General features: G+C 63.3%; 49 protein-coding genes and 1 pseudogene (1 of these 50 only partly in view). 27 read left to right on the top strand and 23 right to left on the bottom strand.

What is annotated here, in order from left to right; translation table 11 throughout:
- Positions 1-108 precede the first annotated feature (108 nt).
- Positions 109-534 carry a homoprotocatechuate degradation operon regulator HpaR gene (gene hpaR / locus NTD88_RS05225; protein WP_175651754.1) on the bottom strand — a complete coding sequence of 142 codons (426 nt, stop codon included), beginning with the start codon at positions 532-534 and terminating at the stop codon, positions 109-111.
- A gap of 212 nt (positions 535-746) precedes the next feature.
- Between hpaR and NTD88_RS05230 the strand changes: the two genes are divergently transcribed.
- On the top strand, positions 747-1,112 hold the full coding sequence (locus tag NTD88_RS05230) for a cupin domain-containing protein (RefSeq protein WP_095159801.1): 366 nt from the start codon (positions 747-749) through the stop codon (positions 1,110-1,112).
- A gap of 79 nt (positions 1,113-1,191) precedes the next feature.
- Here the strand turns inward: NTD88_RS05230 and NTD88_RS05235 are convergent, their stop codons facing one another.
- From NTD88_RS05235 to NTD88_RS05255, 5 genes are all read right to left on the bottom strand, one after another.
- On the bottom strand, positions 1,192-1,770 hold the full coding sequence (locus tag NTD88_RS05235) for a TetR/AcrR family transcriptional regulator (protein ID WP_095159802.1): 579 nt from the start codon (positions 1,768-1,770) through the stop codon (positions 1,192-1,194).
- A 183-nt stretch (positions 1,771-1,953) separates the two neighbouring features.
- Positions 1,954-2,907: a transcriptional regulator FeaR gene (feaR, locus tag NTD88_RS05240; RefSeq protein WP_262153945.1), complete on the bottom strand. Its 954-nt coding sequence runs from the start codon at positions 2,905-2,907 to the stop codon at positions 1,954-1,956.
- 116 nt (positions 2,908-3,023) lie between these two features.
- Complete coding sequence (locus NTD88_RS05245; RefSeq protein ID WP_262153944.1) at positions 3,024-3,611, bottom strand: DUF3156 family protein; 588 nt, start codon at positions 3,609-3,611, stop codon at positions 3,024-3,026.
- Complete coding sequence (locus NTD88_RS05250; protein ID WP_095159805.1) at positions 3,571-5,073, bottom strand: APC family permease; 1,503 nt, start codon at positions 5,071-5,073, stop codon at positions 3,571-3,573. The genes NTD88_RS05245 and NTD88_RS05250 overlap by 41 nt, the downstream gene beginning before the upstream one ends.
- 145 nt (positions 5,074-5,218) lie before the next feature.
- Positions 5,219-5,716, bottom strand: coding sequence for a PaaI family thioesterase (locus NTD88_RS05255; RefSeq protein ID WP_095159806.1), 498 nt, complete (start codon positions 5,714-5,716; stop codon positions 5,219-5,221).
- A 181-nt stretch (positions 5,717-5,897) separates the two neighbouring features.
- On the opposite strand from NTD88_RS05255, the gene NTD88_RS05260 reads away from it, so the two are divergent.
- The gene (locus tag NTD88_RS05260; protein ID WP_262153943.1) at positions 5,898-6,308 is read left to right on the top strand and encodes a hypothetical protein; all 411 of its coding nucleotides are present in this window, start codon (positions 5,898-5,900) and stop codon (positions 6,306-6,308) included.
- Between the two features lie 165 nt (positions 6,309-6,473).
- Positions 6,474-7,118, top strand: a complete 645-nt coding sequence (locus NTD88_RS05265) for a TIGR04211 family SH3 domain-containing protein (protein ID WP_410017253.1) — start codon at positions 6,474-6,476, stop codon at positions 7,116-7,118.
- Here the strand turns inward: NTD88_RS05265 and NTD88_RS05270 are convergent.
- Positions 7,115-8,056 (bottom strand): LysR family transcriptional regulator, encoded by a 942-nt coding sequence (locus tag NTD88_RS05270; RefSeq protein ID WP_095159809.1) that lies wholly within the window; start codon positions 8,054-8,056, stop codon positions 7,115-7,117. The genes NTD88_RS05265 and NTD88_RS05270 overlap by 4 nt on opposite strands.
- 85 nt (positions 8,057-8,141) lie before the next feature.
- Here NTD88_RS05270 and NTD88_RS05275 point away from each other — a divergent pair, with 85 nt between their 5' ends.
- The 10 genes from NTD88_RS05275 to fusA all read left to right on the top strand — a co-directional run bounded on the left by NTD88_RS05275 (position 8,142) and on the right by fusA (position 22,471).
- Positions 8,142-9,194, top strand: a complete 1,053-nt coding sequence (locus tag NTD88_RS05275; RefSeq protein WP_262153941.1) for a Gfo/Idh/MocA family protein — start codon at positions 8,142-8,144, stop codon at positions 9,192-9,194.
- A gap of 79 nt (positions 9,195-9,273) precedes the next feature.
- Positions 9,274-10,644, top strand: coding sequence for an MFS transporter (locus NTD88_RS05280; RefSeq protein WP_095159811.1), 1,371 nt, complete (start codon positions 9,274-9,276; stop codon positions 10,642-10,644).
- A gap of 15 nt (positions 10,645-10,659) precedes the next feature.
- Positions 10,660-11,106 (top strand): type II 3-dehydroquinate dehydratase, encoded by a 447-nt coding sequence (gene aroQ / locus NTD88_RS05285; protein WP_262153940.1) that lies wholly within the window; start codon positions 10,660-10,662, stop codon positions 11,104-11,106.
- Complete coding sequence (locus NTD88_RS05290) at positions 11,103-12,269, top strand: Gfo/Idh/MocA family protein (protein ID WP_262153939.1); 1,167 nt, start codon at positions 11,103-11,105, stop codon at positions 12,267-12,269. The genes aroQ and NTD88_RS05290 overlap by 4 nt, the downstream gene beginning before the upstream one ends.
- A 261-nt stretch (positions 12,270-12,530) precedes the next feature.
- Positions 12,531-14,648: a type VI secretion system Vgr family protein gene (locus tag NTD88_RS05295; RefSeq protein ID WP_262191712.1), complete on the top strand. Its 2,118-nt coding sequence runs from the start codon at positions 12,531-12,533 to the stop codon at positions 14,646-14,648.
- Positions 14,648-15,520, top strand: coding sequence for a DUF4123 domain-containing protein (locus NTD88_RS05300; RefSeq protein ID WP_262154212.1), 873 nt, complete (start codon positions 14,648-14,650; stop codon positions 15,518-15,520). Before NTD88_RS05295 ends, NTD88_RS05300 begins: the two co-directional genes overlap by 1 nt.
- A gap of 12 nt (positions 15,521-15,532) precedes the next feature.
- Complete coding sequence (locus NTD88_RS05305; protein WP_262154211.1) at positions 15,533-18,109, top strand: T6SS effector BTH_I2691 family protein; 2,577 nt, start codon at positions 15,533-15,535, stop codon at positions 18,107-18,109.
- Positions 18,109-19,125 (top strand): DUF6708 domain-containing protein, encoded by a 1,017-nt coding sequence (locus NTD88_RS05310; protein WP_095159817.1) that lies wholly within the window; start codon positions 18,109-18,111, stop codon positions 19,123-19,125. The genes NTD88_RS05305 and NTD88_RS05310 overlap by 1 nt, the downstream gene beginning before the upstream one ends.
- A gap of 158 nt (positions 19,126-19,283) precedes the next feature.
- Entirely contained in the window at positions 19,284-20,246 is a 963-nt protein-coding gene (locus tag NTD88_RS05315) for a DUF6708 domain-containing protein (RefSeq protein WP_262154210.1), read from the top strand.
- Between the two features lie 119 nt (positions 20,247-20,365).
- Positions 20,366-22,471, top strand: a complete 2,106-nt coding sequence (gene fusA, locus NTD88_RS05320) for an elongation factor G (RefSeq protein WP_262154209.1) — start codon at positions 20,366-20,368, stop codon at positions 22,469-22,471.
- Between the two features lie 75 nt (positions 22,472-22,546).
- On the opposite strand, the gene NTD88_RS05325 is transcribed toward fusA, so the two are convergent.
- On the bottom strand, positions 22,547-24,010 hold the full coding sequence (locus NTD88_RS05325) for a SulP family inorganic anion transporter (RefSeq protein WP_262154208.1): 1,464 nt from the start codon (positions 24,008-24,010) through the stop codon (positions 22,547-22,549).
- Positions 24,011-24,184: 174 nt separating this feature from the next.
- Between NTD88_RS05325 and NTD88_RS05330 the strand changes: the two are divergent.
- The 6 genes and pseudogenes from NTD88_RS05330 to NTD88_RS05355 all read left to right on the top strand — a co-directional run bounded on the left by NTD88_RS05330 (position 24,185) and on the right by NTD88_RS05355 (position 33,711).
- A pseudogene (locus NTD88_RS05330) lies at positions 24,185-25,462 on the top strand (bifunctional O-acetylhomoserine aminocarboxypropyltransferase/cysteine synthase).
- 242 nt (positions 25,463-25,704) lie between these two features.
- On the top strand, positions 25,705-27,474 hold the full coding sequence (locus NTD88_RS05335) for a flavin monoamine oxidase family protein (RefSeq protein WP_143502169.1): 1,770 nt from the start codon (positions 25,705-25,707) through the stop codon (positions 27,472-27,474).
- Positions 27,471-29,180, top strand: a complete 1,710-nt coding sequence (locus tag NTD88_RS05340; RefSeq protein WP_262154207.1) for an alpha-keto acid decarboxylase family protein — start codon at positions 27,471-27,473, stop codon at positions 29,178-29,180. Before NTD88_RS05335 ends, NTD88_RS05340 begins: the two co-directional genes overlap by 4 nt.
- Positions 29,181-29,192: 12 nt before the next feature.
- The gene (locus tag NTD88_RS05345; RefSeq protein WP_262154206.1) at positions 29,193-31,202 is read left to right on the top strand and encodes a hypothetical protein; all 2,010 of its coding nucleotides are present in this window, start codon (positions 29,193-29,195) and stop codon (positions 31,200-31,202) included.
- A 142-nt stretch (positions 31,203-31,344) separates the two neighbouring features.
- Positions 31,345-33,291 (top strand): DNA topoisomerase III, encoded by a 1,947-nt coding sequence (locus NTD88_RS05350; protein WP_262127742.1) that lies wholly within the window; start codon positions 31,345-31,347, stop codon positions 33,289-33,291.
- Between the two features lie 30 nt (positions 33,292-33,321).
- Positions 33,322-33,711, top strand: coding sequence for a VOC family protein (locus NTD88_RS05355; protein WP_262154205.1), 390 nt, complete (start codon positions 33,322-33,324; stop codon positions 33,709-33,711).
- A 116-nt stretch (positions 33,712-33,827) separates the two neighbouring features.
- Here NTD88_RS05355 and NTD88_RS05360 read toward each other — a convergent pair whose 3' ends face one another.
- From NTD88_RS05360 to NTD88_RS05370, 3 genes are all read right to left on the bottom strand, one after another.
- The gene (locus NTD88_RS05360; RefSeq protein ID WP_262154204.1) at positions 33,828-35,921 is read right to left on the bottom strand and encodes a TonB-dependent siderophore receptor; all 2,094 of its coding nucleotides are present in this window, start codon (positions 35,919-35,921) and stop codon (positions 33,828-33,830) included.
- A 138-nt stretch (positions 35,922-36,059) separates the two neighbouring features.
- On the bottom strand, positions 36,060-37,004 hold the full coding sequence (locus NTD88_RS05365; RefSeq protein ID WP_262127739.1) for a p-hydroxyphenylacetate 3-hydroxylase reductase component: 945 nt from the start codon (positions 37,002-37,004) through the stop codon (positions 36,060-36,062).
- A gap of 68 nt (positions 37,005-37,072) precedes the next feature.
- Complete coding sequence (locus NTD88_RS05370; protein ID WP_262154203.1) at positions 37,073-38,242, bottom strand: p-hydroxyphenylacetate 3-hydroxylase oxygenase component; 1,170 nt, start codon at positions 38,240-38,242, stop codon at positions 37,073-37,075.
- Between the two features lie 270 nt (positions 38,243-38,512).
- On the opposite strand from NTD88_RS05370, the gene NTD88_RS05375 reads away from it, so the two are divergent.
- Together NTD88_RS05375 and NTD88_RS05380 are read left to right on the top strand one after the other, a co-directional pair.
- A complete protein-coding gene (locus NTD88_RS05375) occupies positions 38,513-39,997 on the top strand; it encodes an aldehyde dehydrogenase family protein (RefSeq protein WP_110972977.1) in 1,485 nt (494 codons plus the stop codon).
- 51 nt (positions 39,998-40,048) lie between these two features.
- Positions 40,049-40,912 carry a LysR family transcriptional regulator gene (locus NTD88_RS05380; protein ID WP_262154202.1) on the top strand — a complete coding sequence of 288 codons (864 nt, stop codon included), beginning with the start codon at positions 40,049-40,051 and terminating at the stop codon, positions 40,910-40,912.
- A 1-nt stretch (position 40,913) separates the two neighbouring features.
- On the opposite strand, the gene NTD88_RS05385 is transcribed toward NTD88_RS05380, so the two are convergent.
- The 5 genes from NTD88_RS05385 to NTD88_RS05405 form a co-directional block, all read right to left on the bottom strand.
- The gene (locus NTD88_RS05385) at positions 40,914-42,062 is read right to left on the bottom strand and encodes an HPP family protein (protein ID WP_262127736.1); all 1,149 of its coding nucleotides are present in this window, start codon (positions 42,060-42,062) and stop codon (positions 40,914-40,916) included.
- Between the two features lie 207 nt (positions 42,063-42,269).
- Positions 42,270-42,998 carry an anti-sigma factor domain-containing protein gene (locus NTD88_RS05390; RefSeq protein WP_262154201.1) on the bottom strand — a complete coding sequence of 243 codons (729 nt, stop codon included), beginning with the start codon at positions 42,996-42,998 and terminating at the stop codon, positions 42,270-42,272.
- Complete coding sequence (locus tag NTD88_RS05395; RefSeq protein WP_095159831.1) at positions 42,995-43,528, bottom strand: sigma-70 family RNA polymerase sigma factor; 534 nt, start codon at positions 43,526-43,528, stop codon at positions 42,995-42,997. The genes NTD88_RS05390 and NTD88_RS05395 overlap by 4 nt, the downstream gene beginning before the upstream one ends.
- Positions 43,529-43,594: 66 nt before the next feature.
- Positions 43,595-44,134: a DUF3455 domain-containing protein gene (locus NTD88_RS05400; RefSeq protein WP_262154200.1), complete on the bottom strand. Its 540-nt coding sequence runs from the start codon at positions 44,132-44,134 to the stop codon at positions 43,595-43,597.
- Between the two features lie 145 nt (positions 44,135-44,279).
- Positions 44,280-44,567 (bottom strand): hypothetical protein, encoded by a 288-nt coding sequence (locus NTD88_RS05405; protein ID WP_095159833.1) that lies wholly within the window; start codon positions 44,565-44,567, stop codon positions 44,280-44,282.
- Between the two features lie 177 nt (positions 44,568-44,744).
- Between NTD88_RS05405 and NTD88_RS05410 the strand changes: the two genes are divergently transcribed.
- Positions 44,745-45,185, top strand: a complete 441-nt coding sequence (locus NTD88_RS05410) for a hypothetical protein (RefSeq protein ID WP_095159834.1) — start codon at positions 44,745-44,747, stop codon at positions 45,183-45,185.
- 60 nt (positions 45,186-45,245) lie between these two features.
- On the opposite strand, the gene ppnN is transcribed toward NTD88_RS05410, so the two are convergent.
- The gene (gene ppnN / locus NTD88_RS05415) at positions 45,246-46,619 is read right to left on the bottom strand and encodes a nucleotide 5'-monophosphate nucleosidase PpnN (RefSeq protein ID WP_095159848.1); all 1,374 of its coding nucleotides are present in this window, start codon (positions 46,617-46,619) and stop codon (positions 45,246-45,248) included.
- Between the two features lie 173 nt (positions 46,620-46,792).
- Positions 46,793-48,001, bottom strand: coding sequence for a Bcr/CflA family multidrug efflux MFS transporter (locus tag NTD88_RS05420; protein ID WP_262127732.1), 1,209 nt, complete (start codon positions 47,999-48,001; stop codon positions 46,793-46,795).
- A 186-nt stretch (positions 48,002-48,187) separates the two neighbouring features.
- Between NTD88_RS05420 and NTD88_RS05425 the strand changes: the two genes are divergently transcribed.
- The 3 genes from NTD88_RS05425 to NTD88_RS05435 all read left to right on the top strand — a co-directional run bounded on the left by NTD88_RS05425 (position 48,188) and on the right by NTD88_RS05435 (position 51,378).
- Entirely contained in the window at positions 48,188-49,444 is a 1,257-nt protein-coding gene (locus NTD88_RS05425) for an OprD family porin (RefSeq protein WP_262154199.1), read from the top strand.
- Positions 49,445-49,536: 92 nt separating this feature from the next.
- Positions 49,537-50,739: an MFS transporter gene (locus NTD88_RS05430; RefSeq protein ID WP_095159836.1), complete on the top strand. Its 1,203-nt coding sequence runs from the start codon at positions 49,537-49,539 to the stop codon at positions 50,737-50,739.
- Positions 50,740-50,829: 90 nt separating this feature from the next.
- The gene (locus NTD88_RS05435) at positions 50,830-51,378 is read left to right on the top strand and encodes a cupin domain-containing protein (RefSeq protein WP_095159837.1); all 549 of its coding nucleotides are present in this window, start codon (positions 50,830-50,832) and stop codon (positions 51,376-51,378) included.
- A gap of 46 nt (positions 51,379-51,424) precedes the next feature.
- On the opposite strand, the gene NTD88_RS05440 is transcribed toward NTD88_RS05435, so the two are convergent.
- Complete coding sequence (locus tag NTD88_RS05440; protein WP_262154198.1) at positions 51,425-52,915, bottom strand: anion permease; 1,491 nt, start codon at positions 52,913-52,915, stop codon at positions 51,425-51,427.
- Between the two features lie 463 nt (positions 52,916-53,378).
- Between NTD88_RS05440 and NTD88_RS05445 the strand changes: the two genes are divergently transcribed.
- Together NTD88_RS05445 and NTD88_RS05450 are read left to right on the top strand one after the other, a co-directional pair.
- On the top strand, positions 53,379-53,711 hold the full coding sequence (locus NTD88_RS05445) for a hypothetical protein (RefSeq protein ID WP_095159839.1): 333 nt from the start codon (positions 53,379-53,381) through the stop codon (positions 53,709-53,711).
- 111 nt (positions 53,712-53,822) lie between these two features.
- A complete protein-coding gene (locus NTD88_RS05450; RefSeq protein ID WP_262154197.1) occupies positions 53,823-54,242 on the top strand; it encodes a group II truncated hemoglobin in 420 nt (139 codons plus the stop codon).
- Between the two features lie 778 nt (positions 54,243-55,020).
- Here NTD88_RS05450 and NTD88_RS05455 read toward each other — a convergent pair.
- The 4 genes from NTD88_RS05455 to NTD88_RS05470 form a co-directional block, all read right to left on the bottom strand.
- A complete protein-coding gene (locus tag NTD88_RS05455) occupies positions 55,021-55,323 on the bottom strand; it encodes a hypothetical protein (protein WP_262154196.1) in 303 nt (100 codons plus the stop codon).
- Between the two features lie 204 nt (positions 55,324-55,527).
- Positions 55,528-55,719 (bottom strand): hypothetical protein, encoded by a 192-nt coding sequence (locus NTD88_RS05460; protein WP_095159842.1) that lies wholly within the window; start codon positions 55,717-55,719, stop codon positions 55,528-55,530.
- A gap of 171 nt (positions 55,720-55,890) precedes the next feature.
- Positions 55,891-56,775, bottom strand: a complete 885-nt coding sequence (locus NTD88_RS05465) for an EamA family transporter (RefSeq protein ID WP_262154195.1) — start codon at positions 56,773-56,775, stop codon at positions 55,891-55,893.
- Between the two features lie 146 nt (positions 56,776-56,921).
- Positions 56,922-57,075: the final stretch of an ATP-dependent Clp protease proteolytic subunit gene (locus tag NTD88_RS05470; RefSeq protein ID WP_095159844.1), read on the bottom strand. 398 nt of this gene lie beyond the right edge of the window; only the last 154 of its 552 coding nucleotides appear in the window; its start codon lies off the right edge, out of view; it ends in the stop codon at positions 56,922-56,924.

The raw sequence follows: 57,075 nt of genomic DNA on the forward strand, positions 1-57,075 counted from the left end.
GCTACGGACTACATAACGATTCAAGACCAGGCAAAGGCGCCTGGTGCTTCGGGTGGGGGGGGGGTTTTTTTTTTTTTTTTGGGGGCGGGTTGGCGCCCCCAAAGCCAGCTACCGCCGAACCTGCTTCAACTCATCCAGCAACCCCAACAACTGCTGCAACTTCTCCTCACCAAACTGCCCTTGCAACCGCTGGTAGTTGGCCTCCATGCACTGGCTCATCGAGCCGAATATCTCCTCGCCCTTCTCCGCCAGTTCCACCAGCACCCGGCGCTGGTCGGTTTCAGCGCGGCGGCGATTCACCAACCCGGCCGCCTCCATGCGCACCAGCACGCCGGTCATGCTCGGTTTGAGAATGCAGGCCAGGTCGGCCAGGCGATAGATCTCCATTTCCCCCTGCTGGCGCAAAATGCGGATCACCCGCCACTGCTGCTCGGTCAGGCCGTGTTCATTAAGGGAAGGTCGGAAGAAGCGCATGGCGGCTTCGCGGGCTTGCAGCAGGGTCAGTGTCAGGGACTGACGAGGACGGCTGGACATGAAAATTCGGGGTACTCAGGTTATTTTGTTAACACTTTAACAAAAACCATGCCGCACAACAGTGCCGCACCGCACCTGGCACCGTAGATCAAATGGGCCGGCACAGACGATCAAGACATTGCCGCGGCCAGAAGCGTTAATGAGCGTCATAACGCGCCCGAAAAACGGCCGCCGCCGCACCCCTTTCTTCCATTGTTCAAGGAACAACTGCCATGACCCTGACCGCCAACCAACTGAATATCCAACTGAGCGAACTGGACGCCTGGGGCACCGTTGCCGACCTGGGTTCGGAAATCCTCGAAGGCGAAGTCCGCGCCTTCGGCAAAATGACCTTCGGCGCACCGACCGACGCGATCAGCAGCGCCTACTTCGGCACCACCCAGGGCAAGTTCCGCATGGTCTACCCGTTCAACGAGCAGGCCGTGGTCGTGACCGGCGCCGTGCGCCTGACCGACGAAAGCACCGGCCAGGTCACCGAGTACAAGGCTGGTGACAGCTGGTTCGTGACCAAGGGCACGCCGGTGCTGTGGGAGATTCTGAGCGAGAGCTTCGTGAAGCATTACTTCGCGGTCGCCTAAACAGTCATCGCCGGCCCGCGGGCTCCCAGGCTCATGAGCACTGTGGGGGCCGGCTTGCCGGCGATGAGTTGCCGAGGCCTTACATCGCCACCTGCAGCGACCCCGCAAAAATCGTCCACATCGCCTTCAATCGCCGCTCATACGCCGCCTGTCCGGCATAGATCAGCTCGACGATCAGGCTGTCCACCACCCCAAGGTAGGCATCGACGAACAACGCCCGCCGCTCCTCATCCAGCTTCGGCAACTGCCGTTGCAGCGCCTTGCCGAAGAATTCACCCATCCGCGCCAGATAGCCTTCGAAGCCCGCCGAAATCATCGGTCGCAGTTCCGCCGGCGGAAAGAACGCCGCCCGCAGCAGAAAGCGCAAGTGCGCCGACTCCTGATAACGCTCCGCCAGACGTTCTGCATATAGCGCACCGGGCAGGCCACGGTCGGCGGCGAAGCAGCCCTCCACATAAATCCGTTCTGCTTCCAGCGCGCGCTCAAACACCGCTTCGAACAGGTCGTCCTTGCTGCTGAAGTGGGCGTACAACGACGGCTTGCGCATGCCCACCGCCACGGCGATGTCGTTGAGCGACGCCGCGTCATAGCCCGACTCGGCGAACTGCTCGACCGCCACCACGCAAATCTTCTCCGCCGAAGGCGAAAGGGTTCTCATGCAACGCTTCTCCAATCAACAAGCAATCAATAGTGCATTCCGGGTTTGCAGGCGCTTGTCAGGGAACAAGGGTCGTCAGGCTGCTACAAAAAACAGCCTAACGACCGATAGGTCGACAATCCGGACGAGCCTATAAGCAACCCTGTACAGGGTCAAGGGATCGCTAACGGAAAGTCCTTTTACTTACGCCGGACCCGCGAGGCTGCTGCTGCGGAAGTCCTTGGGTGACTGCTCGAACTGTTTCTTGAACGAGCGGCTGAAGTGCGCCGAATCGGTGAAGCCCCACTTGTAGGCAATCGTGGTGATGGATTCGGTCTTGTGGATCGGGTTGGCCAGGTCGTCCGCGCTGCGCTGCAGGCGCACCCGCTGGATGTAACGGCAGACACTGTCGCCCTGCTCTTCGAACAGGCGGTACAGGTGACGCACCGAAATATTCAGGCGGCTGGCCAGGCTGACCGGCGTCAGGCCGGGTTGGCCGAGGGACTCATCGATGACCTTCTGCACATAGCTGCGCAGGTCCGCGCCCTGCAGCGAAGCCGGCAAGTGGCTGGCCTGGTCGCTGCCCTCGATGGCCGAGCCGAGCAACGACAGGAAGGCGCTGTGCAGCGCTTCGCCCTCGGCATGCTCGCTTTCGCCGGCCGGGGTTTCCTTGCAGAGCTGGTCCATCAGCAGGTGCAGCATGCGTCCGCAAGCCTTGCTCTGCGAGATCTTGCCGAAGATCCGCTGATCGCTGCCCAGTTGCCGGCAGACCTGATCACGGGAGAGCGATAGCGAAGCGTGTTCGATCAGGCCGAACGGCATGATCTCGCAGGCGCCGACCGCGTCCATCAGCAACATCTCGCCGGGAGCGAGTTGCAGGCTGACTCCGTTCTGCGTGACCTGGGAAAAACCGGTGCGCTGGCTGACCAGGAAACAGCTCTGGTCGTTGTCGCGGTCGGCATTGAGGCCGTTGCGACGAATGACCCCAGCATTGGTGCGCAGGTTGGCCATTCCCAGCCCACCCCGCGACCAGGTGGAAATCTCGCCGATGAACAGCGAGCGGTTGAACGCAAGTTCGGTTTCGAAATACCCGCATGTCGCCTGCATCGCCGCGTTCCAGCGATCCAGGGCCGAGCCGGTAGCCTGATGGATACTCATACGTACCTCCACAGTGGCATCTTGTTTTTGTCACGCAATAGTTAACATGTTATCTATATGCGCGCAACAATTCTGTAAGCCTGTATGTGAAAGCACATTGAGTGCCAACTGGAAGATCAGAGCCCTTCGAGTAGCTTTTTCATCCCGACCAACGCCGTCAGCAACAGGTCCCGCTGCTGCGGACTGATGCGGATATAGCGCCGAAACGCCGGCATTCTATTAACAACTTCACTACCGCCCATGTGTTCCAGGATGACCGTCCACTGGCCCTCCGCCCGCTCCAGGCGCAGGCGCTTGAAATCCAGCGGCATCAGCGCCTGGTACAACGTCGGATCCTGCTCCAGACGCTGACGGATCCTGTCCGCCAGCCCCGCCTCGCCGCCCTTCTGTTTCCAGCCGATCCCGGTGCGACGGATCGCACCACGATGATGCGCTTCCAGGCGGACAGTGCCCTCGGAGCTGGCACGGCACTGCAGACGAAACTCGCAGAGCACCAGGTGCATCAGCAGTTGTGCTTCGGCGCGCTCGTGCACTTCGAATTCGAGGCCGCCGGCCAGGGCGAATCGCGCCCGGCCGACTTCCAGCACCTGGCAGCTCTTGACGCCAAGGTTGCGCCGCAGGTGCTCCAGGGTGACCCCCGGGCGATAGCCCGAGGGTGCGCGATCAAACAGTCTTTGCCACAGGTTCGGCGTAGTAGTCGCCATGATGTGCTCCAGGTTCGTTGGCGAATTCCTTGGCCAGAACTTCTTCGACCACCGCCGGTTTGAACGGGTTGACCTTCTGCACGACCAAGGTCCAGAACAGCGCGTAGGCCGCGGTGCCGCCGAGCATCCAGGCGAATGGCACATAGACGTCAGCAGGGTTCATGCCCGGCGGGGTGATGAACCACATGCCGATGATGATGCCGACGCTGGACAGAATTTGCGGCAGCGGGAAGAACGGCGAGCGGTAGGCGCGCGGCAGGTCCGGCCGACGGATACGCAGGATCACCACCGACACGGTCACCAGCAGGTACGCGGTACTCCAGGCGCACACCGCCGCCAGCACCAGGTGCATGATGTTGTCGGTGTTGCCGCCCAGGTACAGGGCGTGCAGGCACGGGATCAGCATCGCCACCAGGATGCACAGCAGCGGCGTCTTGAAGCGCGGGTGCAGGTAGGTGAAAACCTTCGGCAGCGCGCCGTCCACGGCCATGCCGTAGAGGATCCGAGGCACCCCGGCCATCAGCGTGTTGATGGTGGCGGCGCCGGCGAACAGGAAGCCGATACCCAGCCACAGCGGGCCGATGTCACCCATGACCTGCTCGGCGAATTTCGGGATCGCCATCGGCGTATCGAGCAAGTGCACGCCACTGGCGGCATCGAGCACCACGTTTTCCACCTGGCGCTTCATCGCCGCGCCATAGATGAACATGCACGACGCCACGCCCAGCAGGCCCAGCGCCATCGCCCGCGGCATGGTCCGCGCCGAGCGGCGCAGGTCCGGGGCCAGCGGCGTGACGAACTCACAGCCGACGAACATGAACATCGCCATGCCCACCAGCGACAGCACGGTAATCAGGTCGGTGCCGACCATCGACTCACCGAACCAGCCGTCCAGTTCCACCGCCGGCGCGGCGATCAGGCCGAGCACGCCGAACACCATCAGCGTGGTCCACATGCCGAAGGTGAGGATGATTTCCGCCTTGCCGAAGGCGCTGACGCCAAAGGCGTTGAGCACCGCGAACACCACCACGAAGCCCACGCCCAGCAGCCAGGAGCCACCGGCCGATTCAGCCAGGGTATTGAGGTGTTCGAAGTTCACCAGCGCCATCACACCGGCGAGGATGGTTTCCGCGGTGCCGGCGAAGACGTGGACGATCAGGTACGCCGACAGCGTGCCGGTGATCGCGAAGAAACGGCCCATGCCGCAGTTGATGTAGTCGTAGACCGAACCGGTGGTCGGCAGGATCGACGCCGCTTCGGCGAAGGTGGTGGATTGCGCCAGCATCAGCAGCACCGCGATCAACATCGCCATGGCGAAGGCACTACCGCCGATGCCGAAACCCATGGTCGCGGTCAGGATGACGGGGCTGGCCATGATCAGGCCGATGGTACTGGCGAGGGCGGTGGGGAACCCGATCGTGCCCCGGTTCAGGTGCGCGCTGAGCGTGTCGTTGAGCGACATGGTGAAGGACCTCAAGAGCCGTTGTTATGGTTGTGCGTCACTGTGCGCCGCACTCCATGCCACGTCTTGCCCCAGACTGCCGGGGGTTTTGTTGCTGGCTGCCAGGTCCTTCCTTTGAGAGCAAATGTCTTTGAGACTACGTCAGTCAGCCCTCCCCATGCGCCTTCTGCTTCAACCGCTCGGTATCCACCCGCACGAACACCGAATCCGCGGTAACGGTCAGCACATCGCCGGCCCAGACCTCGCAGATCACCCGGCTCTTGCGCCCCACCTCGCCCTCGACCCGCGCCTTGAGCGTCAGTTCCACGCCCATCGGCGTCGGCTTCAGGTAGGTCAGGCCAAGGTGTCCGGTCACGCAGTCGATACGCGGCAGCGAACCCGGTTCGCGCCCTTCGGCCCGGTAGTGATAGGCCATGGCCGCCCAGTTGGAGTGGCAATCCACCAGCATCGCCAGCAGACCGCCATAGACCAGGCCGGGCCAGCCGCAGAACGTGCTGTCGGGCGCATGAGTGCAGATCAAGTGGATGCCGTCATCAGCCCAGTGGCTTTTCAGATGCAGCCCGCTGGGATGGGCCGAACCGCAGCCGTAGCAAACGCCATCCGGCGCCGCCAGGTCTTGAAGGGATAGAGCGTGGGAATTCATGGGTTTCCTGATTTGTTTTTGTAGGAAAGTTCAGATGTTAACGCTCTCGTCCTACCTTTCCAACACACCCACCAAAGTCCTCACCGATGCGTCATTAGGTCTCACATGGCGACCGGCCATCCCAGGAAGGAGTAAGCTAGCCCCCAGCCAAGCCAACCATCCAAAAACAAGGACCGCTGCGATGATTGCTAATGATGCTTGCTGGCACTACGCCGATGACGGTTCGCCTTGCGGTTATCCGCGCCGTGCGCCGTACGCCGGACTGTTCCTCGCCTGGAGCGTGACCCGCAACCTGCTCAGCCGCGACTTCAAGGCCGACTACGACGCCGAGATCCAGGCCCTGGGCGAACGCCTGATGACCCCCGCGCGCTTTTTCCAGTTGTGCTGCGACGGCCTGCTGGTCGACGAAGACCTCAATCGATCGGGCAACGCCTTCGCCGCTCATTACCTGAGCCTGCAAGCCCCTTCCCTGCCCTGCGACCTGCAGGAGCTGCTGAACAGCGACGCCGAGCCCGCGGCGAGCTGGGACCAGTACGACCTGCTCAAGCCGCGCCTGGACCTGCGTTTCGCCCAATGGCAGGCCGGTCAGTGAACCTGATGCGATAAAAACTGTCTTTGCGCTGGTGGCTTGTCGAGATTTCCTACAAAGACAAGCCCGCGGGGACGTCCAACGGTTATCCCCTTTCTCACCCTTCGTTGCGCTGGCGGCAGGCATGCGGCCGGCGGTTTTCATTTTTTCTTCTCGGGGAAGATAACCATGCGCCTGCTTCGCCCTCTCCGCGCACGCTCTGCCGTGCTTCCCGCCCTGCTCGCCGGTGTGTTCATGAGTGCTCTCGCCCACGCCGAAGAGTCCGCCAGCGATGATCGCTGGGTCAGCGACAGCCTCAGCACCTACGTGCGCAGCGGTCCGACCGATGGTCACCGGCTGGTCGGCACACTCAAATCCGGACAGAAGGTCCAACTGCTTACCACCCAGGGCAACTACAGCCAGGTCCGCGGCGAATCCGGCGATGTCGTGTGGATCGCCAGCAGCGACCTGCAGAACGTCCCCGGCCAGGCCGAACACCTACCGCAACTCACCGCCCGGGTCGCACAACTGGACGAGCAACTGAAAACCATCGACGACAGTTGGAAAACCCGGGTCCAGGGCATGCAAGAGACCCTGGACTCGCGCAAGGCCCTGATCGACGAATTGCAGGCCCGCAACCAGTCGCTCAACGAGGAACTGGCCGAGGCCCAGTCGCAACTGCGCGACACCCAGGCCCGGCTCGGTGACGAGAACAAACAGGTGCTGATGCGCTACATGGTCTACGGCGGCGGCATCGCCGGGGCCGGTTTGCTGGCGGGCCTGATCCTGCCGATGCTCAGCCGCGGCCGCAAACGCAACAGCGGCTGGGTTTAATTGCCGCTCAACGAGTACGGCCCGCTGGCCAACTGCTCACGCAGAAACGCCACACACGCCCGCACCTTCGCCGAACTGGACGAGCGCACCGCCGTCACCGCCCAGATATCCGCCGGCTGATGCCAGGCCGGCAGCACCTGGACCAGCGCGCCGCTGGCCAGGCTGCCGGCCACGTCCCAGCGCGAGGCCATGATGATGCCGTGGCCGTCGTGGGCCCACTGGCGGACGATGTCGCTGTGGTTGGAGGCCATGGGACCGGTGACCTTGACCGTCTCGGCGCCATTGGGCCCGAGCAGGCGCCACACGCCAAAACGGTCGTCGCGGCTGCGAAACAGCAGGCAGTCATGCTGGGCCAGGTCCGCCGCCACCTTGGGCGTGCCGCGCCGGGCCAGGTATTCCGGCGCCGCCGCCAGCACCCGGGTGCTTTCGGCGATGCGGTGGGCAATCAGGTGTTTCTCCTGCACTTCGCCGACGCGGATATCGATGTCGAAGTTGTCGGCGATCAGGTCCACCCGCCGGTCCAGCAACTCCACCCACACTTCCAGCGCCGGGTACTGGCGCCGCAACAGCGACAGAATCGGCGCGATATGTTCGCGGCCCAGGCGCAGGCTGGTGCACAGCCGCAGGGTGCCTTGCGGTTCGCGCTGGCCACCGGACAGCGCATCGACCATCGCTCCGACGTCCTCGAGAATCTTCTGCGCCCAGACGAACGCCGCCTCGCCATCGCTGGTGATGTTGACCCGCCGCGTGGTGCGGTTGAACAGCTTGACCCCGAGTTGCTCCTCCAGCGTGGCGATGCGCTTGCTGACATGGGCCGGCGACAACCCGGTCTCGCTGGCGGCGGCGATAAAACTGGAGCGCCGGGCCACTTCGCAGAACAACTGCAAGTCCCGCAGCAGCGGTTCATTATTCGCTGTGAGCACATTCTGATTCTTCATTACGCCCGATTATCTCCTGGGACTTTTTATTTAGCCTCTCACAAAACCTGCCTTGTCGCACAAGCCAGAACAACAAGAGAGACCTATGAAGAAGACCCGCATTGCCGTCGCCGGCGCCGGCTTGATCGGCCGCCGTCATATCGAACTGATCCAGGCCAGCAACGACTGCGAACTGGCCGCGATCGTCGATCCGCTGCCCGCCACGGCGGCCTTCGCCGACAGCCTCGACGTGCCGCTGTACAGCAACCTCGACAGCCTGCTGACCGCGCAACGCCCGGACGGCGTGATCCTCGCCACCCCCAATCAATTGCACGTCGAAGGCGCCCTGACCTGCGTCGCCCACGGCATTCCCGCGCTGATCGAAAAACCGGTGGCGCACACCCTGGAAGAAGGCAAGCGCCTGCTGGCCATTGCCGAGCAGGCCGGGGCGAAACTGCTGGTCGGCCATCACCGCGCCCACAGCGCAATCCTGCAGAAGGCCCGTGAAGTGATCGCCGAAGGCGTGCTTGGCAATCTGGTGGCGGTGATGGGCAGCGCGCTGTTCTACAAGCCCGACGACTACTTCGACGCCGCGCCCTGGCGCCGCCAGGCGGGTGGCGGCCCGGTGTTGATCAACATGATTCACGAGATCGGCAACCTGCGTTCGCTGTGCGGCGAGATCGTCGCCGTGCAGGCCCAGGCCTCCAGCGCCACCCGGGGTTTCCCGGTGGAAGACACGGTGTCCATCAGCCTGCGCTTCGCCAGCGGCGCCCTCGGCACCTTCATGCTCTCCGACACCGCCGGCTGCGCCCGCAGTTGGGAACAGACCTCGCGGGAAAACCGCGACTACCCGAGCTACGACGACGAAGACTGCTACGTGCTGGCCGGCACCCAGGGCTCGCTGTCGATCCCGACCATGCGCCTGAAGTACTACGCCAAACGCGAAGACCGCTCGTGGTGGAAGCCGTTCGAGACGGCTGTCGCGAGCCTGGATGAAGCGGATCCACTGGAGCGTCAGTTGGCGCATTTCTGCCAGGTGATCCGTGGCGAAGCCGAGCCGCTGGTGGGCGTGCGGGATGGTTTGCGTAATCTGCAGATTGTCGATGCGATCAGTGAAGCGGCGCGGACGGGGCAGATTGTTTCAACCGAGCAGTTGTAACAACTTGGAGACCTCATCGCTGGCTTGCCAGTGATGAGGCCCTGAAGACCATCTAATAACAACAAGAAAGGGACCCCAAATGGCCCACAACACCCACCAAACCAAAAAAGCCACCGCCAGCGGCTGGGTCGGCTCCGCCCTGGAGTACTACGACTTCTTCATCTACGCCCAGGCTGCGGCGCTGATTTTCCCGCAGATCTTCTTCCCCGCCGGCGATCCAAAACTGGCGATCATCGCCTCGCTCGCCACCTACGGCGTCGGCTACCTGGCTCGCCCGGTGGGCGCCTTCGTGCTCGGCCACTGGGGCGACACCCGCGGGCGCAAGAATGTCCTGCTGCTGTGCATGTTCCTGATGGGCATCGCCACCTTCGCCGTCGGCCTGCTGCCCACCTTCAACCAGATCGGCTACTGGGCCCCGGCGCTGCTGGTGGTGCTGCGCCTGATCCAGGGCTTCGCGGTGGCCGGCGAGATCGCCGGTGCCAGTTCGATGATCCTCGAACACGCGCCACCCGGACGCCGCGGCTTTTTCGCCAGCTTCACCCTGCAAGGCGTCCAGGCCGGCCAGGTGCTGGCGGCGGCGATCTTCCTGCCGCTGGCCTACTTCATGCCCGAAGAAGCCTTCAATAGCTGGGGCTGGCGGATTCCGTTCCTGCTCAGCGCCGCCGTGCTGATCGCCGCGTTCATCATTCGCCGCGAGGTCAAGGAGCCGGAAGCCTTCGTGCAGAAAGTGGAAAACGTCGCCCGCACCCGCTCGCCGATCCGTGAAGCCTTCAAATACAGTTGGCACGGCATGCTGGTGGTGTTCGGCGTGTCGCTGATGAACGTGATCCCGGTGGTGACCACCATCTTCGGCGCCGCCTATGCGGTGCAGCCGGCCTACGGCGTCGGCTTCGACAAGAGCGTGTACCTGTGGATCCCGGTGGTCGGCAACATCCTCGCGGTGCTGGTGATTCCCTTCGTCGGCAACCTCTCCGACCGCATCGGCCGGCGTCCGCTGATCATCGGCGCGGCCATCGGTTGCGGGCTGATGTCCTTCGTCTACCTGTACGCCATCAGCATCCACAGCGTGCCGCTGGCCTTCGCCGCGTCGCTGTTGATGTGGGGCACGATCTACCAGGGCTACAACGCGATCTTCCCGAGCTTCTTCCCCGAGCAGTTCCAGACCCACTACCGCGTGTCGGCCATGGCCGTGGCGCAGAACATCGGCTACATGATCACCGCCCTGCTCCCGGCGCTGTTCACCGCCGTGGCACCGCCGGGTTCGGACAACGTACCGCTGCTGATCGGCGCCATCACCTGCGTGGTCACCGCCATCTCGGCGATCGCCGCCTGGAGCGCGCCGGAAACCTTCCGCACACCGCTGGACCAGCTCGGCAAACACGACGCCGTGGCCCTCGACAAAACCACTTATGACGCGCAGCGGGCCCAGGCCCTGCGTACCACCCCCTGACTGGAAATGCTCTCCATGCAAACCGTACTCGTACTCAATGGCCCCAACCTGAACATGCTCGGCCTGCGGCAGCCCGAGGTCTACGGCCGCGAAACCCTCGCCGATGTCGAAGCGTTGTGCCGCGCGACCGGCGCCAGCCACGACCTGAACATCGAGTTCCAGCAGACCAACCATGAAGGCCAGATGATCGACTGGATCCACCAGGCCCGCGGCCGCGTTGCCGGCATCGTCATCAACCCCGGCGCCTGGACCCACACCTCGGTGGCGATCCATGACGCGCTGATCGCCGCCGAAGTGCCGGTGATCGAGGTGCACATCTCCAACGTGCATCGCCGCGAGTCGTTCCGTCATCACTCGTATGTATCGCTGATAGCGCAGTCGGTGCTGGCCGGTTTCGGCACCCACGGCTACGCGCTGGCCATCACCCACTTCGCCCGTCAAATCCAAGGAAGCCAAGCATGAAAACCCTCGGCAATCCCACTCAACGCCTGCGTCTGGGCTTCGTCGGTGGTGGACTGGAATCGTCCATCGGTTCCACTCACCGCTACGCCGCGCACCTGGACGGGCAGTTCAACCTGGTGGCCGGCGTCTTCGCCCGCGACCCGGCGCGCAACCGCGCCGCCGCCGAGGCCTACGGCATCGCCGAAGACCGCGTCTACCCGGACTTCCAGAGCATGGCCGTGGCCGAAGCGGCCCGCGAAGACGGCATTCAGGCCGTGGCGATCATGGCCCCGAATGCCGTGCACGTACCGGCCAGCCTGGCCTTCCTCGACCAGGGCATCGACGTCATCAGCGACAAGCCGCTGGCGGCCAACCTCGCTGAAGCCGAGACCCTGCTGGAGCGGGTCCGCCGTGGCCCGGCACTGCACCTGCTGACCCACAACTACAGCGGCTATCCGCTGATCCGCGAAGCCCGCGAACTGATCGCCAGCGGTGCGATTGGCGACGTGCGCCTGGTTCAGGTCGAACACGCCAGCGCCTTCGGCACCCACCCGCTGGAGCAGCAAGGCGCCAAGGCCCTGATGTGGCGCACCGACCCGGCGCAGTCCGGCGCGTCCTCAGTGCTGGCCGACGTCGGCGTTCACGCCCATCAACTGCTGCGCTTCGTCACCGGCGAGGAAATCAGCGAAGTGTCGGCGGAACTGAGCACCCTGGTGCCAGGCCGCGTCAGCGACGACAACGCCCACGTCAAACTGCGCCTGGGCAACGGCGCGCGCGGCATGCTCTGGGCCAGCTTCGTCGCGGCCGGGCATCGCCATGGTCTGCAGCTGCGCGTGTTCGGGTCCAAGGGCTCGCTGTACTGGCACCAGGAAGACCCGGAGCGCCTGGAAGTGCGCTACCAGGACCAGCCGCACCAGATCCTGCGTCGCGGCGAAGCCTGGCTGAGCGAATCGGCGCGCCTCTCGACGCGGATCAAGGCGGGCCAGCCCGAGGGCCTGCTGGAAGCCTTCGCCAACATTTACAGCGAAGCGGCCGAGCGCATTCGCGCCCGTCGCGAGCAACGGGCGCCGAGCGCGCAGTCGCTGCTGTGCCCGACGGCCGAGGATGGATTGCGCGGGATGAGCTTTATCGATGCCTGCGTGAAGTCGGATCGGGCGGAGGGGCGCTGGACTGAGGTCGCCTGAGTGTTGCGCGAGGATTGTTTCTGCCGCTGACCCGCAATGCCGATCGCTTTTCCAAAGCGCAGCTATTTCATCCATTTAATTGGGATTTTTCCTATATACCCGCCGCTGACCGGCATTCAGGATTTCTGCGGAATTCATTCCTCAGGCAATCCCCTGCGGTCAGCGGCCAGCAAGTACCTGGCTGACGCCCTGGTGGATACCTGTCCACATGCGCCCCCACGCTGAAACTGGCGTTGGGGGCGCAGTTGCAGGGAGCACTGCATGCCCGCCCTATCCGACCTGCGCTTCACCTTCACCGCCGGCGCCGACGACTTCGAGGTCGTCGAATTCCACCTCACTGAAGGCCTCTCCGAAACCTTCCGCCTCGAAGTCGACCTGAGCTGCGCCAACCCCGCCGTCGACTTCGGCCAGGTCCTCGACCGTCCGGCGCTGCTAACCCTCTGGCAAGGCGGCCAGCCCGTGCGCTATGTGCACGGCTCGGTCAGCTCGTTCCAGCAAGGCGAGACCGGCTTTCGCCGCACTCGCTACCGCGCTGTCGTCGAGCCGCGTCTGGCCCGCCTACGACTGGCCTCGGACTGGCGCATTTTCCAGACCCTCACCGTGCCCGACATCGCCACCGCGATGCTGAAGAAACACGCCCTCAATCTGGACTACGAACAACGCATCACCAACGCCCATGAAACCCGCGAATACTGCGTGCAGGCCGGCGATACCGACTACCACTTCGTCGAGCGCATCATGCGCGAGGAAGGCTTCTTCTATGGCTTCCTGCACGGCGCCGAAGGCCACCGCCTGGTCCATTGCGACCGCCTGTGGATCTTCGGCAAGCAGCCCGGCCCGCCGGTGGAATACAACCCCAAACCCGGCGGCGATCGTCCGGGTCCGGCGCTGCACAACTTTACCTACACCGAAAACGTGCGCAGCGCCCGCCAGACCCAGCGCGACTACAGCTTCAAGAACCCGCTGTACAACCAGCAAACCCGGCGCGAAGCCACCGACCTGGCGCACCAGGCCAAAAGCTACGAGCGCTACGACTATCCCGGCCGCTACAAGGGCGAAGTGGGCGAGGCCTTCACCCGTGATCGCCTGCGCGGACTGCGCGGCGAGGCCTGCCAGGTCATCACCGAGGGTGACGATGCGCGCCTGGTGCCGGGCATCTACTTCGACCTCGTTGGCCACCCGCGTGAAGACCTGAATCGCGGCTGGCGCCCAATACGTCTGGAGCACCACGGCAAGCAATACGTCAGCCAGGGCGAGGACAGCGCCGACGCTGCCCAGGGCACCCACTACAACTGCGTCGCCGTCCTGGTGCCGGACGATGCCGAATGGCGCGCCGAGGCCTTGCCCAAACCACGCATCGATGGGCCGCAGCCGGCGAAAGTGGTCGGTCCGCCGGGTGAAGAAATCTACTGCGACGAATTCGGCCGGGTGAAGGTGCAGTTCCCGTGGGACCGCGAGGGTAACGAGGACGAACACAGCTCCTGCTGGATCCGCGTATCGCAGAACATCGCCGGTGCGCTTTGGGGCCATATGGCGATTCCGCGTATTGGTCAGGAAGTCATCGTCAGCAACTTCGACGGCGACCCGGACCAACCGGTTATCACCGGCCGGGGCTTCAATGCCCTGCAGCGTCCGCCCTACGAATTGCCGGCACACAAAACGCGCATGACCCTCAAGAGCCAGACCCACAAGGGCGACGGTTTCAACGAGCTGCGTTTCGAGGATGAGGCGGGGCAGGAAGAGGTATTCATCCATGCGCAGAAGGACCAGAACAATGTGGTCAAGAATGACGAAACCACCTTCGTCGGCCATGACCGCAGCGAGCAGGTCGAGAACGATGAAACCCTGACCATCGGCCACGACCGCAAGGACACCGTGGGCAATCACGAGCAAGTGCTCATCGGCGTGAACCGGCGGCATCAGATCGGCCAGGACGACGAGCTGAGCATTGGTCGCCATCACACCATCACCACGGCCCAGGACCGTACCGAACAGGTCGGCAATGACCGCCTGGACAAGACCGCGGCGAATCAGCGGGTGGAGATCGGCGGGCATCTGGACCAGCAGGTGCAAGGGGACGTCAGGGTGCAGGCTGGCCAGAGCATTACGCAGCACACCAAGGTGCACGAAATCCATGCATCCGAAGCTGTGATCATCAAGGCACCGGGCGGCACGCTGCGTATCGATGGCGCGGGCATAACCATCGATGGCATCTCGATCCGCGAGCTTGCCCCCATGACGATGAGTGCAGCCGGGAGCAGCAACAGTATCGTCATGGCCGGTGTTCCTGTGACGGGCGAACCTGTCTGCGTGGGATGTCTGCTCAAGGCTATGGCCGAGGGGCGCAGCCTGATTCCCATGGACGGAGAGACCGCCTGATGTCGCCTTTTGCAGAAGAATTGATGGGCCAGCTCCATAAAGCACCGAACCTTCGCTTGACGGCCATCGTGGAAATGGCTCGCGTGCCGCTTCCTGCGCGTCAACGCTTGATCGAGCGATTCGCGCAAACGGCCTACCCGATCCTCTACCAGCAGTGCTTTGCCAATCTTCGGGATATCGGCCCTTGGTTGTTCTCCTCCGGTGAACACCTGAGCCCCGATAGCCAGTACGACTTCCACTGTACCTTGGTCGAAATCGCAGGCGATGTGCCCTGCGCCTGGCTGGTGAGCGCCCTGGAGCCGTCCAGGCTCGCCAATCATCTCGGCCAGGCCGCCACTGCCCGAGGACCGGATGGCGCTTCATTCCTGTTGCGCTTTTACAGCGAGCAAGCATTTCCCGTGCTACAGGCCCGCCATGATCTGCCCGGTATCGCCGAATTGCTGGCGCCCATCCATTCATGGTGGGCATTGGAACCTCACGATGAACGCAATGCCTGGCGGCACTACGAGGGCCACAACCGACCGGACCATTACGGCATCCCACCGATCCGGCTGGACCAAGCCTGTTGGGATGCGTTGACGGGAAGTCCGCTGCGCTTTCAGTTGTGCGATCTGCTTCAGCAAGAGTGGACCCCTGGGAAGACTGAAAACGGCCACGCAATCCGGCTGGCACGGGTGCAGCAGCTGCTGGCCGAGGCACGGCAGTGCGGTTTGCACCGACCGGCAGACCAGAAGGACTACGTCATCTTCCTGACCCGGCATGGCTCGGACCTGCGCACAAACGCTGCGTGGCAAGCCGCCCTGACAGACGCTCGGGACGATGCCAAGCCCCTCGCGCAAGCGCTCAAACAACGCCTTTTCCAACATTCCTGAGTGGGTCCCATCATGTACAGCTGGAAGGAAACCTTCGATCTCTGCGACAAAAGCAACACGTTTGTGGCGAACCTGAACCCCGGCCCGGTCGTCTCCTGCACCCGAACCTTTTCTTTCCTGCCCCTGCGCTATGGCGCAGTCGGAGGTACTGCCAACCAGAGAGGACAACTGCCATTCCTGTCGGCGTATTTCAGCCAACCGTCAAAGGTCGGCCGGCTCAGCGAGTCCGCCTATGCCCTGCGCCCCCTGCGCGAAGGCTTTCTGTACGTCCTCATCAAGCGCAAGGAAGGGCTTCATGCCTGGCATAGCCAGTACCGCGTGTCCGACCTCGCCAGCCTCGAATTCATCGATGCCGACCAGCCCTGGGCACCGGCTAAACCGCCCTTTACCGGGGACGGTGGCGTCAAAGGGCTGAGCTGGATGCTGCGGATCCAGGACATGGACAGCATCGAAGACCTGCGCTTTCTCTACAGCCCTGTGCCGCTGACCAAAAATGTGCGCGACAAATACCGGCAACAGCAAAAGTACCGCAGCACCATGACCTCGGTGGACGTCGCCGAGCTGATATCAGCAGAGCCGCCGCGTATGGACAACGTGCTCACCCATGACGCGCTCGAACTCATCGCGGAATATGCCTCCGACAGCAAGCCGGCCCTCAAGGAACACCTGAAGTCCCAAGCCTTCGCCCCCCTGTTTCCACCGCCACGCCAGGCGTTGCTCGCTGAAATGCGGCCCGATGCCGATCGCAAGGCACAGCGCGGAGTGGCCGTCGTCTTGAACGACGCGCTCGGTGTCGTCCAGGAACTCAATGCCTGGCGCAACGCGAGCAGCGATTCGCTCGAAGCCTTCATGGCGCAGGAGGACGAAGAAAAGGTCGACAACCACCGCAAATTCACCATCGCCTTCGCCATCGACAACATCAGGAAGCTGCTGGAAGACGAGGCCGAGGTCACTTACCACGAGAATCAGAAGCTCCAGAAGCACATCGGTGTGCGTTACACGGACCCTGAGTATCAGGCGGGCAATCGCCACGTGGTGGTGCAGTCATCGGGCAACTACCGGACCTTCCGTAATCCCGTGCACCAGCAAGAGGTATACAAAACCGAACTCAAGAGCCAGCGCGCCGAGAGCTGGGACAAGTACGCCCCCTACATTGACGAGCACATGCGTCAGGACTTCCTGAAGCGCTACCGAGCCGAGGTCGACAAGGCCGATACGGCTCGCGATGCCCGCACCGAGGATCACCTGCTCTGGCTGCAAAGTGAGCAATTGCTTCAAGCCCTCGACCTCTTCGACCGCAACGACACGGAACAGGCTCTGCTGTTCGAAGACCAGATGGGCAAGGCCATGACCGGAATGAACGGCACCGAGGCCGGCCAGGCCCTGCTCGAGCGCTGGCGCGAAGCGGACGTATCCCGAGAAAACCTGTACTGGCGGTCGCTGGCGCAGAACCAGCAGGCGGCCGAAGCCGAGGTCGGCACCCTGTTCAACGAGCGCGGCCTCCTCGAAGACCTCGACTCCGCGGCGTTGCAGGACCGGATGAAAAAGCTCGCCGTGCTCTACGACAGGGGTCATGCCCTGATGGACGCACTGGCCGAAGGGACTGGCGGTCCGCCCTCCAGTTACCTGGTGGGCGGCGCGATGCTGATCAACACCTTGGGCAACTCGCTGTTCCAGAACAAGCCCGCGACCGTGCTGGACAAGGCGGCCAACCGGGTCGCGATGACGCTCCTGCATGCCCAGATGGGGCGCTACGCCAAAAAAATCCATTTTGAGACACGCGGCGGCAAGCCCCTGAGCCGAGGCGCGGCGGCGCGCATCGACCGCGCCGCGACCCGCAGCTTCGACGATGCACTGCGCGGCGGAAGCCGTGGGCCCATGACAGAAATGCGCTTGGGCAGTGTCTTGACGTTGCTGGAGCTGTGGAACCTATACAACCGCCTCTCTGTCGAGGACAAGAACAGCAGGCAGTACATCGAGGCGGTGTCTGCGGTGGTGGCTCTCACCGCTGCAGGGCTGGAAATAGCTGCTGCTGCGGTGGCGTTTGGTGCGCGTAGTGAGAATGCCGCGCTTCGGCAGGGAGCCAAGGTGTTTGGGGGTAAGTTGCGGTTGGGGGCTGGGATTCTGGCAGGAGCGGCTGGGTTTGTGGGCGCATGGTATGACGGTCAGGATGCACTTGATAACTGGCGTTTCGGCAAATACTCGCTTGCTGGTCTTTACGCCTTACGCGCAACAACGCAACTCGGCGCTGCAACCCTGTCGATTACTGTCGGTTTAGCGTACGCGAAGCCATTTTTTGAATACCTACTCAAGAAATACGGAACCCAGACATTTTTTGGAAAGGCTGTCAGCTTTGGTTTGCAGGGCTCGTCTGCCCTGGCTGCACGCATGGCACTGATGCTTCGCCTGTTCTTCCGTATAAATATAGTGTTCCTGGCATTGATGTTGATTGAAACTTTCCTACTTCCCAACTCACTGCAGCGCTACTTTGACCATTGTACATTTCGCAAGGAACGCACCAATAAAACTGCCGAAACCGAAGAAAAGGAAATCAAAACCATGCAGAACGCGGTAAAGGATACACTTTAATGTATTTTTTAGAGCGAGGTTTTGAATGGTCCAAGACGCTAATCACTTATGAAGAGGCCACGGAAAGTGCGCTTAATCAAAAGCGCCAACCGGGACAGGAAGAGCTTAATTTACCGGAGGGCGTAAGGGAGTCGATTTCAGAGTTAACCTACGAGAACTCATCTCTTTATAAATATACCGCCACATACATTGACCTTCGTACACCCAACGACGAAAAAAGAGGAATAATTACTATATTTCTTGGATGGATATACGGATTCATAACCTATATGTTTTTCGCGATGGCGATCATTTCCGCTGAAAAAATAATCCCTGGTTACGGCCACGACGGAAAATCATTAACCATCGCCGATTATTTCATCCTCACGTTATTTCCGTTGTTTTGGCCGGTAGTGCTTGGTGTTTTCTTGAAGTACACCCTCCGATTCGTTCGCCTGGAGTCTTTCACCGCCCGCCGCATCATCATCCGTTTCAACCGTATCACTCGTAAGGTCTATCTGCTCCGCCCCAAGCACTTAGGCGGCATCCGCATCATGGACTGGGACAAAACCGAGGTCATCGTCGACAAGAACATGAGCGAACTGGATGGCACGGGCGGCTATGTCATCTTGGGCTGGGAAAAGGGTGATGGCGTGGATTTGCAGGGCACTCCGACCGACAACATCGAGCTGACCTTCATCGGCAAACCCACCCGCAACGCCAGCGAACTATTGGCCTTCTGGGAATACATCCGCCGCTACATGGAAGACGGCCCCGCCGCCGCACCGGCACCGGAAAAACTCATCTGCAAGTTCCCTTGGCCATGGCTCTCGCTCAAAGCTGCCTGGGGACTGGACACCAGCTTCTTGCGCCAACGCGAACTGCGCATTTTCGTACTGCTCAACCTGCTGCTATGGCCCGTCATCCTGATTCACGCCACAGGCCACTGGTTATCTTTGTTGCTGTGCTATGAGCCACGGTTCCCAAAAAGCATCGAAGATGCGGGCGCTGATATTTCCGATTGGGAAGCACGATAGCAGCCCCTCGAATAGAACTGTCATACGGCGCGCTGACTGGAAGTTTGATATCCAAGCGCCTGCTGTTTTATCTGCCCACCTGAAACTTTGCAATGAACAAAGTCTAGACCGAAAAAGGAAATCACAATTATGCAGTCAAAAATAGAGAGGTTTCTCTGATGTATTTTTTAGAGCGCGGCTTCCAGTGGCTAAAAAAAATAAACAGTCAAGAAGAGGTCATAGCGGAGCTCGAGCAGCAAAAACAGCAACAGCGACAGCCAGGATTCTATGCACCGGAAGGAGTGAACGAGTCAGCGTCGGACCACATACACGATAACTCATCGCTTTACGCGCATAACGACACCTATATTGACCTCCGCACGCCTAGCGATGAAAAAAGAGGCGCGCTAACTCTGGGATTTGGTTTCCTCTACTGGATAAGTATCTTGGTGCTTTCTGATATTTATACCGCCTGGGCGGAGCAACTGATCAGCGGGACTAGCCGCGAAAACACTCCACTATCAACGACTGAGTATTTCACTCTAATTTTCTATGTACTGCTCTGTTCGACTGTGCTCTTACTCATTTTGAAGTACACCTTCCGCTTTCTTCGCCTGGAGTCTTTCACCGCCCGTCGCGTCATCGTTCGCTTCAACCGTATTACTCGCAAGGTTTATCTGCTGCGTCCCGAGCATCTGGGTGGTATCCGCATAATGAACTGGGACAAAACCCAGATGATCGTTGACAAGAGCCTGATTGACCTGGACGAGTCAGGAGGCTTTGTCGTTCTAGCCTGGAATAAGGGCGATGGCATAGATTTGCAAGGCTCACCCACTGACAACATCGAGTTAACCTTTGTCGGCAAGCGCGCGAGCAACGCTGGCGAGTTGATGGCGTTCTGGGAATACATTCGGCGTTATATGGAGATCAGCCCCAACGCCGCGCCAGCGCCGCAGAAACTCATCAGCAAATTCCCTTCACCCTTGCTCTCACTCAAGGCGGCCTCGACATTCAGGGGATCGGGGCCGCTCGAGTTGTTGTTATGGCCCACCATCCCGATCCACGCCATCGGCCACTGGCTGTCACTGCTGCTGTGCTACGAGCCACGGTTCCCCAAGTCCATCGAGGACGCCGGGCGCTGATGACACCACCACCCGGCGCCCGCCCAAACACAACGCCCAGCCTCTGCTACCGTGGAAAGACCCGGGCCACATCTCTCGGCCCGCTCTTTCCTACCTGCATGAAGCACGGGTGACCCATCATGGCGCGCACCACTCCCATCGAGCTTTACCGCAATATCGGCATCGTTGCCCACGTCGACGCGGGCAAGACCACCACCACCGAACGCATCCTTTTCTACACCGGGGTCAACCACAAAATGGGCGAGGTGCATGACGGCGCCGCGACCATGGACTGGATGGCCCAGGAGCAGGAGCGCGGCATCACCATCACCTCCGCGGCAACCACGGCATTCTGGCAGGGCTCGACCAAGCAGTTTCCGGACAAGTTCCGCTTCAACATCATCGACACCCCCGGCCACGTCGATTTCACCATCGAGGTGGAGCGCTCGCTGCGCGTGCTGGACGGCGCGGTGGTGGTGTTCAGCGGCGCCGACGGCGTCGAGCCGCAGTCCGAGACGGTCTGGCGCCAGGCCAACAAATACCATGTGCCGCGCCTGGCCTACGTGAACAAGATGGACCGCCAGGGCGCCGACTTCCTGCGCGTGGTGAAGCAGATCGACCAGCGCCTGGGCCACCACCCGGTGCCGATCCAGTTGGCCATCGGCGCCGAGGAGCATTTCCTCGGCCAGATCGACCTGGTGAAGATGAAAGCCATCTACTGGAACGAGGACGACCAGGGCACCAGCTACCGCGAGGAAGCCATCCCCGCCGAGTTGCAGGCGCTGGCCAACGAATGGCGCGCGCACATGATCGAAGCCGCCGCCGAGGCCAATGACGAGTTCATGACCCTCTACCTCGACGGCATCGAACTGAGCAACGAACAGATCAAGGCCGGCCTGCGCCAGCGCACCTTGGCCAACGAAATCGTCCCGGCGATCCTCGGCTCGTCGTTCAAGAACAAGGGTGTGCCGCTGATGCTCGACGCGGTGATCGACTACCTGCCGGCGCCCTCGGAAATCCCGGCGATCAACGGCACCGACCCGGACCACGAAGACAAGCACCTGGAACGCCACGCCGACGACAATGAGCCGTTTTCGGCCCTGGCCTTCAAGATCGCCACCGACCCCTTCGTCGGCACACTGACCTTTGCCCGGGTCTATTCCGGCGTGCTCAGTTCCGGCGACGCGGTGCTCAACTCGGTCAAGGGCAAGAAGGAGCGGGTCGGCCGCATGGTGCAGATGCACGCCAACCAGCGCGCCGAGATCAAGGCGGTGTGCGCCGGCGATATCGCCGCGCTGATCGGCATGAAGGACGTCACCACCGGCGACACCCTGTGCGATATCAAGCACCCGATCATCCTCGAACGCATGGACTTTCCCGACCCGGTGATCTCCGTGGCGGTGGAACCGAAGACCAAGGCCGACCAGGAAAAAATGGGCGTCGCCCTGGGCAAGCTGGCCCAGGAAGACCCGTCGTTCCGGGTCAAGACCGATGAGGAAACCGCGCAGACCATCATTTCCGGCATGGGCGAGTTGCACCTGGACATCATCGTCGACCGCATGCGCCGCGAATTCGGGGTCGAGGCCAATATCGGCAAGCCGCAGGTGGCCTACCGCGAGAAGATCCGCAACACCTGCGAAATCGAAGGAAAGTTCGTCCGCCAGTCCGGCGGGCGTGGCCAGTACGGTCATTGCTGGATCCGCTTCGCCCCCGGCGAGGACGGCAAGGAAGGGCTGGAGTTCGTCAACGAAGTGGTCGGCGGCGTGGTCCCGCGGGAATACATCCCGGCGATCCAGAAAGGGATCGAGGAACAGATGCAGAACGGCGTCGTCGCGGGCTATCCGCTGATCAGCCTGAAAGCCGCGGTGTTCGACGGCTCGTACCATGACGTCGACTCCAACGAAATGGCCTTCAAGGTCGCCGCCTCCATGGCCACCAAGCAACTGGCGCAGAAAGGCGGCGCGGTGCTGCTGGAGCCGGTGATGAAAGTGGAAGTGGTGACACCCGAAGAGTTCATGGGCGACATCATGGGCGACCTGAGCCGCCGTCGCGGCCTGATCCAGGGCGGCGAAGATACCCCGGCGGGCAAGGTGGTGCGGGCTGAAGTACCGCTGGGCGAGATGTTCGGTTACTCCACCGAAATGCGCTCGATGACCCAGGGTCGGGCCAGCTATTCGATGGAGTTCATCCGGTATGCGGAGGCGCCGGCGAGTATCGCCGATGCGATTATCAAGAAGCAGGGGTAGTTTTCCGGGGCCTCATCGCTGCGGTTCGGAGCCCCGACAAGCCAGCGATGAGGCCCTTCGATCACTCCATAAACCTCAGTGATCCGCCCCGGCCCGCTTCAACAGTTGCTTGCACCGCTCCGACAAATGCACCACCCGCAGATGCTTGCCCGCCTTGGCGTAGCGCTCGCGCAAGGTCTTCAACGCGGCGATCGCCGAGTAATCGACCACGCGCAAATGCTGGCAATCTAAGGTCACCTGCGCCGGGTCGTTGGCCGGGTCGAACTGGTTGAGGAACGGTGTGCTGGAAGCGAAAAACAGCGTCCCGTGAATCCGGTACAGCTTGCTGCCGTCGGCTTCCAGATGGCTGTCGGCATACAACTCCCGAGCCTGCTGCCAGGCGAAGTTGATCGCCGCGATAACGATGCCGAACAGCACCGCCGTGGCCAGATCGGTGAACACCGTGACCACCGTCACCGCGATGATCGCCAGCACATCGCTCAGCGGCACTTTGTGCAGCACCCGCAACGAGGCCCAGGCAAAGGTCTGCTGGGCCACCACGAACATCACCCCCACCAGCGCCGCCAGCGGAATGCGCTCGATCAGCGGCGAGAGGAACAGCACGAAGAGCAGGATCATCACCCCCGCCACCACCCCGGACAAGCGCCCGCGACCACCGGAACTGAGGTTGATCACGGTCTGCCCGATCATCGCGCAGCCGCCCATGCCACCGCACAGCCCCGAGGCGATATTGGCCGCGCCGAGGGCCACGCATTCGCGGTCCGGGTGGCCGCGGCTTTCGGTGATTTCATCGGTGAGGTTCAGCGTCAGCAGGGTTTCCAGCAGGCCGACCAGGGCCATCAGCACCGCGTAAGGCGCGATGATCCGCAGCGTCTCCAGGTTCCACGGCACCTGTGGCAGCGCCAGCGACGGCAGGCCGCCGGCGATGTGGGCCATGTCGCCGAGAGTGCGGGTCGGCAGGTCGAACAGGTAGACCAGCATGCCGACGCCGAGGATCGCCACCAGTGCCGGCGGCACCGCGCGGGTCAGGCGCGGCAGCACGTACACCACTGCCATGGTCAGCCCGACTAGGCCGAGCATCAGCCACAACGACGGCCCTTGCAGCCAGGTGTCACCGCTCTTGAAGTGCTCCAGTTGAGCCATGGCAATGACAATCGCCAGGCCGTTGACGAAGCCGAGCATCACCGGATACGGCACCAGCCGCACCAGCTTGCCCAGGCGCAACAGGCCGAAGGCGATCATCAACAGTCCGCCCAGCAACACCGTCGCCAGCAGGTACTGCACGCCCTGCTGCACCACCAGCGCGACGATCACCACCGCCATCGAGCCGGCTGCTCCCGAGACCATGCCCGGGCGGCCGCCGAACAGCGCGGTCAGGGTGCAGATGATGAACGCGCCGTACAGGCCCATCAGCGGATTGAGGTGGGCGACCAGGGCAAAGGCGATGCACTCGGGCACCAGCGCAAAAGAAGTGGTCAGGCCAGCCAGGACATCACTGCGAATACGCAGGGCCCGGGATTTGGGGTGTGTTTGAGACATCGGGGATTCCGTGGGGTGAGGCGAGGAAAAAGCGCTGGCGAGCTTACCGGATTCACAACAGCGCCGCGAACCCCGCAGGCGCCACTCAATCCCCTACACCGCCTGCGGCTATTGACCATTCAAATCCGCCACCCCATGCTCGCCCGCTCCACCCACGCTCAAGGAATGACTGCAATGAAGCTGGAAACACTGGCCATCCACGCGGGTTTCAGCCCGGACCCGACCACGAAGGCCGTCGCCGTACCGATTTACCAGACCACCTCTTTCGCCTTCGACGACACCCAGCACGGCGCCGATCTGTTCGACCTGAAGGTGGCCGGCAATATCTATTCGCGGATCATGAACCCCACCAACGATGTGCTGGAGCAGCGCATGGCCGCCCTCGAAGGCGGGGTCGGCGCGCTGGCGGTGGCGTCGGGCATGGCCGCCATCACTTATGCGATCCAGACCGTGGCCGAAGTCGGTGACAACATCGTCTCGGTCGCCAAGCTCTACGGCGGCACCTACAACCTGCTGGCCCACACCCTGCCACGGATCGGCATCCAGACCCGCTTCGCCCCGCACGACGACATCGCCGCCCTCGAAGCGCTGATCGACGAGCGCACCAAGGCGGTGTTCTGCGAGTCCATCGGCAACCCGGCGGGCAATATCGTCGACCTCCAGGCGCTGGCCGATGCCGCGCACCGGCACGGCGTGCCGCTGATCGTCGACAACACCGTGGCCACGCCGATCCTCTGCCGGCCGTTCGAACACGGCGCCGATATCATCGTGCACTCGCTGACCAAGTACATCGGCGGCCACGGCACCAGCATCGGCGGCATCGTCATCGACTCGGGCAAATTCCCCTGGGCCGATCACTAGCAGCGCTTCGCCCTGCTCAACACCCCGGACGCCTCCTACCACGGCGTGACCTACACCGAAGCCTTCGGCCCCGCCGCGTTCATCGGCCGCTGCCGCGTGGTGCCGCTGCGCAACACCGGCGCCGCGCTCTCGCCGTTCAACGCCTTCCTCATCCTGCAAGGCCTGGAAACCCTGGCCCTGCGCATGGAACGCCACACCGAGAACGCGCTGAAAGTCGCCCATTACCTGCAACAGCACGATCAAGTTGCCTGGGTGAAATACGCCGGCCTGCCGGACCATCCGGAACACGAACTGGCCAAGCGCTACACCGAGGGTAAGCCCGCGTCGATCCTGTCGTTCGGCATCAAGGGCGGCCAGGAAGCCGGCGCACGCTTTATCGATGCGCTGAAACTGGTGGTGCGCCTGGTCAACATCGGCGACGCCAAGTCCCTGGCCTGCCATCCGGCCTCCACCACCCACCGCCAGTTGAACGACGAAGAACTGGAAAAAGCCGGCGTACCGCGTGACATGGTGCGGCTGTCCATCGGTATCGAACACAGCGACGACATCATCGCGGATCTGCAACAGGCCCTCGACGCCAGCCGCCTGTAAGCCTTCGCGACCCCAGGCTGCGCCCCTCCCAATAATCACGGCGGGCGCGAGCTTGAGCGGCCCGCCCGCGTTACCTTGCGCACATACCAAATTTCCCGCCAAAGCCCCGGTTTCATTGGCCTTCGCCGCGTCCGCGATCACCTGCAAAAAAATCAGTGATAGCAGATTGGCATTGTCACCAAGCTCGTCAATACTGCCTCCCGCATGGAAATCCTTGCCCACACAACATAGGGATATAGGCGATGAGTCAGACCCAGCCATTGGATGTCGCCATCATCGGCGGCGGTGTATCGGGAACCTACAGCGCGTGGCGCCTGCAAGAGGCGCAAGGCGATCATCAGCGAATCCAGTTGTTCGAATACGGCGACCGCATCGGTGGCCGGCTCTTCAGCATCACCCTCCCCGGTCTGCCCAATGTCGTCGCTGAAGTCGGCGGCATGCGCTGGATGCCGGCCACCGAGGACGACACCGGTGGCCACGTCATGGTCGACAAGCTGGTGGATTTCCTCGAACTGCCCAAGAAAGATTTTCCGATGGGCAACGAGCAGCCCGAAGACCATCCGGTCGGCGCCAAGAACAACCTGTTCTACCTGCGTGGCCAGCGCTTCCGCTTCCGTGACTTCACCGAGTCACCGGACAAGATCCCTTACAACCTGGCCTGGTCCGAGCGCGGTTTCGGCCCCGAGGACCTGCAAGTCAAGGTGATGAACAGCATCTACCCCGGCTTCGACCAGCTCAGCCTGGCCGACCAGATGCAGGTCAAGGTGTTCGGCAAGGAAATCTGGCGCTATGGCTTCTGGGACCTGCTCTACCGCGTGTTGAGCAACGAGGGCTATCAGTTCATGAAGGACGCCGGTGGCTACGAGGCCAACGTCGCCAACGCCAGCGCCGTGACCCAGTTGCCCGCCACCGAATACAGCGACGACACCAAGTTCCTGACCCTGAAAACCGGCTTCCAGACCCTGCCGCTGACCCTCAACGAACGCTTCAAGGCCGTGCCCGGCGGCCTGGTCCCTGGCGAACAGCGCGTGCAGTTGAACCGCCGCCTGGCGTCGCTGCAATACAGCGATGACACCGAATACCCGTACCGCCTGCACTTCCAGCCGACCCAGACGATCGACGGCACCACCACCGACCTCGACGTCCCGGAACAGATCGTCCACGCCCGCCAGGTGATCCTGGCCATGCCGCGGCGTTCGCTGGAGCTGATCGAGTCGCCGCTGTTCCAGGACCCGTGGCTGAAAAAAAACCTCGGTTCGGTGCTGGTGCAATCGGCGTTCAAGCTGTTCCTCGCCTACGAACAACCCTGGTGGCGCAGCCTCGGCCTGGTGGCTGGCCGCTCGGTCACCGACCTGCCGATCCGCCAGTGCTACTACATGGGCACCGAGTGCGAGCAGGACGGTGGTGAGCCGAGCCTCAACTCGCTGCTGATGGCCTCCTACAACGACATCGGCACCGTGCCGTTCTGGAAGGGCCTGGAAGGCGGCCTGCCGTTCGAAGGCTACCAGCCCAAGAGCCTGCTGGGCCGCGTCGATGCCAACGAGATCGTGCCGAAAACCCAGAACCAGGTCAGCGACGAGATGGTCCGTATCGCCCAGCGCCAGGTCACCTCGCTGCACGATCAGGTCGAGCTGCCGGCGCCTTACTCCGCCGTCTACCACGCCTGGGACACCGACCCGTACGGCGGCGGCTGGCACGAATGGAAAGCCAACTTCCGCCTCGACCTGATCATCCAGAACATGCGCCATCCGGTGCAGGAGCAGGCGGTGTACATCGTCGGTGAAGCCTATTCCTACGGCCAGGGCTGGGTCGAAGGCGCGCTGACCACCGCCGAATCGACCCTGCAGGACTTCTTCGGCCTGGCCCGGCCAAGCTGGCTGCCAGCGGCCTATCAACTGCTGCCGGAACCCGGCCCGACCGATATCGTCGACCCGGCGCCGCTGCCATGCAAAGACTGCGCGGGCACCCTGGAAGCCGTCACCGAGTTCGCCTACACGGGGATCAAACCATGAGCGTCGAGTTCAGCGTTGCCGACTACCTACTGACCCGGCTCAAGGAACTGGGCCTGACCAAAGTGTTTCAGGTGCCGGGTGACTACGTGTCCGGCTTCATGGATGCCCTCGAAGCCTTCGACGGCATCGATGCGGTGGGCGAGGTCTTCGAAATGGGCGCCGGCTATGCCGCCGATGGCTACGCGCGGGTTCACGGCCTCGGCGCGGTGTCGCTGCAATACGGCGTGGGCACCTTCAGCGCGGTCAACGCCATCGCCGGTGCCTTCGTCGAGCGCAACCCGGTGGTGGTGATTTCCGCCAGCCCGTCGACCAAAAACCGCGAACAGGCGAAAACCCAGAACGTGCTGTTCCACCACTCCACCGGCAACTTCGAAGCCGACCGCAATGTGCTGGAACAGGTCACCGTGGCCTGCGAGATCCTGTCCGACGCCCGCCAGGCGCCCTGGCAGATCGACAGCGCGCTGATCGCCGCCATCACCCATCGCCAGCCGGTCTACCTGGAAGCCTGGCAGGACGTCTGGAGCCTGGAATGCGCCCGTCCCCACGGCCAACTGAGCCCGGAACCGCGGCCCTCCAACCACGACGCCTTGCAGGCATTGGTGGCCAACACCGTGCAGCGCCTGAGCCAGGCGAAAAAGCCGCTGGTGCTGCTAGGCGTGGAAGTCATGCGCTATGACCTGCAAGGCCAGGTGCAATGGCTGATTGACGGCCTCGGCCTGCCGTTCAGCAGCACCCTGGACGCCAAGACCGTGCTCGACGAAAGCCAGCACGCCTTCATTGGCACCTTCGCCGGCCCCGCCTCGCGCCTGGAAACCTCGAAGGCGGTGGACGAGTGCGACTGCATCCTGGCGATCGGGGTGATCTTCACCGACGACTACCTGGACCTGCTCAACACCCGCTTCGACAGCATCATCCAGGTCAACTGCGACCTGGCCCGCACCGGCCCGGACTACTACCCCAACGTGCGCCTGCCGGACTACGTCGACGCGCTGCTCAAGGCGCTGGACCTGGACGGGCGCTTCCCGCGCCACGATGTTCCCCTGGGCGCCCCGCAAGCGCTGTTGCGCACCAGCAATGCCGATGCCGATGCCGACGCCGCGCTGAGCTACGCGAACTTCTTCGACACTTTGGTGGAATTCGCCCAGGAACATCGCGTCTGGGAAACCAGCACGCTGATCCTCGGTGAAAGCTCGTCGCTGTACGTGTCCAGCAACATCCAGGGCATGCCCCGCGACAGCTTCCTCTCCGACGCCATCTGGGGCTCCCTCGGCCATGAAACCGGCTGCGCGCTGGGCGTGGCGCTGGGCAGCGGACGGCGGCCGATCGTAGTGGCCGGCGACGGCGGCTTCATGATGGTCACCCAGTCGCTGGCGGCGCTGGCGCGCAACAAGGTCAATGCGCTGGTGTTCGTCATGAGCAACCAGGTGTATGCCATCGAGCAGGCCTTCGTCGATATCGATGCGTTCGACCCGGAAGGCCAGTTCGCCCCGTTCGATACCCTGCCGAGCCTGAACTACCCGGCGCTGGCCGAAGGCTATGGCGCGCTGGGTTACCGCATCGAGACCGTCGCCCAGTTGCAGGAGCTGCTGCCGCACCTGCTGGCGCTGAAGGACCGCCCGGCCCTCGTGGAAGTGAAAATCAGCGAGAAAGACCTCGCCATCCAGATCGACCGGCTGGCAAGGCCGCCGAAAAAACCGAGCAAGTAAGGAGTTCGTTTCATGGATCGAAACACCAGCGTGCGCACGGCGATCGCCTGCGCACTGCTGGCTGCGTTGCCGCTCAATGCCCAGGGTCACGGCATGCACGGCAACGACAGCCAGTCCGAGGCAGAAGAAGTGTTCTTCCGCAAACTGCCCATCGACACCGACCTCAAGCAGGCCCTGCAACAGTGCGTCAGCGCCGCGGACACCGACAAGGACCATCTGCTCTCCGGCCTCGGCGGCGCCCGTTATGACTTGGTGGCCTTGAAAGACGCCGAACAGGTGCAAGCCTTCTACAGCCAGGGCATGGCCTTGCAATACGGCTTCAACTTCGGCGAAGCCATCCGCGCCTTCTACCAGGCTTACCAGCTCGATGACGGCTCGGCGATGCCGCTGTGGGGCGTGGCGCTGTCGGCCAGTTCCAACATCAACACCGACGCCACCCAGGGCTGCGACCAACTGGCCAACCTGACCGCCCGGCTGGCCTTGCAGAACGCGCAAAACCGCCAGGCCAAACCGCCCGCCGGATTCAGCACCGCGCAATTGGATCGCGAAGTGGCCTATGCCGAAGCGTTCCTCAGCCAGTACGACGAGAAAGGCGACCAGATCGGCCTGTCCCTCGACGGCAAGAAGCGCTACGCGGCGAAGATGAAAGCGTTGTCCGAGAAATACTTCGACGACCTCGATGCCGCCGCCCTGTACGCCGACGCCCTGCTCAACATCGCCCCGTGGAAATGGTGGAAAGGCGTCGAGGCGACCTCCGACAAGGTCGACCCGACCAACGAAGCCTACGAGGCGCTGCAAGTGCTGAACCGCATCCTCGTGGCGGACGAGAACCACTCCGGCGCCAACCACTTCTACATCCACGCCATTGAAGAGTCGCCGTTCCCCGACAGCGGCCTGCCCATGGCCGATCGCTTCCGCACGCTCAACCCGGCGGTGGGTCACCTGATCCACATGGCCTCGCACATCTACCAGCGCACCGGCAACAACGCGCTGTCCAGCGCCACCAACTACGCGGCGGTGTCGGTGGACCGGGCCTACGCCAACCAGGTTCAGCCGCAGAGCCCGTACCTGCTGCACTACCTGGGGCACAACATCCACTTCCTGACCTGGACCCTGTCCATCGAAGGGCGCAAGAACGAAGCCATGAACATGGCCAGCGAACTGGTGGACAACACCACGCTGAATGCCTCGTCGGAATTCCTCTGCAAGCAGTACCCGCAGGAGCTGAAAACCAAGTCCGACTACTTCTACGCGGTGCCCTACTACTACGCCGTGCGTTTCCAGGACTGGGATGCGCTGGAGCGGATCAAGCCGAACATCAGCAGCGGCCTGGCGAAGATCAACGAGACCTGCGCCAAGGCCGATCAGAACTGGGTGGCGCTGACCATGCCGTACACACGGATCATGGAAAGCTATGCCGCGGCGTACCAGAAGCTCGGCGCCAACCTGGACAGCGGCAAGGCCGTCGAGGCGTTGGGCGATTTCTGGGGCAAGGTCGGCAGCGTCCTGCAGGAAGACGGGAACGCCGCGCTGAAATATGGCAACAACGACGCCATTCAACTGCTGCGCCTGGCCAACCTGATCCTGTTCACCAAGGCCCAGGACAGCACCGCTGGCAAATTGGTGCTCAAGGACGTCCAGCAGGCCAGCGCCAAGGCGCTTGGCGAGCACGGCAACGTGCTGGCCGATGACCTCGGTGCGCTGCAGGACGACAACAAGGCGCAGACCATCGCGGCCTGGCGCAAGGCGGTCGAAGTGCAGGACGGGCTCTGGTACAACGAGCCGCCGGACTGGTACTACACCGTCCGCGAATCCCTCGGCTATGCGCTGCTGGCGCAAGGCAAGGCGGCGGACGCGGAAAAGGTGTTCAGCGAAGACCTCAGCGAAAACCGCTTGAGCGGGCGTTCGCTGAATGGCCTGAAGCTGGCGTTGCAGGCGCAGAAGGGCAAGAGCGTCAGCCTGGAGCTGGAGCAGAAGCTGCAGAATGCGTGGCGCAATGCGACGGTGAGCGCGGCGCCCTGAAGCATTATCGTCCGCAAACCCAGCTCCCCTGTGGGAGCTGGGTTGCCAGCGATGGCTGTACATCCATACAGATAAAACTTGCCTCAACCGCACTTCCTGAGCATCCTAGGGCCTTCTTTCCCCCAGGACTCCGCCCCGGCACATGCGCCTGTTCCTCTGCGAAAAGCCTTCCCAGGCCAAGGATATTGCCAAGGTCCTCGGCGCCAACCGCCGCGGCGATGGCTGCTGGGTCGGCACCGGCGTGACCGTGACCTGGTGCATCGGCCACCTCCTGGAAACCGCCCCGCCCGACGCCTACGACGCCCGCTACAAACGCTGGGTGCTGGCAGACCTGCCGATCGTCCCGAGCCAGTGGAAAATGCAGGTCAAACCCAAGACCGCCAGCCAGTACAAGGCAGTCAAGCGCCTGCTGGGCGAGGCCGCGGAACTGGTGATCGCCACCGACGCCGACCGTGAAGGCGAGATGATCGCCCGGGAACTGGTGGAACACTGCCGCTACCGCGGACCCATCCGCCGCTTGTGGCTGTCGGCGCTGGACGACGCCTCGATCCGCAAGGCTCTGGCCAGCCTCAAGCCCGGCGCCGAAACCTTCAGCCTGTACCACTCGGCCCTCGGTCGCTCGCGCGCCGACTGGCTGATCGGCATGAACATGAGCCGGCTGTTCACCCTGCTCGGCCGCCAGTCCGGCTACCAAGGCGTATTGCCAGTGGGCCGGGTGCAGACCCCGACCCTGCGCCTGGTGGTGGACCGCGATCGCAGCATCGCCGACTTCGTGCCGGTGCCGTTCTGGGCCATCGATGTGCAACTGGACAGCGCCGGTACCGTCTTCACCGCGCAGTGGCGCGCACCGGACGATGCCTGCGACGACCAGGGTCGCTGTCTTAAGCAGGAACTGGCGCAACAGGCCGCCGCCGCAATCAATGGCGCGGGTTCGGCGCAGGTGGTGGCAATCAAAACCGAGCGCGTGCGCGAAGCTGCGCCGCTGGCCTTCGACCTTGGCACCCTGCAGGAAGTCTGCTCGAAGAAACTCGGCCTCGGCGCCCAGGAAACCCTGGACATCGCCCAGGCGCTTTATGAAACCCACAAGGTCATCACCTACCCGCGCAGCGATTGCGGCTACCTGCCCCTGAGTCAGCACAGCGAAGCTCCGGCAATCCTCGCCGCCCTGACTCGCGCCGATTCATCGCTGGCGCCGCTGCAGCCGTACCTGGAGCCGCAACGCCGTTCCCGGGCCTGGAACGACGCGAAAGTCAGCGCCCACCACGGCATCATCCCCACCGCCGCGGCCATCGATCCGAACCGTCTGCCGGGCAAACACAAGGCGGTCTATACATTGATCCGCGCCCGCTACCTGGCGCAGTTCCTGCCCAACCATGAATACGACCGCACCCAGGCCGACTTCGATTGTGGCGGCCAGGCCCTGCGGGCGGTGGGCAAGCAGATCGTCGAGCCGGGCTGGCGTCGTGCCCTGCCTGAAGCCCTGACCCCGCCCAAAGGCCGCGAGGCGCCAGCGCCGCAGGTGTTGCCGACGTTGAACAAGGGGCAATGGTGCGAGGTGCGCGAGGTCAACCTGAAAGACCTCTGGACCCAACCGCCCAAGCCCTTCACCGAAGGCGACCTGATCAAGGCGATGAAGAACGTCGCCAAGCTGGTGGACGATCCGCGGCTCAAGCAGAAACTCAAGGACACCACCGGCATCGGCACCGAAGCCACCCGCGCCGGGATCATCCAGGGCCTGCTGGACCGTGGCTACATGGTGAAGAACGGCAAGGCACTCAATGCCACCCCGGCCGCTTTCAGCCTGATCGACGCGGTGCCCCGTGCCATCGCCGACCCCGGCACCACGGCAATCTGGGAACAGGCGCTGGACATGGTGCAGAGCGGTGAAATGACCCTGGAAACCTTCGTCGCCAAACAGTCGGCGTGGATGAGCAAGCAGGTGGAACGTTGTGCCGGCATGAGCCTGACCATCTCCGGCCCGGCGACGCCGGCGGGGCGTGGCGGTTCGCCGTGGAAGAAGAAGCGCAAGAGCAGCAGCACTGCCGCAACGACCAAGCGGCCACGAAAACCTCGGGCGAAAAAGGCCTGATCCTCTCTTACCGACTCAAGGAAGATCCTCATGAAACTCGGCTACACCATCGCCTACGTCGCGGACGTCCCGGCCTCGTTGGCCTTCTTCGAAAACGCCTTCGGCCTGACCCCGCGCTTTCTGCATGAAGGCGGTGACTACGGCGAACTGGACACCGGGGCGACCACCCTGGCGTTTGCGTCGCTGGAACTGGGCGAGGCGAATTTCGAAGGCGGCGTGCTCGCCGCCAGCGAAAGCCAGCGGCCACTGGGCATGGAGATCGGCCTGGTGACCGATGAGGTGGCGGCGGCGCACGCCAGGGCGTTGGCTGCCGGGGCCGTGGAGTTGACGGCACCGCAGACCAAACCCTGGGGCCAGACCGTGTCCTGGGTGCGTTGTCCGGCGGGGATTCTGGTGGAGTTGTGTACGCCTGTGGGGTGACTGCGCGGGCCCTATCGCTGCGTAGGCATTTACACATCTCACAGGCATGACGCAGAACCTGTAGGAGCCGGCTTGTCGGGGCGCCGAACCGCGGCGATCAGGCCCTCAGCCTCACCTCAAAGACTGAGCGCCAGGCTCAGGCTGAGGTTCCGCGGATCCCCGGGCATGTTCCACGCCGCGTTATACCCCCGCTCGTAATACTTGCGGTCAAACAGGTTGTTCAGGTTCAGGCCCAGGGTGAGCTGCTCGCTCGCCTTGTAGTGGGCCAACAGATCAACCGTGCTATAGGCCGGTAAACGGAAGCTGCTGCCGGCCTGTCCTGAACGTTCGCCGACATAGTTGGCCGAAGCGCCAAAGTTCGAACCCCGCAGCGCCCCGTCCTGGAACTCATACACCGCCATCAGGCTGCCGCTGTGCTGAGGAATACCGAGCAGGTCGCTGCCCTTGGGCAGGGCCGCGTCACCCTTGGTCACTTCGGCATCGATGTAGGCGTAGGCGCCGATCACCCGCACGGCGTCGCTGAGCTGGCCGCTGAACTGCAGATCCACACCTTGGCTGCGGGCCTTGCCGGCGGCGATGCTGTCGCCGAAAGCGTCGGTGGTGATGACGTTTTCCTTGTCGATATGGAACAGCGCCAGCGTGGCGCCGAGCCGGCTGTCGAACAGATCCAGCTTGAGCCCGGTCTCGTAGCCGATGCCCTTCTCCGGTTTGTAGACCTGGCCCCGAGTGCCCATGCTGTTGGGCTTGAACGAAGTGGAGGCGTTGGCGAATACGCCGACCTCGGGCGTCAGTTGGTAAAGCAGGCCCAGGCGTGGGGTGGCGACATCCTTTTCCTGGCTATTGCTGACCCCGGTGGCGCGGTTCTGCGCGGTCTGCTCGATCCGCTCCAGACGCACGCCCACCAGCCCGCGCAGGCGCTCGGTGAAGGCGATCTGATCTTGCAGGTTCAACGCGTAGCTTTCAGTGCGTTCGAAGAAGTCGTTGGGGTTGACCAGTGCCGGCTTCGGCTGGCCGTAGACCGGATTGAAAATATCCAGGCCGTAGCCGAAGCCGGTGACGCTCTGCGGGTATTTCTGGCTGTTGCGGTAGTTCTCGTACTCCAGGCCGATCAGGCTCTGGTGCTGCCAGCCGGCCAGGTCGAACTGGCCGTGAAGCTCGGCCTGGGTGATGTTGTCGTTCCACTCGAAATTGCGTTCGCGGTAGAAGCGGCTGATCTGGCTGCCCACCACCCGCGACGGCTCCGAGCTGTTTCCGCGCAACGTGCCCTGGGTGTAGTGGTTGGCCAGACGCAGTTTCCAACTGTCGTTGAGGTGATGCTCCAGCGCCAGGTCGAGGGTCTGGTTGTCGTTGCGGATGCGGCCGTCGTTGGGTTCGCCGATGAAGGTGGAACGGGCGACCGGGCCCAGTTCGTTGTTCACCGCCGGGATGCCGCGGTCGAACACCGATTCGGTGCGGGAGAATTCGCTGTCGAGAGACAACAGGGTGTCGGGGCTCAATTGCCAGCTCAGCGACGGGCTGACGATCTTGCGGCGACCGTCCACGTGGTCACGGAAGCTGCCGTTGTCTTCGACCGCCAGGTTGACCCGCGACAGCAGGCTGCCGTCGTCGCTCAGCGGGGTGTTCACGTCCAGACTGCTGCGGTAGCGATCCCAACTGCCGGCGCTGGCCTTGAACGTGGTGAAGGCATCGACCTGGGGTTTCTTGCTGACGATATTCACCAGCCCGCCCGGATCGCCACGGCCGTAGAGACTGGCGGCCGGGCCCTTGAGCACTTCGATGCGTTCGATGGTCGAGGTGTCTGGCGCGCTGTAGCTGCCGCGGTTGATGGCGAAGCCGTTCTTGTACAACTCGCCCGTGGTGAAGCCGCGCACGCTGTAGTTGAGGAAGGTCAGGCCGCCGAAGTTGTTCTGCCGCGACACGCCGCCGGCAAAATCCAGGGCGCGGTCGATGCGGGTGCTGTTGAGGTCTTCGAGTACCTGCGCCGGCACCACGCTGATGGCTTGCGGGGTGTCGCGGATATCGGTGTCGGTTTTGGTCGCGGTAGCAGAGCGGGTAGCGCGATAGCCCTGCACCGGACCATCGGCGCGCTCTTCGATACGGCGCTCGGTGACGCTGACGGCATCGAGCAACACCGTGTCCTGCGCCGTCGCGGGCAGGCTCAGCAGGCCGGCAGACAGGCCGAGGTACAACCTTCCAATGGGGTAGTTCATGGGGGCTCCTGAGTTTTTGATGTAATAACATAACAATTCAGGAGCAGAATGACACCATCGGGTTTGTGGGGGATTGGGTTTCAGTAACTCACTTGAGGGTCTTATCGCTGGGGAAAACAGCGATAAGACCCTCAAGATTCAACCGCGAATCACAGCCTTGAGTACCGTCTTGAACGTCTCGATCTGCTCTTCGCTGAACTCGCCAAACACCGTGTCCTGCTGCTCGCGAGCGATGGTCCACAGCGCTTCGGTCTGGTCGATGCCGCCTACGGTGAGGCGCACATTGCCGCCCTCCTCGCTACCGCTGACCAGGCCCTTGCGGGTCAGGTTGGCCACCGCTTCATCGATTTCCCGCGCGGGCATTGCCACTTCGCGTTGCAGGTCGGTGAGGCTCAAACCGGCATCGTTCTCCAGCACCATCAGCATCCGCGCTTCGCTGGTGCGCAGGCCACTGGACAGTTGCCGCGGCTGGTAGCTGGTTTGATAAGCCCGCAGGGCCTGGGTCATCAGGTAGTACAGGTTGTGGCTCAGGCGCCCCTGGAAGTTGCTGCTCGGTGGCTGGCCTTCTTCGCGGCGGGTCATGCGGGTGTGCGGCAGGACCATGGAATACGCGCCCTGGTGATACAGCAACGGCGAACGCCCGCAGTCTTCGAACGCCACCACCTTGCCGATCATGATCCAGTGATCACCACCGTCGAGGATCTGGTACTTCTCGCACTGGAAGTTGGCCGAGCAGTCCAGCAGGATCGGCGCCCCGCCCGCACCCGCTTCGTGCGCAATGCCGGCGAAACGGTCATCCCGCGGCTTGGCGAAGTTGTTGGACAGGTCGATCTGGTCGGCGGCGAGAATATTCACCGCGAAATGGCTGGCCGCCTCGAAGGTCGCAAGGCTCGTGGAGCGCTTGTCGAGGCTCCAGAGGATCAGCGCCGGATCGAGGGACACCGAGTTGAAGCTGTTGGCTGTAACGCCGACCTTGTTGCCCGCGCCATCATCGGCGGTGACCACGGTAACGCCGGTGGCGAAGTTGCCTAAGGCGCGGCGGAAGGCACGGCTGTCGAAGGCCGCAACGGTTTCATTGGACATGCAAGACTCCCCGGCTGCCCGCAACGGGCAACCGTGATTTGTTTTTATGAGAGAGAGAAGATCGAGCGTCAGACCATGCTCGGATCAGGCTCGAGGCCCATCAACTCGCGACCCAGAATCTGCGCGCAGACATCGTAGTCGGTGTAGGCATGCGCACCGGTCATGTGCGAGTCACGCCACAGGCGCTGCAGCTCGTTGCTCTCGAACCACGAGGTGCCGCCGGCAGCTTCGTACAGACGGTCCACGGCCTGGATGCACATCTTCACCGCGTAAGCCTGATTGGTACGCCAGAACGCCAGGGTCTCGCGGTCCGGGTATTCCTTGCGGGCGCCGTGGTCGGCGTGGTCCTGCCAGGTCTTTTCGAGGAAGGCACGGGCGGCGGCAACCTGGTGGGTCGACTCGGCCAAGCGCATCAGCGCAGGGGTCGCGGCACCAACGCTGACACCGGTGTAGGCGCGCACGCGGTTCTTGGTCTTCTCGCGGAAGGCTTCGAGCATGCGCTCGGCGATGCCCAGGCTGATGGTGGCGAAGCCCACGGCGAAGTACGGACGGTACGGGGAGTAGAAAATCTTGCTGTCCGGGTACAGACCAAAGCCGGCGGACTTGCCTTCCATCATGTCCTTGGCTTTCTGGATGCGGTGCTCGGGGACGAAGGCCTTGTCGATGATCAGGGTCTTGGTGCCGCTGCCTTTCATGCCGGCGGCGAACCAGTCGTCACGGATTTCGTAGTCGCTGCGCGGCAGCACGGCGAAGCAGTAGTCCTGGGTGCCTTCGGCGTTAGCGCGACGGCAGCCGACGATGGCCCACTCGGCGTGATCGCAACCGCTGCTCCAGCCCATTTCGCCGCTGAACAGCAGGCCGCCTTCAACCTCTTCGACACGACCGAACGGCGCGATGCTGCTGCTGGCGGTGTGGTCCGGGTTCACGCCCCAGATTTCTTCCTGCAACTTGGCCGGGAACATCGCCAGTTGGTGGTTATGGGTGCACAGCAGGCTCATGGCCCAGGCGGTGCTGGCGCAGGCGCCGGCCAGCAGCGCGATGCAATCGGTGAACTCCGGCAGGGAGATTTCCATGCCGCCATAAGGCTTGGGCAGGAAGGCGCGGTGCAGGCCGATCCCCTTGAGCAGGGCGATGTTCTCGGCGGGAACCATGCGGTCTTTTTCGGCACGGGCGGCATTGGCGGCTATGGTCGGCAGTACCGACTTGAGGTCTTCGAGCAGCGGGTTTGGCTTTTTCATGAGTGGCCCTGCTTATTATTGGATGTCCATCGGGCCTGGTGACTACACAGGCCGCTGCGGATTCGGGGCCAGTATGGGAGGCGTCCGCCACGCTGAAAATGCACCTTCCAGAGACAAAATTGTACTTTCCATGGCCAACCCTGCCCCGCCGTCGGACAACCGCCGAACGCGCTGGCAGACCCGGTCATGTAGGGCTGGCAGGCTCAGTCAAGTCACCCACGCGGGCCTGCGCTAGGGTGCCGGCTTTGCCTATTTGCACAGGTACACCTCATGACCATTTCTCTCCTGCCTGCCGTCCAGGCGTTCTTCCAGCGTGACCACGGCCTGTTCATCGACGGCCGCGCGCAGGCCTCCGGCAGCGGTCGTCACCTGGACGTGATCGACCCGGCCAGCGGCGAAGTCATCAGCCGCGTCGGCGAAGCCAACCAGCACGACATCGACAGCGCCGTGGCCTCCTCCCGCGCGGGCTTCGCCCAGTGGTCGCAGGCCGCACCGGCAGTGCGCGGCAGCGTGCTGCTGAAACTGGCCGACCTGATCGAACAGAACGCCGAAGAGCTGGCCCAGATCGAAACCTGCCAGTCCGGCAAACTGATCCAGATTTCGCGCCACTTCGAAGTCGCCCAGGCTGCGCACTTCCTGCGCTACTACGCTGGCTGGGCGACCAAGATCAGCGGCCAGACCATCACCCCGTCGTTGCCTTCGTTCAACGGCGAGCGCTACACCGCCTTCACCCTGCGCGAGCCGATTGGCGTGGTGGTGGGCATCGTGCCGTGGAACTTCTCCACCATGATCGCCATCTGGAAACTGGCCTCGGCGCTGGTCACCGGCTGCAGCGTGATCATCAAGCCCAGCGAATTCACCCCGCTGACCATCCTGCGCATCGCTGAACTGGCGATCGACGCCGGCCTGCCGGCGGGCGTGCTCAACGTGGTCACCGGTGCCGGCGGTGTCGGCAAGGCGCTGATCGAGCACCCGCACACCGACAAAGTTTCCTTCACCGGCTCGGTGCCCACCGGCCTCGCCGTGGGCCAGACCGCCATGGCCGCCAACCTGACCCGCGCCACCCTGGAACTGGGCGGCAAGAACGCAGCGGGCTTCCTGCCGGATGTGGATGTGGAAACCGCGGTCAACGGCATCATCGAAGCGGGCTTCCTGCACTCCGGGCAGATCTGCGCCGCCGCCGAGCGCTTCTACGTGCACCGCTCGCAGATCGACGCGGTCACCCGCCGCCTGAGCGAGCGCCTGAGCCAGTTGAAGATCGGCTCGCCGCTGGATGAAGCCAGCGAGTTCGGCCCGGTGACCAACAAGCAGCACCAGGCCAAGCTTGGCCAGCTGTTCGCCAAGGCCCGCGCCGAAGGCAGCACCATTCTGCATGGCGGCAAGCTGATCGACGGCCCGGGCTGCTATGTCGAGCCGACCGTGATCCTGGCCAACTCGGCGAAGGACAGCCTGATGACCGAGGAAACCTTCGGCCCGGTGGCGACCTTCCTCGCCTACGACGACGAAGAGGAGTTGGTCGCGCTGATGAACGACAGCCCCTACGGCCTCAGTGCCAGCCTCTGGACCAACGACCTGGGCAAGGCGATGCGCCTGATTCCAAGGGTCCAGGCCGGCACCTTGTGGGTAAACATGCACACCCTGCTGGACCCGGCGGTGCCGTTTGGCGGGATCAAGGCCTCGGGTGTCGGGCGTGAATTCGGTGGGGCGTTCATCGAGGATTACACCGAGCTGAAGTCGGTGATGATTCGCTACTGATTGGGCCGCACACGCTCTAGAATGGCCAGCTCGCCCCCAATCTGGTGCCCCATGGACATCGAGCTGGCCCGAACCTTCCTCGAAATCGTGCGCAGCGGCAGCCTCGTCTCTGCCGCCGAACACCTGCACGTCACCCAGACCGCCATCAGCGCGCGAGTGCAGAAACTCGAACAGCAACTCGACTGCCAGCTCTTCATCCGCAGCCGCAACGGCGCCAGCCTGACCAGCAATGGCGAGGCCTTCGTGCCCTATGCCAATCAACTGCTGCAAACCTGGGAATCGGCCCGCCGCGACCTGCCGCTGCCGGACGGCTGCCGCGAGGTGCTGCGCATCGGTGGGGAAGTCAGCCTGTGCAACCCGCTGGTGCTTGACTGGGTGCGGGTGCTGCACGAACAGCTACCCAGCCACGCCATCCGCAGCGAAGTCGGCGAAAGCGCCGCCCTGCTGCGCAAACTGGAGATGGGCACGCTCGACGCGGCGCTGCTCTACCAGCCGATCTACAGCCCCGGCCTGCAAGTCGAACAATTGCTGGAAGAAAAACTGATCCGCATTCAACTGCGAAGAAAGCCGGAGCCCTACGTCTACATCGACTGGGGCGATACCTTCCGCCGCCTGCATGACGAAGCCCTTCCAGAACTGACCCGCCCGGCCCTGAGCTTCAACCTCGGCCCGCTGGCTTTGCAGTTCATCCTGGAACACGGTGGCAGCGGCTATTTCCGCACGCGGGTGGTGCAGAGTTACCTGGACCGCGGAGTACTGGAACGGGTGCCGCAGGCGCCGGAATTCCCCTACCCCACCTGGCTGGTCTATCCACGGGAGCGGGATTCGCAAGCGCTGCAGCAGGCGTTCGAACTGCTGCGCCAGGTGGTGGCAGGTGATAGCGACTGGTCGCAGCGCTGGGATCCGCTGATCTGACTCAAGCCGCCTCGGCCAGCCGCTCCTGCGCCAGCAAATGCTGGCTCAGCGCGGCGATCAGGTCGGTCTGGGTGACCACGCCAACCACCTTGCCGTTCTCCAGCACCGGCAGGCAATGCAGGCCCTGGTCGCAGAGCAGCGGGATCAGTTCGACGGCCTGACGCTCGCTGTCCACGGTAATCACCGGCTCGCTCATGATCTGTGCCAGACGCACCGGCTTCTGCCTGCCAAACAGCGCCCGCCAACTGAAACGGGTCGCGGCCATGGCCGGCGCGACCAGATCGCTGAGGCTGATGATGCCCGCCAGTTTCCCGCTGTCATCCAGCACCGGCAGGTTTTTCAGATGATGGCTGGCGAGTTGTTTCCAGGCCTGTTCCAGCGTGGTGTCGGGCGTGGCGAACTGCACGTCGCGGGACATCACCTGCGCCGCAGTAATCCCGCCGAGACTGCGCTGCACCGCGTGGCGCTGGGTGGCGAGGATGATCCGTTCGAGGTCGTTGCGGGTCACGTCGACGAACTCGCCAATGTCTTCCAGCGCCTGGTCCAAATCGCTCGGGCTGACCCCGACGCGCTCGCTGGCTGGCTGGTCAGCGGTGGCATGAGTGGCTTTGCGCGGCGCGTTGATTTTCGGGTAGCGCACGCCGGTCAGGCGGTTGTACAGCACCGCCATCGCCAGCACGATCAGGGCATTGAGCATCACCGGCTCGATCACCTTGACGCCCATCGCCGCCAGCGACGGATCGGCCAGTGCCAGACTCACCGCCAGCGCCGCACCCGGCGGGTGCAGACAGCGCAGCAGACACATCAGCAGAATCACCAGCAGCAGCGCCGCGCTCGCCACCATCAGGCCCGGACCGATCCAGTGATGCAGGCTGATCCCCACCGCCGCCGCGCAGACGTAACTGCCGAGAAACGGCCAGGGCTGCGACAGCGCGCCGGAATGCACGGCAAACAGCAACACCGTCGAGGCCGCCAATGGCGCCATCAGGTGCAGTGTCGCCGCGCTGCCGAACAGGTAGCTACAGACGCTACCCGCAACGGCCAGCGCCAGAAGCGCACCGATCGCGGCGCGGAACCATTCTTGAGGGGGAATATGCAAAGCGGCTGGAATGAAGCGATCGAACCAGTTACTGAGACCACGGCTAGACATGTGACGGACCAGGCACCTGTTTGAAGAAAAGAAGCCCGCCCAACAGCGGACGGACTTTGTATCGCGAGGGGGCAATACGCAAAGGGCTCCTTCCCTGGAGATGGAAAGATTGCCCGGCAGTCTGAGGAAATCTGACCGCCAGCTCAAATTCAAAAAAGTGCTGTTTCAGTGCATTTTTTTTGCAGTGTCACAAAACAGTGCGTTTTCTCACAGCACTTTGACCGCACGACCGATGAACTGCACCGGCCCGCTGGGCTTGCCGCTGGCCGAGCCGGTCGGGCTCTCCAGGGTCAACTCGAATAGCTGGTTGTCCTGCAGCGGCGGCAAGGCATCCAGCGGCACTTCCACGGCCTGCCCCGGCGCGATCAGGCCCAGCGAAACCGGCCCGCTCCAGCCATCAGCCTTGGTCCAGAATTCCAGCGCCTTGTCCGCGGGCACTTCGGCCATGCCCAGCGGAATCAACTGCACGGTGCGGTGATTGCTCGCCTGCACGACCCAGCCGGGCGATTTGTCCTGCGGCGCGACCAGCACCACCAGGTAGGTCGGCGTCGCTGCAGGTGGTTCGCGCACCAGCAACACCGCCAGTAACAGACTGGCCGCCAGGCCCGCCACCGACGCCCAACGCCAGGGTGTCGGACGCTGCCACCAGCGTTCGGGACGAGCGGCAGACAGCGACGGCGAAAGATCGCCCACGCTGCGCTCGATGCGTTGCCACAGGTACGCGGACGGCGTCTGCGCCGGCGCCTGCACCTGCAACCCCTGCAAACGGTGCTCCCAGGCATCGACCGCTTCCCGCAGCGACACATCGTGTTCAAGGCGCCGGGCGACGGCCTGGCGCAGGTCGAACGGCAGCGTGCCGAGGACATATTCAGCGGCCAGCGCATCACTGTCGTCGGGGCTTGTTTCGCGGCTGTCGTCGAGGTCGCCGGTCGTCATCCCATGCACTCGCGCAAGGCAGCCAGGCTGCGTTTGATCCAGGCCTTCACTGTGCCCAGCGGCGTCCCGAACGTGCGGGCGATCTCGGCGTGGGAAAAGCCATCGACATACGCGTGGACCAGGCAGGCCCGGCGTACAGGTTCCAATTGCTCCAGGCAGGTGGTCATGCGCCCACTGCGCAACGGACCGTCCCCCTCGGCGGCGCTGTCGCCCGGCTCGGCCTCATCGCCCAATGGCACATCCCGCTCCCGGCGACGCAGAAAGTCCAGCGCCAGATGCCGGGTGATGCTGAACATCCAGCCACGGGCACTGCCACGTGCCGGATCGAAGGTGGCGGCGCGGGTCCAGATGCGGATAAAGGCGTCGTGCACCACGTCTTCGGCCAGGGCGGTGTCCTTGAGCAGGCGCCGGGCGACGCCCAGCAACCGCGCGCCCTCCTCTTCGTACAAGCGCTGCAGCGCCTGGCGGTCGCCGCGTGCGCAGGCCGCCAGGTGGGCTTCATGGTCGAACGAGGACAGAGGTAAGGTCACAAGGCTTGCCGTCGACGGGTGGTTACCGCTAGCAGCGTAGACCACCGTCGAACGGGCAACCGGCGCTTAGCGGGCGGTCCAGAAAATATAGTCCGCCTGGTACTTCACCATCTCCCGCTTGCCCTTGTCGGCCGTGGTGCAAGCGCTGCCCGGCGCCACGCCGCCCTTGAGCGCCACACGCTGGATATAGGTCACGCCGTTCATGGCGCCGGCGCCTTCGGCCGGGTTGGCCTTGACCAGTTGGTACGGCAGGTTGCCTGGGCTGGAAGGTGCCACCGCCAACTGGGTGCCGGTGACTTTCGAACCATCCTTCGCCTGCCAGGTGGCGGGCGGGCCGAAGTAGTCGCCAACCGCCTTGCCGCTGCGGTCATTGAGCACGGCCTTGGGACCGACGAAGGTCCATTCGGTCTGCCCGGGCTTGTCGGCCTTGTCGCGGCATTCGTAGGTGATTTCGCCGACGCCGACGGTTTCCAGCGCGACCTTGTGGCCGTCCGGCACCTTGATGCTGTCGGGCAGCGCGCTGGTGGCATGAGCGGCGGAACCAAGCAGGAGGCTGGACGCGGCGAGAGCGGCGGCGGCCAGTGCGAAGCGGGATTGGCGGTTCATAAGGCGTGACTCCAGTCAGGATGATCGGTCAGGCAGCACGAGGCTGCTGTCTGAACTACCTGGCAGGACGCCAATTGGATGCAGGCGGATGAAAAAATAATCGCGGAACCTGTCCGCGATTATCCGGGTGATGCCTGGACCGTGCTTACAGGCCCAGTTCCTCGGGGGTCAGCATGTCCGACTCGAAGGCGATCCAGCCGTATTCCAGCTCGGCGTGGCCGTTGACGATCTCGCCGTAGTAGGTCAGGCCGTTGTCGAGGGTCACGCAGACATGGGTGGGGTTCTCGGGAGCAGCCAGGGCGCCATTGAAATGCACCTTCTTCAGCGTTTCCGTCACCGCCTCCAGGGAGATTTGCACGCCGGCGTTCTCGACAGCCTCGACGTCATCGCGCTGTTCGGCGCTGATGGTTACGGTGGCGGTGTATTTCTTCATGCTGAAAGTGCTCCGTGAGCGGAATAAACGGCCGCACAGGATAAGCCAGGATGGCCGCAAAAGCCCGTATCCCGACGTGCGGGCCGGTCCCCCGGTATCGCCAGCCATCACGAAACCGAGCACGCCGCTGCCCGCGCTGGTATCGTGCCGGGCTGAATGACTGCATGCCGTAAGGAGATGACCTTGAGTGCCGAAGCCAAATTGACCGGTGACCTGTTCGACGTCGACAAACGCCTGAACCTGAAGCCCGTGGTGGACTTCAACACCTACCTGAACAACGCCTTCGGCGACGGCAAATGCACCTGCGCCCGCTGCAAGGAAAGCGCGAACGACGAAAGCGCCTACGCCTTCGCCCACAGCTTCGAGTTCAACGGTATTCCGCTGCATCGGCGTTTTGCCACGACCACCGCGGCCGACGTGCTGGGTGTGCTGAAAAAAGCCTGGCTGTCGTACCACAAGGAAGAGTTGCCTGGCGGCAGCCTCGATCTCGAGAACCTCAAGACCTTCGTCGAAGCGCGCCTGCAGGTCCGCCTGAAGCCACTGTTGCTGGCCAGCGGGCTGGTGAAGGAACAGGAAGATGGCAGCCTGCTGTTGCTGGCTGACGGGGACTTCATCTGATTCCTTGAAAAACGCCATCGCTGGCAGGCGCAACGCCGCCAGCGATGAGGTTTCAGCAGATCAGGCTACAACCCGATAACACGGCACATACGCCGCGCCGCCCGGCAGCTTCATCCGATGCTGCTCGACAAACGCCTGCAATAGCCGATCCAGCGGCTGCATGATCGCCGCATCGCCGTGAATCTCGTACGGCCCATGCTCTTCGATCAGGCGGATGCCCTTGTCCTTGACGTTGCCGGCGACGATGCCGGAGAACGCCCGACGCAGGTTGGCCGCCAGCTCATGCGGCGGCAAGTCGAGGCGCAGTTGCAGGCTGGCCATGTTGGCGTGGGTCGGATCGAACGGACGCTGGAAGCCCTCCTCGATTTTCAACAGCCAGTTGAAGTGGAACGCGTCGTTGCGCTCGCGGCGGAACAGCTTGACCGCCTTGAGGCTCTCGGTCATCTGCCGGGCGACCTGCGCCGGGTCGTCGATGATGATCTGGTACAGCCCCTGCGCCGCTTCGCCGAGGGTGGCGCCGACGAAGTCGTTCAACTGTTGCAGGTACGGCTCGGCGCTGCGCGGCCCGGTGAGGATGACCGGGAACGGCAGTTCGCGGTTGTCCGGGTGCATCAGGATGCCCAGCAGATAGAGGAATTCCTCGGCGGTGCCGGCACCGCCAGGGAAGATGATGATGCCGTGGCCGACCCGGACGAAGGCTTCCAGGCGTTTCTCGATGTCCGGCAGGATCACCAGCTCATTGACGATCGGGTTCGGCGCCTCGGCGGCGATGATCCCAGGCTCGGTCAGGCCCAGGTAGCGGCCGCTGCTCATGCGCTGCTTGGCATGGGCGATGGTGGCGCCTTTCATCGGCCCCTTCATCACGCCAGGGCCGCAGCCGGTGCAGATGTCCAGCTTGCGCAGGCCCAGCTCGTGGCCGACCTTCTTGGTGTACTGGTATTCCTCGCTGCTGATCGAGTGACCACCCCAGCACACCACCAGCTTGGGCTCGACGCCCGAACGCAGGGTGCGCGCGTTGCGCAGCAACTGGAACACGTAGTCGGTGATGCCCTGGGAGTTTTCCAGGTCGATCTTCAGGCGGTCCAGCTCGCTCTCGGTGTAGACGATGTCGCGCAGGGCGCAGAAGAGCATCTCGCGGGTGCTGGCAATCATTTCGCCATCGACGAAAGCATCCGCCGGGGCGTTGAGCAGTTCCAGGCGGACGCCGCGGTCCTGCTGATGAATACGGACCTCGAAGTCCTTGTAGGCATCGAGGATGGTCTTGGCATTGTCGACATGGGCGCCGGTATTGAGGATGGCCAGGGCGCACTGGCGGAAAAGGGTGTAGATACTGCCCGAGCCGGCCTGGCTCAATTGTTGGACTTCACGTTGGGAAAGCGTCTCCAGACTCCCTTTCGGGGCGACCGAAGCATTGATTACCTGTCTTTGGGCCATGCTGAATTCCATGCTGTTCGGTGCCTGCGAACGACTGTGGCACCGCTGTTGTGAACGCCGCACGCGCGGGTCTCGCACCTGTTTGTAACAGGTGGCCGGGCTTGTAGCAAACGGCCCGGCTTCACTGAGTATGGACGCATCCGACGACAGGGCACGGCTTCTTCACACTGCCATCAGGCCGCCTGCTTCAAGGCTTGCGCCTTGCTTCGCACGGCAATGGCGGCAAAACACGCCAGGCAACCGAAGCCCGCAGCCGCCAGCGCCAGGCACATCGGTGCCGGGGTGCCGTCAGCCAGGGCACTGACCACGGCACTGAACGCCGCGCCGAGGGCGAACTGGCAAGCCACCGCCAGCCCCGCCGCCGCGCCGGCCTGACGCGGGTACAGCGCCAGCAGGCTGGCGACGCAATTGGCGCCCATCAAACCGGTGATGCTCACGTAGACGATCACCCCCGCCACGATCGCCGTCAGCCCGCCCCAGCCGCTGAGGCCGATCGCCAGCAACCATAGCGCCGCGACACCGCCCAGCGCCGCCCCTACCGACAGCATCCGCAACGGCCCGACGCGGCTGACCATCCGCGCGTTGATCAGGGTGACGACGATGATCCCCACCACGTTCAGGCCAAACAGCCAGGCGTAGCCGCTGGGCGACACGCCGAAATACTCCATGTACACGAAGGGCGACGCGGTGATGAACGCGAACATCCCGCCAAACGCCAGGCCCATGCAGAGGATGTAGGCCAGCGCCACCGGCTGCCGGGCGATCTGCCAGTAAGCGGCGAACACCTTCGCCAGCGATTCGCCGCGTTGGTCCGGGGCGTGGGTTTCGCCGATCTTCCAGGCCGAGGCCAGCAAGCACAGGGCGCCGAACACCAGCAGGCCGAAAAACACCGTGCGCCAGCCGTTGAGTTCCATCAGCAGGCTGCCCAGCAACGGCGCCACCAGCGTGGCAAGCATGGTCACCAGGTGCATCAGCGACAACACCCGCGCCGCCTCGCTGAGGGCGAACAGGTCACGCACGATGGCCCGCGCCAGCACCGAGGCCGCCGCGCCGCCGAGGGCCTGGAAAAAGCGCCAGACCACCAGTTGCTCCACGGAGCTGGCGAACATGCAGCCCACCGTCGCCACCAGGTACAACACCATGCCGCCCAACAGCAGCGGCCGCCGGCCGTAGCGGTCCGACAGCGGTCCGTAAACCAGCATGCCCAGGCACAGGCCGGCGAGGAACAGGCTGATGGTCAGTTGCACGCTGGCGGCATCGGCGCCCAGGTCGCTGGCGATCATCGGCAGGCTGGGCAGGTAGGTGTCGATGGACAGCGGCGCGAACGCCACCAGCGCGGCGAGCAGGACGATCAGCCGGGCCGGATTGGCAGTATGGGTCATCGGGACTCCGAAATCAGGGAAGGAAGCGGCATAACGTTAATATCTTAATTTTATTCGCAAGCGCAGCAAAAGGACTTTATCGGTAGAAAGATAATATGTTAACTATAAGCCAAGCCCGCGACCCAGGGCCCGGCCTTACAACGCCATAACGAACGCACCAAAACAAAAACAAAAGGTATGAAGTCCATGTCCCTCCCCCGTCGCCTCACCGCGGCCAGCGCTGGCCTGTGCGCCACGCTCGTCCCGTACCTCGCCCACGCCGATTTCATCAAGGACAGCAAAGGCAGCCTGGAAGCACGCAATTTCTATTTCAGCCGCGATTTCCGCCAGAGCAACGCGCCGCAAAGCCAGGCCCGGGAATGGGCCCAGGGCTTCATTCTGCGTATGGAGTCAGGCTTTACCGAAGGCACTGTCGGATTTGGCCTCGACGCCCTCGGCGAGCTGGGCGTGAAGCTCGACTCCAGCCGTGACCGCCGTGGCACCGGCCTGCTGCCCTACGGCGCCAGCCAGGAGCCGGTGGACGACTTCAGCGAACTGGGCCTGACCGCCAAAGCGCGCATCAGCAAGACCACCCTCAAGCTCGGCACCCTGCAACCGATGCTGCCGGTCGCGGCGATCAACGACGTGCGCCTGCTGCCCTCGACCTACACCGGCGGCTTGGTCACCTCCCAGGACATCGACGGCCTGACCTTCAACATCGGCCGCCTGGAAAAGCAGAACCTGCGGGATTCCTCCAGCAACGACGAGATGAGCTACGCCGGCGTCGAGAGCAGCCACCTGGACCTAGCCGGCGGCACCTACGCCCTGACCCCGCGCCTGGCGGTGAGCTACTACTACGCGCAGATGCAGGACATCTACCGCCAGCACTACGCCGGTCTGGTGCACGACCTACCATTGGCCGACGGCATCAACCTGCGCAGCGACCTGCGCTACTTCGACACCCGCGAAACCGGCCATGACGCTCTGCGCTCGACGGCCCGGGTCGACGGCGGCAAGATCGACAACCGCTTCTTCAACGGCATGCTGACCCTCGGCGTGGGCGCGCACAAATTCGGCCTGGGTTACCAGAACCTCTCCGGCGACGGCGATTTCGCCTACCCGGGACTGGACCCGTACTCGGTCAACCTGGTCACGGTGAACGTCTTCACCAAGGCCGAGACCGACGCCTGGCAAGCGCGCTACGACTACAACTTCGCCGCCTTCGGCCTGCCCGGCCTGAGCTTCATGACCCGCTACGTCAACGGCAAGAACATCGAGACGGCGACGGTCAGCGGCGGCAAGGAATGGGAACGCGACACCGATATCGCCTACGTGGTACAGGACGGTCCGCTGAAGAATTTCAGCGTGCGCCTGCGCAATGCGACCTTCCGTTCCAGCGGCGGATTGACCAGCGATATCGATGAAAACCGGCTGATCCTCGGGTACACCGTGGCGCTGTGGTGAGGGAAGAAAAAGCGTAAATACGGGTTTTATCTTCAAGATGTACAGCAGGCCGGGGCACAATGTGCCACCACGAAACCAGCCCCGGACTGCTTATGACCACCGCCCAGGTCCCTCCTGCGCAGCACACCGCCTTCGATATCCGCCCCCTGCTCTTCGCCCACATGGCCTGCACTATCGCCATGATGGCCTTCGTCTCGCTGATCGGCCCGATCGCTCGCGTGCTCGACCTCGCCCCCTGGCAGGCAGGCGCGGCGATGACGGTGTCCGGGGTGATCTGGATGCTCCTCGCCCGCCCTTGGGGCCGCGCCAGCGACCGCTATGGCCGCCGCCGGATCCTGCTGCTGGGTGCCGGCGGTTTCACCCTCTCCTACTGGGCGCTATGCCTGTTCATCGACGGCGCCTTGCGCTGGCTGCCGCCCGCCTCGATCGCGTTCGCCGGCATGGTCATCGGCCGTGGCGCCATCGGTGCGTTCTACGCCGCCCTGCCGGTAGGCAGCAACGCGCTGATCGCCGATAACGTCGCGCCGCAGAACCGCGCCAAAGCCATGGCGTCCCTCGGCGCCGCCAACGCCGTCGGCCTGGTGCTCGGCCCGGCCCTCGCCGCCTTGCTCGCCCGCCACAGCCTGAGCCTGCCGATGTACGCCATGGCGATCCTGCCGCTGCTGGCCCTGCTGGTGCTGCGGTTCAAGCTCAAGCGCCAGGAGTTGCACCTGGCCCAGGCCCCGCGCAGCGTGCGGATGACCGACCCGCGCCTGCGCCGGCCGCTGGTGGTGGCCTTCGTCGCCATGCTCTGCGTGTCCCTGGCGCAGATCACCGTCGGTTTTTTCGCCCTCGATTGCCTGGGCCTGGAACCGGGCGACGCCGCACAGGCCGCCGGTATTGCCTTGACCATGGTCGGCGCAGCGCTGATCTGCTCGCAATTGCTGGTGCGCAAGCTGCAATGGCCGCCGCTGCGGATGATTCGCGTCGGCGCCAGCATCTCGGCCCTGGGCTTTATCGCCAGCGCCTTCGCCACAAGCAGCCTGGTGCTGGCGCTCGGTTTCTTCGTCAGCGCGGCGGGCATGGGCTGGGTGTTCCCGGCCTTCGCGGCACTCGCGGCAAACGCCGTGGACGCCTCTGAACAAGGCGCCACCGCCGGCTCCGTCGGCGCCGTACAGGGCTTCGGCGTGGTGATCGGTCCGCTGGCCGGAACCTTGATCTACAGCCTCGATCCGCGCCTGCCGTACCTGGTCGCCGCCGTGCTGTTGCTGCTGGTGGGGCTGTGGTCGACCTCACGTGCCCCGGCACACGTCTGAAACCCGCACGATCCGCCGTTCGCCGCTCGGGCACAGGCTGCCCGAGTGTGCTTTAATGCGTCGCCCATTATTTTTGACACCAAGGCGGCTATGGACACGGGGACACGACTCAGACTGGTGCGTGAACGCAACAAGCTCTCCCAACGCGAACTGGCCCGGCGCAGCGGCCTGACCAACTCGACCATTTCACAGATCGAACAGAATCGCGTCAGCCCCTCTGTCAGTTCCCTGAAGAAGCTGCTCGAAGGCATCCCCATGTCCCTGGCGGAGTTCTTCAGCTTCGACGAGCCGCCGCGGCAAGAACGCTTCGTCTTCCGCGCCACCGAACAGCCCGACCTGGGCAGTTCCGGCCTGCGCCTGCTGCTGGTTGGCGCCAGCGTCGAAGGCCGGCAGATGCGCATGTTGCGCGAGCTGTACGCCCCCGGCGCCGACTCCGGTGAAGAGCTGATCGTCCACGCCGAAGGCGAGGAATGCGGCCTGGTCACCCGGGGCACCATTGAACTGCGGGTCGACGGTCAGGTGAGCATCCTCAACACCGGCGACGGTTATTACTTCCCGACCACCCTGCCCCACAGCTTCAAGAATATCGGCCAGGATGAGGCCGAGATCATCAGCGCCAACACCCCGGCGAACTTCTGATCCACGGCGGCGGTAGCGCGGGACCTCTCGCGCTACCGCCGTTGGTTCACATCCAGCCCAGCCAGTGCCACCAGGTGGCAGCAAACACCAGCATCAGCAGATAACCGGCCAGGGTCACTACCAACCCGACCCGGGCGAACTGCCGTGCGTTGAAGGTTTCGGTGCCAAGGCACACCATGTTCTGCGGTGCGTTGATCGGCAGGATAAAGCCGTAGCTGACCACGAAGCCCAGGGCCATGGTCATGCCCAGCCGACTGAAATCACCCGGCAAGGTCTGCAGCACTGCGATCAGGATCGGCAACAGCGCCGAGGTCAACGCCGTGGCGCTGGCGAAGCCCAGGTGGATCACGATCAGGAACGCCCCGAGAATCGCAAACACGCCCAGCGTACCCAGTTGATCCAGCCCGGTATGGGCGACCACCTGCGCGCCCAGCCATTGGCCGGCATGGGTGCTGAGCAAGGTGGTGCCGAGGCTGATGCCCACGCCGAAAACGATCACCGTGCCCCACGGAATCCGTGCCTGCACGTCCTTCCAGGTCATCACGCCGAAGCGCGGCAAAAGCAACAGCACCAGGCCGGCATAGGTGGTGGACGTGGTGTCGAACGCGTGCAGTTTGCCCTCGGTGGCCCACGCCAGCAGCAGGGCCAGCGAAACGCCGAGCAGACGCTTCTGCGCCCCGCTCATCGGCCCCAACGCCGCCAGTTGCTCGGCGACCGCAGCCTTACCGCCAGGGATGCTGTCGGTCTCCGGAGGCAGCATTTTCAGCACCAGCACAATCAGCAGGGCCGACATCAGCACCGCCCACGGCGCGCCTGCGATAAGCCAGTCGATCCACGACACCCGGGCGCCGAGCATCTTGTCCATGAAGCCGACGGTCAGCAGGTTCTGTGCAGCGGCGGTCTGGATGCCGATGTTCCAGATGCTGGTGCCCTGGGCGACGATGATCATGATCCCGGCGGCAATGTTGGAACGCTTGTCCACGCCGAACGCGGCGATCACCCCCATCATGATCGGCACCACACAGGCACTGCGCGCAGTGGCGCTGGGCACGACCAGGCTGAGCAGGATCGTCACCACCACGGCACCAAGCAGGATGCGCCGGGTGCTGACGCCGATGCGGTCAAGGGTTACCAGCGCGATGCGCCGGTCCAGCCCGGTGTGAGTCATTGCCGCGGCGAGAAACAGCGCGCCCACCACCAGTGCCAGCGCCGGATTGGAAAAGCCGGTCAGGGCCATGCTCACCGCCGCCGACGAGCCGTAAGTGACGCTGGGGTCAGCCAGAGTCGGCGCGGTGCCGAGGAGAAACGCCAACAGCGAGGTGATCATGATCGCACTGGCTTCGTAGGACACCGCCTCGGTGATCCAGATCACCACGGCGAACGCCAGAATCGCCAACACCCGCTGCCCGGCCACCGGCAAGTCGGCCGGCAGCGGCAAGAACAGCACGGCCACCAGCGCGACGATGCCGACCAGCAAGCCGACGGGCAGCCCCAGCCTGGCGCCGGTGGTTGAAGGAGAAGTGCTTGTCTGGCTCATGAACGCCTCGCTGACTGCAGAAAACCCGGCAAGCGCTCTAGCACGGCGCTTACCCCTGGTTCTGATGATCCTCTCCACCTACCCGAAAAAAACTGACCCGGATCAAACCCGCCCGACATTGCCGCAGGTGTCTGCAACGGGTTTTGTAGGGCAATCCAACAGGGCACTACATAAACGCCACGCATGTAGGAAAAGTATTTTGTAGTGCTAATAAAAAATCACTACAAAACCTGTTGACGCCATTCGTCGCCCTCTGCATGATGAGCCCATCTCCCCGATCGGGAGTGCTGGCAAGGGTGTTCCAGACGGTCTGAGCAGTTTTCGGGTCGTCCGTGGAGAGGGACTGTCCAAAAGGCAGAGTGAAGAAAGCCCCTGTTGCAATGCTGCGGTAGCAGCCTTGGTAGTGCGCTACATGAGTAGCGCCAGATAGACAAAAACCACTGACGGGTTAATGGGGGCTTTAATGATGAACTTGAACGAAAAACCGACCATCGAAGAATTGGCCAAACTGTTCGCAGCGCGTAAAGACAGCCTCGACAGCCACATTCTCTGGGTTTGCGATGCCGGCGAGGTGCATATCGACAGCCTGTCGCCTTACACCGCCGAAGACGAATTCGAAGAGCGCAAGCCGAACATGCGCGCCCGGCTGAAGATGTACCGCCGCGGCCAGGGCTACGTCGGCAAGAAGGCCGCCGCCGACACCCAGTACGTCGGTCGCGTGTTGCAGACCCTGGAACAAGAGTGGCCAACGCTGCGTGAAACCCAGGGCGTGCAGATTATCGACCGCCTCTGCTGATTCACCCGCGTCAATTGAGCCCGGCCCGCAATGGCCGGGCTTTTTCATGCCCGGCATCAAAGTTCATCGCGTGATTCTGGCTAAAATGCGGCTTTTCCCCGGAGTAACCGCATGACCAGCCCCGCTTTCGGCACCGCGGACGCGTCCTACCAGGCAGCCGGCGGCTTCGACGGCCTGCGCCGCCTGGTGGATGACTTCTACGACATCATGGACCAGGACCCGAGCGCGCAGTCCGTCAGGCACATGCACGCCGATGACCTGAGCCTGTCCCGCGACAAGCTGACCTGTTTCCTCAGTGGCTGGCTCGGCGGCCCGCGCCTGTTCGCCGAACGCTACGGGCCGATCGGCCTTCCGTCCTTTCATGCTCAGTGGCCGATGGACGAGGGTCACGCCCGGATCTGGCTGGATTGCATGGCCCAGGCCATCGCTCGCCAGGATTATTCAGCGGAGTTCGCCGAGTATCTGCTGACTCAACTGCGGGTTCCGGCTGGGCGCATCGTTCAGGCCAGTCGTGCGCGGCACGGGCATTGAAGGGATGCCTTCCTTGTTTTGTCTTTTGGTCCTAGCTTTGGCTTTGGCTTTGCGAGCTTATCCGTTTGATGCGGCGAGGCTGCCGGCGCCTTCCGCCTCTACGGCGGCCTACTTTTCTGCTTGGGAAAAGTAGGCAAAACCGCTCGCTCCCGCATCCGGCCCTACGCTGCGCTCCGGGTCCCCTCGCTACGGCGCCTTTCGGGGCCACGCGGCCTACGACTTGCAAGCAAGTCTACATCTCGCGTCTTCGGCTTACGCCGAAGGGTGCTGCGCACCTGCCCCTACAGGCACCTCCGCTCGGCCTCCTGAAGTCGCGAAGTTACGGGCGGCGCCTGTGATGACGGATCTTCGAAATCACAGCCTAGTGAAACCAGCGATTTGCTCTTTTTTGCTCTCGCTCTTCATGCACGAAAATTCAGACGACACAAATTGCGACGTCAGTAGGCCGAGTGGAGGTGTCTGTAGGGGGCAGGTGCGCAGCACCCTTCGGCGTAGCCGAAGACGCGAGGTGAAGACTTGCGAAGCAAGTCGTAGGCCGCGTGGCCCCCGAAAGACACCGGAGGGAGGGAACCCGAAGCGCAGCGTAGGGCCGGATGCAGGAGCCAGCGGTTTTCGTCTATTTTGCCAAGACAAAATGGTCTCGCCGTAAAGGCGAAAGGGGCCGGCAGCCTCGCCACACGGAATGGATCAGCCCAGAGCACCCAAACCCAAAGCCAAAGCCCCCCGTGAAGAACCAAAAAAAAGCCGGCAACCCTGCCGGCTTTTTCAATAGTTCCATTCACGCCTGGCGAAGCAGCGCCATCGGCTCTTCAGGTTGCAGCCCGGCGACCATCGCCCGAGCCCGATCGACACCCCAGACCAGCGCCCGGCTCATGCTCTCACCGGGGCGGGACGGGTAATACTCTTCCAGCAAGGCCTTGCCCTGCCGGGCATAAACACCGAGAAAAAGTTGTGTTGCCCCGGTACGCGAAAGCCTTACCTGGACATCGATACTGGTGCCATCGCTGAACACCTCGTCATGACTGCGGCTGTGCAACCGGGCATCCGCCCATTCCCAATACTTCTCTTCCCTGATGCGCATTACAGTCCTCCACTGGATTTACCGCGCTAGTAAGGCACAGATCACCCTCCCTCTCCAGCGCCGCCGGGCGGCGCAATGAGCAAGATCAAGCAAAGCGGCATGAATTGGCAGATTTCGCGTACCAGTCCGCGCTTTCGGGCAGTGCCTTACCAAAATCAAAAAGACGTGGCGCACAAGCCGAACATGCCCCGAAGGGCACGGGTTTCAGCGTTTTGGCAATGCGGCGGGCAGGAACCTGCGGCTTTCGATGCGCGAGGGCGTCCTGGATTTCCAGGTGACCTGGGCATCGTCCAGGGTCATGTTGGCGAAACCGAGGCGGAACGCCGCCTGGCCGCAACGCACCACGCTATTGACGGGAAATTCGTCACCGAGGTCTTCGAGAAATTGATCCTTCATTTACCGGCTCCCCTCTGATTCGGTCGATACCGATCCCCCAGCGAGAGACCTGAAAATATCGACCTGGATGTTTCAGAGACTAGCCGGACATTTGCGGACTGCTCAGTCACAAAGCAAAAAGACCGACAAATGGCGCAGTGCAATCATTCCGCCCGCGCCCCTTGCCGAATCTCAGGCTCGCGCTGGCAGGAACCGCGCTTTCAGGCGCGGCCCGAACACATTGATCAACAGCCCGACCATCACCAGCAAACCACCCCAACACTGGATCGCACTCAAGCGCTCATCCAGCAGCACGGCCGACGAACTCAGCCCCACCACCGGAACCAGAAGCGAAAACGGTGCCACTTTGCCGGCCGGGTAGCGCGACAGCAGCCGACTCCACAAGCCGTAGCCAAGCATTGTCGCAATCAGCGCCAGGTACACCAGCGACAGGATCGAGCTCATGCCGATATTGCGCAGCGACGTCTCGATCAGCGCCGGGCCTTCGAGGTACCACGACATGGCGAAGAACGGCAGCGGCGGCACCAGCGCGCCCCAGATCACCAGCGCCATCAAATCGATATTGCCGAAACGCCGGGTGATGATATTGCCCATGGCCCAGCAGGCGCCGCCGCCGAGGGTGAGGATCAGCGCCAGCAACGGCACATGGCCGCCATTCTCGCTGCCAATCAGCGCCAGCCCGCCCGCCGCCACCAGCAGCCCCAGCACACTGGCCGCCCGCAGCCGCTCGCCGAGAAAGACCGCGGCGAAAATCATCGTGAAAAACGCCTGCGACTGCAGCACCAGCGACGCCAGCCCCGGCGGCATGCCGTTGCCCATGGCTTCGAACAGAAAGGCGAATTGACCAAACGAAATGGTCAGCCCGTAAGCCAGCAGCCAGCGCCATGGCAACTGCGGCCGGCGAATGAAAAACACCGCCGGGATCGCCACCAGCGCAAAGCGCAGGCCGCCCAGCAGCATCGGCGGCAAGCCGTCCAGCCCGACCTTGATCACCACGAAATTCAAGCCCCAGGCGACGATCACCACCAGCGCCAACAGCAGATCCTTGAGCGGCATGTTCCCCCCGGCCTATTTGTAATATTCGGAAACATCATAACGTTATTACAAAAGCCGCTCTACGCCGGGAAGCGAGGCTGACGGCCGGGGTTATGGACGGGTCGCGATCACGCCGACTGTGATCGGTGCACCAGGAAGCGGCAATCTCAGGCGTGGACGCTCCACTGGGTGACATCCGCACCCATCGGAGAATCGTCGATCGCCTGAATCAGCCCGCACAGGATGGCCTCATCGGGGGTGACGATGCGCGGGTGCGACATCAGGTAGCGCGGAATATCCAGCACCTGCTCCGCGCCCTCG

This window comes from Pseudomonas sp. 20P_3.2_Bac5, assembly GCF_025466035.1.
Classification (GTDB): domain Bacteria; phylum Pseudomonadota; class Gammaproteobacteria; order Pseudomonadales; family Pseudomonadaceae; genus Aquipseudomonas.

Excerpts from the sequence above, each read along its gene's own strand:
- NTD88_RS05250 (WP_095159805.1), bottom strand. The coding sequence starts at position 5,073 with ATGTCGCTCAACGACACGCTCAGCGCGCACCTGAACCGGGGCACGATC.
- NTD88_RS05345 (WP_262154206.1), top strand. The coding sequence starts at position 29,193 with ATGGATCGAAACACCAGCGTGCGCACGGCGATCGCCTGCGCACTGCTG.
- NTD88_RS05460 (WP_095159842.1), bottom strand. The coding sequence starts at position 55,719 with ATGAAGGATCAATTTCTCGAAGACCTCGGTGACGAATTTCCCGTCAAT.
- NTD88_RS05385 (WP_262127736.1), bottom strand. The coding sequence starts at position 42,062 with ATGTCTAGCCGTGGTCTCAGTAACTGGTTCGATCGCTTCATTCCAGCC.
- NTD88_RS05445 (WP_095159839.1), top strand. The coding sequence starts at position 53,379 with ATGATGAACTTGAACGAAAAACCGACCATCGAAGAATTGGCCAAACTG.
- NTD88_RS05355 (WP_262154205.1), top strand. The coding sequence starts at position 33,322 with ATGAAACTCGGCTACACCATCGCCTACGTCGCGGACGTCCCGGCCTCG.
- NTD88_RS05315 (WP_262154210.1), top strand. The coding sequence starts at position 19,284 with ATGTATTTTTTAGAGCGCGGCTTCCAGTGGCTAAAAAAAATAAACAGT.
- NTD88_RS05350 (WP_262127742.1), top strand. The coding sequence starts at position 31,345 with ATGCGCCTGTTCCTCTGCGAAAAGCCTTCCCAGGCCAAGGATATTGCC.
- NTD88_RS05255 (WP_095159806.1), bottom strand. The coding sequence starts at position 5,716 with ATGAATTCCCACGCTCTATCCCTTCAAGACCTGGCGGCGCCGGATGGC.
- NTD88_RS05305 (WP_262154211.1), top strand. The coding sequence starts at position 15,533 with ATGTACAGCTGGAAGGAAACCTTCGATCTCTGCGACAAAAGCAACACG.
- NTD88_RS05430 (WP_095159836.1), top strand. The coding sequence starts at position 49,537 with ATGACCACCGCCCAGGTCCCTCCTGCGCAGCACACCGCCTTCGATATC.
- NTD88_RS05405 (WP_095159833.1), bottom strand. The coding sequence starts at position 44,567 with ATGAAGAAATACACCGCCACCGTAACCATCAGCGCCGAACAGCGCGAT.
- NTD88_RS05440 (WP_262154198.1), bottom strand. The coding sequence starts at position 52,915 with ATGAGCCAGACAAGCACTTCTCCTTCAACCACCGGCGCCAGGCTGGGG.
- NTD88_RS05310 (WP_095159817.1), top strand. The coding sequence starts at position 18,109 with ATGTATTTTTTAGAGCGAGGTTTTGAATGGTCCAAGACGCTAATCACT.
- NTD88_RS05340 (WP_262154207.1), top strand. The coding sequence starts at position 27,471 with ATGAGCGTCGAGTTCAGCGTTGCCGACTACCTACTGACCCGGCTCAAG.
- NTD88_RS05420 (WP_262127732.1), bottom strand. The coding sequence starts at position 48,001 with ATGACCCATACTGCCAATCCGGCCCGGCTGATCGTCCTGCTCGCCGCG.
- NTD88_RS05360 (WP_262154204.1), bottom strand. The coding sequence starts at position 35,921 with ATGAACTACCCCATTGGAAGGTTGTACCTCGGCCTGTCTGCCGGCCTG.
- NTD88_RS05390 (WP_262154201.1), bottom strand. The coding sequence starts at position 42,998 with ATGACGACCGGCGACCTCGACGACAGCCGCGAAACAAGCCCCGACGAC.
- NTD88_RS05280 (WP_095159811.1), top strand. The coding sequence starts at position 9,274 with ATGGCCCACAACACCCACCAAACCAAAAAAGCCACCGCCAGCGGCTGG.
- NTD88_RS05265 (WP_410017253.1), top strand. The coding sequence starts at position 6,474 with ATGCGCCTGCTTCGCCCTCTCCGCGCACGCTCTGCCGTGCTTCCCGCC.
- NTD88_RS05325 (WP_262154208.1), bottom strand. The coding sequence starts at position 24,010 with ATGTCTCAAACACACCCCAAATCCCGGGCCCTGCGTATTCGCAGTGAT.
- NTD88_RS05375 (WP_110972977.1), top strand. The coding sequence starts at position 38,513 with ATGACCATTTCTCTCCTGCCTGCCGTCCAGGCGTTCTTCCAGCGTGAC.
- NTD88_RS05450 (WP_262154197.1), top strand. The coding sequence starts at position 53,823 with ATGACCAGCCCCGCTTTCGGCACCGCGGACGCGTCCTACCAGGCAGCC.
- hpaR (WP_175651754.1), bottom strand. The coding sequence starts at position 534 with ATGTCCAGCCGTCCTCGTCAGTCCCTGACACTGACCCTGCTGCAAGCC.
- NTD88_RS05465 (WP_262154195.1), bottom strand. The coding sequence starts at position 56,775 with ATGCCGCTCAAGGATCTGCTGTTGGCGCTGGTGGTGATCGTCGCCTGG.
- NTD88_RS05295 (WP_262191712.1), top strand. The coding sequence starts at position 12,531 with ATGCCCGCCCTATCCGACCTGCGCTTCACCTTCACCGCCGGCGCCGAC.
- aroQ (WP_262153940.1), top strand. The coding sequence starts at position 10,660 with ATGCAAACCGTACTCGTACTCAATGGCCCCAACCTGAACATGCTCGGC.
- NTD88_RS05275 (WP_262153941.1), top strand. The coding sequence starts at position 8,142 with ATGAAGAAGACCCGCATTGCCGTCGCCGGCGCCGGCTTGATCGGCCGC.
- NTD88_RS05435 (WP_095159837.1), top strand. The coding sequence starts at position 50,830 with ATGGACACGGGGACACGACTCAGACTGGTGCGTGAACGCAACAAGCTC.
- NTD88_RS05410 (WP_095159834.1), top strand. The coding sequence starts at position 44,745 with ATGACCTTGAGTGCCGAAGCCAAATTGACCGGTGACCTGTTCGACGTC.
- NTD88_RS05300 (WP_262154212.1), top strand. The coding sequence starts at position 14,648 with ATGTCGCCTTTTGCAGAAGAATTGATGGGCCAGCTCCATAAAGCACCG.
- NTD88_RS05270 (WP_095159809.1), bottom strand. The coding sequence starts at position 8,056 with ATGAAGAATCAGAATGTGCTCACAGCGAATAATGAACCGCTGCTGCGG.
- NTD88_RS05260 (WP_262153943.1), top strand. The coding sequence starts at position 5,898 with ATGATTGCTAATGATGCTTGCTGGCACTACGCCGATGACGGTTCGCCT.
- NTD88_RS05335 (WP_143502169.1), top strand. The coding sequence starts at position 25,705 with ATGAGTCAGACCCAGCCATTGGATGTCGCCATCATCGGCGGCGGTGTA.
- ppnN (WP_095159848.1), bottom strand. The coding sequence starts at position 46,619 with ATGGCCCAAAGACAGGTAATCAATGCTTCGGTCGCCCCGAAAGGGAGT.
- NTD88_RS05235 (WP_095159802.1), bottom strand. The coding sequence starts at position 1,770 with ATGAGAACCCTTTCGCCTTCGGCGGAGAAGATTTGCGTGGTGGCGGTC.
- NTD88_RS05230 (WP_095159801.1), top strand. The coding sequence starts at position 747 with ATGACCCTGACCGCCAACCAACTGAATATCCAACTGAGCGAACTGGAC.
- NTD88_RS05400 (WP_262154200.1), bottom strand. The coding sequence starts at position 44,134 with ATGAACCGCCAATCCCGCTTCGCACTGGCCGCCGCCGCTCTCGCCGCG.
- NTD88_RS05245 (WP_262153944.1), bottom strand. The coding sequence starts at position 3,611 with ATGGCGACTACTACGCCGAACCTGTGGCAAAGACTGTTTGATCGCGCA.
- feaR (WP_262153945.1), bottom strand. The coding sequence starts at position 2,907 with ATGAGTATCCATCAGGCTACCGGCTCGGCCCTGGATCGCTGGAACGCG.
- NTD88_RS05380 (WP_262154202.1), top strand. The coding sequence starts at position 40,049 with ATGGACATCGAGCTGGCCCGAACCTTCCTCGAAATCGTGCGCAGCGGC.
- NTD88_RS05365 (WP_262127739.1), bottom strand. The coding sequence starts at position 37,004 with ATGTCCAATGAAACCGTTGCGGCCTTCGACAGCCGTGCCTTCCGCCGC.
- NTD88_RS05425 (WP_262154199.1), top strand. The coding sequence starts at position 48,188 with ATGTCCCTCCCCCGTCGCCTCACCGCGGCCAGCGCTGGCCTGTGCGCC.
- NTD88_RS05455 (WP_262154196.1), bottom strand. The coding sequence starts at position 55,323 with ATGCGCATCAGGGAAGAGAAGTATTGGGAATGGGCGGATGCCCGGTTG.
- fusA (WP_262154209.1), top strand. The coding sequence starts at position 20,366 with ATGGCGCGCACCACTCCCATCGAGCTTTACCGCAATATCGGCATCGTT.
- NTD88_RS05290 (WP_262153939.1), top strand. The coding sequence starts at position 11,103 with ATGAAAACCCTCGGCAATCCCACTCAACGCCTGCGTCTGGGCTTCGTC.
- NTD88_RS05370 (WP_262154203.1), bottom strand. The coding sequence starts at position 38,242 with ATGAAAAAGCCAAACCCGCTGCTCGAAGACCTCAAGTCGGTACTGCCG.